A 57,671-nucleotide genomic window follows, 5' to 3' on the forward strand; every position below is an offset into this window, starting at 1 on the left:
TCAGAAGTGAAACCTCTTAGCGCTGATGGTAGTGTGGGGTTACCCATGTGAGAGTAAGTCATCGCCAGCTCATTATTCTAAACACCCCCTTCAATAGAAGGGGGTGTTTTTTATATGTGAAAAGAAAAAAATAAAGATATAAAAATAAAGGGAAATGCATGGGTACTGGAAAATTAACTTCTAAATCGATGTCTTCACATAGTTAATTACAAGCGCAAAACATATTAATGAATACAAAATGCCTGTATCGTTAACAGGCATTAGTGGTAGTCCAGATCAAATTCGTAAGCAGCTGACTGAACTCTATAAGAAAGAATATATCGCAGAGTGGCGTAAATTCTTGAATGGAATTTATTATGCAAAACAACCTGATTTTGCCCAGCAACATAAAACAATAGATTTATTGGGTGAGCCTCAAAACTCCCCGATACGTTTGCTTATTGAGCATACAGCGAAAGAAACCAATTGGGATAACCCTGTAGTTCAAGCGGAATTGGCTGCTCCACAAACAGGATTTATCGCTTGGTTTAAACGTAAGGTTCTTCGTCAAGATAATACCAATGAAATTCAACGTGCAGCTGAGCGCGCCCAAGGTGCTATCTCAAAAGAATTTAACGTTTTTTATCAGTTGGTTCGTAAACGTGATGATCAGCAAAATAAATCATTACTTGATGAGTATTTAGAAAATCTCGCACAGGTACGCAGTAAGTTCAATGATCTCCGAAATGCAGGGGATATTGGCCCAAATGCGATGGCTTTGGTAAAACAAACCATCAATGAACAAACCTCAGTATTTAATACTACGCAAAAACTTGTCGATGAAAAACTGACGGTAGGTCTGAATGATATTGACAATAAGCTCATTCAAAAGCTTTTGGTGAGTCCACTGACACAATCCTTTGCAAGCTTAATCACGCCAGCACAAGATGAGATTAATAAATTATGGGTGATGCAAGCTTATCAACCGTTTAATCAGACTCTGAGCCAAAAGGTTCCATTCAATACCTCGGCTTCAATCCAAGCGACGAGTAGTGAAATCGGTCAAATCTTCGGTGAGGGCGGTAGTATTGCCAATTTTGTTAAAGAAACGCTCGATCCATTTGTGATTCGTCGTGGCTACACACTGACTTCTAAAACGTGGAAAGACCAAGGCATTATCTTGAATCCACAATTTGTGATGAGTTTCCAACGCTATGTTTCACCACTTAACGGTGTAGCTACAGGTACTTTGTCACAAGGTTCTGCGCCTGCTGCGACCAATCAGTCCAACTTCCAATTCTATCCATTGTCTAATCCACAGTTGCTGTCTTATACGATTGATATTGATGGTCAACGTATGGTCTTTGAAAATGGTATCCAACAGTGGGTGAACTTTGTTTGGCCGAATACTGGTGCTATTCCTGGAGCACGTATTACTGCAGTCGATCTCGAAGGGAAAACGCATACGATTTTTGATGCACCAGGTGAATACGGGATCAATCGTTTGATCGACTCTTCACAACGTCGTGATCAAAATGGTGTCATCGAAATGACTTGGGTAAGTGCTCAACAACCATCATTAGCGGTAAAAGTAAACTTCCGTTTGATCAGTGGAAATTCAGGTCAAGGTGGAACAGGCGTTGGCTCTAATCGTGATTTAAACGGTTTGCAATTGGTTGATAAGGTGACGACCAACAAGGCGACAGCACGTGTGGTATCTGCTCAAAAGGCACCAACACCAGCACCTCAAGCTGAGAATTCAACGAATACTGTATTGCAAAATGCAACACAAGGAGCACAGCCATGATGTATGGAGTACAACTTAAGATGGATCATCAGTAGGAGGCGATATGTACAGTGTGAAAACAACGCCTTTGTACTATGGTAAGAGTCCTGCTCGTGGCGATTTTCTGAAAACCAAAGGACAGTATTCTCTGATTCAAGTGATTGATCAGTGGATTACTGAAGCGCTTGAAATGGCAATGAGAAATCCAAACTTCGATCAAAATTATCAAAGTTTGGCATCATTAGATTTCTTTATTGCCAATCCGCGTGAAAATATGTTCTTGGTTGCAAACTTAGTGACCAGCCAAGACAGCTCAGGTCGTCAGTTTCCTATGGTGTTGAGTCACTTATTGGAAGTGGATGCACCCTACCAAAATTTGCTCTATGCACCTTATAGCTATAAGCCAGTTTTGATTGACTTATTTCAAAGAAACCGAGTGATTCGTCAAATTCGAGATGCTGATGATTTAATCGAAAAACTGGCTCAGCTCAAAAAAGAAATTCAAGTTCTTGATGTAACTGAATCAACCGCTTTTTTTGAAAATCACACCATGCATTCGTTTGCACAAATGATGAAAATATCGGTCTATGAGCTTGCACAAAGCATGATTGGACTAGGTCTTTTACTCCAACCTGTATTAAAAAATGGAACGAGTAAACTGAATAAGGTGTTAATTTTACCGATTCACAACCCTAGTTTTTGTTATGAAATCGCAGCATTCTGGGTTAGTTTAATCGCAAGATTTTTGCCAAAACATAATACCGAAGTGTTAATTGGTATTCTTCATTCAGAACGTCCAGTTTTATTATTTGGCTTTCAGGGCGCAGATATTGAAGCATTAAGTGATATTTTCAATCAAAACTTAAGCTCTGAACATTGGGTTTCATTGGTACAAGCACAGTGGATTGATCGCTATTTGGAGCAAAATGCAGGTCTTGCTGCACTCGAGCAATCTTTGTGCGAACGACAGTTAAGTTTAAATCAAGGAATGAAATTATTCCGACAGACTTTTATAGAAGAATAATGATGAAGAAAACCTTATTAAAGATTTCACTGCTTAGTTCGATATTGAGTTTAAGTGTTATATCGTTTGCGAAAGAAATTATCGTTGAGGGAGTTGTTCCTAACGAGATGAGCAAACAGGCCATATAGAGTAAAATGAAAGTGGTCTATAGCCAAGACCAAATTATCGATAAAATTCAGGTTCGTCCTGTCACTGCACCCAATGGATGGAGTGATTCCGTAACCCAAGTCATCACACCTGATCTTAAAAAAGTTTCTCAAGGAAAATTGAGTGTAAGAGGAACACAAGTTGAGCTCACAGGTAAAGTCCTCAATCAAAATGATATCGTACCGACTCAAAATACATTTCAAAATTTAGTTGTGGCACCTTATCGCTTTAATGCACAGTTATCTGTGAATCATGCAGAACAAGCTATCATTGATAATGCTTTAAAAAATCGAATTATTGAATTTGTTTCTGGAAGTGCCACACTTTTACCAGCAGGCACACAAATTTTAGACGAAATGGTGGTTGCGCTAAACAAAGTTCAAGGCAAAAATGTCAAAATTATCGGACATACTGACAGTCAAGGTAATCCACAGAAAAACAAAGAATTGAGCTTGCAACGTGCGGATGCAGTAAAACAATATTTGATTGCGAAGAATATTTCACCTTCACGATTAAGTACAGCGGGTATGGGTGCTGATGAACCTGTTGCAGACAATGCAACGGAAGAGGGTCGTAAGAAAAATCGACGAATCGAGTTTGAAGTTCAATAAAATATTATAAAAGGAATAAGTGTATGGCTTTCCCTTATATTACGATTGGCTCTCCAACCACAGGTGGTGGGCAGGTTATTTCAGCAAATAGTTCTTTCTTAATCGAAGGTAAGCCAGTTGCTTGTGTAGGGGATAAGGCCACCTGTCCTAAACATAAAACGGTGACGACAATTGTTGCGGGTGACAGCAAAATGGTTATTATGGGAAAACCCGCCGCACAGCATAATTCACCTTTGGCATGTGGATGCAAATGTATAGGGAATCAAAGTTTAACGGTTGGACAAAATTAGTTAATTCATTGCGATCTGTATCTAAAAAGAACCCTCTAATTTTAGAGGGTTCACTTTTTCAACTATAATTTTATCTCGATCAAAGTGTCTTCGGTATTTATAATCGCGCACCTATTGATGATCAGAAGATGATTTTTACGCACTTACATATTGCACAATTTTATCAAACGCAGATTTAAGCGCTTTATCATCGAATTCATTGCCTTCGAATGTTTCATTGCGATTGCGTGCAAAAATATCGCGAATCTCAACCACGGCATTTGAGTCGACTAAACCTAATTGCGTAGCAACTTGACGGATTTGATCGATAGAGCGAGAGCCATTACTACCGCCATAACTGACATAAGCAGCAGGTTTTCCATTCCACTCTTTACCTAAATAGTCAAGTGCATTTTTAAGTGCAGGGCTGTAACCATGATTATACTCAGGACTAATAAATATAAATGCATCACCTTTCGCGATTTGAGCAGCCCATTCTTGTTGCTTAGGTTGATCATATATACCCGTTAGTGGTGGATTTGCTCCAGTGAAAAACGGTAAATCCCATTCTTTTAAGTCCACAATTTCTGTCTGAATCGTGCTGTAGTTATATGATGAAATCGTGTTTTGAACCCAATTTGCAACTTTAATGGCTGTGCGGCCTTCTCGAACGCTTCCCACAATAATTTGAATATTCACCAAATTAATCCTTCTAACTGTTATCACACTGACTTTAAAATGTTTTTTTTTAAAAAGGTAGATCGAAAATGTATCTAAAAAAAGCGCCATAAGGCGCTTTTTTATGTACGAATCAGGCATTACATAATTTTGATGCCTTGCTGACCTGCTGGTGTTACTTTGAAAATTTCAACTTCAAAAGTAATATCTTTACCAGCAAGCGGATGGTTAAAGTCGACCTCAGTGATATCATCACCAACCGATTTAACCACACCATATAATGACTGCTTTGCTTTATCTTCAAACTCAATCATTTGACCTTCAGCAGGACGTTGCTCAAATTTAACAGTATCAAATTTTTGCACGTTCTCTTGGTTCCAAGGGCCAAAAGCATCTTCAGCAGGTAAACTTACTGTACGACGGTCCCCCGCACGTAAGCCAAATAAAGCTTTTTCAAAACCAGGCAATAAGCTGCCATCACCTATCACAAGGCTTACAGGTTCTTCGCGACTACGTGTATTATCAATTTCAACACCATTTTCAATGGCTACTGAAAAGTGTAAATGTACTTTTGCACCCGCTTCAATGCGAGTATCTTCATTTGGATTAATAAAATCAGTCATTTTGCGCTTCCGCACGTTGAATACGATGTTTCTCTAAGAAAAAAGTATCGATAAGCATTAAGATGGTACCTAAAGTAATGGCACTATCTGCAAGGTTAAAAGCAGGGAAGTGACTATTGTTGTAGTAGACATGAATAAAATCAACAACATAGCCTAAACTTACTCGATCAATAAGATTACCAATCGCCCCACCTAAGATGAGTGCGATTGCTAAAGGCAATACTTTCATGTTTTTTGGCATACGCATAATCCAAAACACAAAAATAACCGAGACAATTCCTGCAAGCGATGTAAAGAAATAACGTTGCCATCCACCGGCATCGGACAAGAAACTAAAGGCAGCGCCGTAGTTATGTAGTAATGTCCAATTTAAAAAAGGTAAAACAGGTACAGGGTCTGCATAAGTCAGATGTGTACTTGCTATCCATTTAGTCCATTGATCCAAAATAATGGCAACAATAGACAATCCTATCCACCACAAATTGTGGGGATAGAATTGGAATAAACCTTTTTTATTATTTTGTGGATTAGGCATATTTTCTCTCTTCGCCTTGACCTGTAGGGAGGTTAATAATACAACGACCACATAGTCCTGGATGTGATGGATGTGTATTCACATCAGGCAGAACATGCCAGCAACGAACGCATTTTTCGCCGTCAGCCGCTGAAACTTTCACGTTCAAGCCTTCAAGATCAGATGCTTCACCTTGTGCTGTATCAAAGGTATTCACAATCACTTGAGACGTAATCAGTACGAAACGAAGTTCGTCACCTAATTTGTCGAGCACAGATTTAAGCTCATCATTTGCCCAAAGCTCAACCTTCGCAGACAAGTTTGAACCTACAGTTTTCGCACCACGTGCTGCTTCGATAAACTTATTCACTGCTGATTTCACATTGATCAATGTTTGCCATTCAGTTTCTGATACGACATTGGCACTTGATGCAGTCGGAATATCATACCATTCAGCAGTGAAGACATATTTCTCAGTTTGACCGGGAATCAATGGCCAAGCTTCTTGTGCGGTGAACGTTAAAATAGGTGCCATCCAACGTACAAATGCTTGAACCAAATGGTACAACGCAGTTTGTGCAGAACGACGTGCTTGAGAATCTGCTTTGGTGGTGTACTGACGGTCTTTGATAATGTCTAGGTAGAAACCACCTAAATCGTTGATACAGAAATTCGTTAGCGCACTTGTCACGATATGGAAGTTCATATCTTCGTAAGCTTTCTGAATCGTTTCTTGCACTTCTGAAGCACGTTGCAAGATGTATTGATCAAGTGCAATCAAATCATCAATCGCTAAGCAATCAGTCGTAGGTTGGAAACCATTTAAGTTTGCTAACAAGAAACGCAATGTGTTACGAATACGACGGTAACCGTCTGAGGCACGGTTAAAAATTTCTTTACCTGCGGTCATTTCATAACGGTAGTCTGCAGATGCGATCCAGAAACGAAGGCCATCAGCACCCATATCTTTAATGATATCTTGCGGCGTGATGACGTTACCGATCGATTTCGACATCTTACGGCCTTTCTCATCGACCACGAAGCCGTGTGTCAACAAGCCTTTATACGGTGCGCGTTCGTTGATTGCCATTGAAGTCAACAATGAAGATTGGAACCAACCACGGTGTTGGTCTGAACCTTCAAGGTACAAATCAGCAGGGTCTTGTAGCTCTTCACGTTCACGAAGGACTGCAAAGTGTGTTGTACCTGAATCGAACCATACGTCTAAAGTATCTCGAACAGCGTTATAGCAATCTGCATCATCACCGATGAATTCGCGTGCATCACGGTTATACCAACCATCAATACCTTCTTGCTCGATTAACTTCGCAACTTCTTCAATCAATTCAGGTGTACGAGGGTGTAACTCGTTAGTATCTTTATGAACGAAGAATGGAATTGGCACACCCCAAGTACGTTGGCGAGAGATACACCAATCTGGGCGACCTTCGATCATCGCTTGAATACGGTTTTTACCCCAATCTGGTACGAACTCAATATCATTTTCAATCGCGTTCAATGCACCTTGGCGTAGACCTTTGGCATCCATGCTGATGAACCATTGTGGTGTTGCACGGAAGATAATCGGTGTTTTATGGCGCCAGCAATGTGGGTAGCTATGTTTAATCACAACATGTGCCCAAAGTTTGCCTGCTTCAGTCAATGCTGCAATAATTTTTGGATTGGCTTTGTAGATGTGCTCGCCTGCAAAGAGTGGCGAAGTTGGTAGATATACACCATTACCACCGACTGGGTTTTCAACTTTTAAGTTGTACTGTAAGCCAACTTTATAGTCGTCTACACCATGACCTGGTGCAGTATGTACAGCACCTGTACCGCTACCGTCAGTCACGTGCTCACCTAAGATTACAGGCACTTGGCGTTCAGCGATCAGTGGGTGTTGCAGAACAAGGTTTTCAAGTTTTGCACCAGTGAATTCTGCAAAGACTTCAAATGCAGTAAAACCATAACGCTGAGTAGCTGATTCAACCAATGATTTCGCAAGAATGAAGTTTTGAGGTACTTTGTCTTCGCCAGTCGCTTTCACAAGTTGATATTCGAGATCAGCATGAAGCGCAACCGCTTGGTTGGCAGGCATGGTCCAAGGTGTTGTGGTCCAAATCACGATGTCGGTACGTTCAGCAATGTCTACACCCAAACGTGCAGAAAGGTCAGCTAAATCAACAACGATGAAACCCACATCAATTGCGTCTGATTTTTTATCTTCGTATTCAACTTCAGCTTCAGCCAATGAGGAACCACAGTCTAAACACCAGTTGACGGGTTTAAGACCTGGTTCGATATGACCTGCTTTGGCAATAGCACCCAATGAACGCACGATGTCGGCTTCTTGTTTGAAGTTCATCGTTAAGTACGGATTGTCCCAATCACCAAACACGCCCATACGCACGAAGTCTTTCTTTTGCAGTTCAACTTGTGTGTAAGCATATTCACGGCAGGCTTTACGGAATGTAGAAGCATCTACTTTTACGCCGACTTTACCGACTTTTTCTTCAACTTTAAGTTCAATTGGAAGACCATGACAGTCCCAACCCGGTACGTATGGTGCATCAAAACCATCCATCACTCGGCTTTTAATGATGATGTCTTTTAAGACTTTGTTAACCGCATGACCTAAGTGAATTTGACCATTCGCATATGGAGGGCCGTCATGAAGCACATATTTTTTCTTGCCAATACGCGACGCACGAATCTGCTGATAAATGTTGTCGGCATACCACTCTTCTAACCATTTCGCTTCACGTACTGCGAGATTTGCTTTCATAGCAAAGTCAGTACCTGGGAGGTTTAGCGTGGCTTTATAGTCCACTGCATTTTCAGGAGTTTGCTTATCGCTCATGCAAGTTGTCTTCCAATTTAATCAGTCTAAAGCTGACGCGTTTTACAAAAATTAAGGAGTATTAATAAGGAAAGTTGGGGTTATTTCGGCGAAACTCAAGCAGTTGCTCAACATCATCATCGATCCCAGCTTTGAGTGCTTCTAGCGAAGGATAATTCTTTTCGCCATGAACAAAGTTCAAAAATGTTACCCGCATTAACAGGCCATACAGATTAGCAGAAACATCAGGGAAATGTACTTCTAATCGCCACTCTGGATGTTCCTGTTCGATGGCTGGTCGGGTGCCGACATGTCCTGCACCGAAAAGGGCTGTAGCCTTATAACCAGCGATACCTTGATATTCGGCATTTTCATTGCGAACTTTGTCTTTTAACGATTCTGTTTCACAAATCACTTCAACACCATAGATGCCATGCAAACAGGGTTTATGGCGGTTTAGACGAACATTGATAGTTGGAAAGTTAATGGTGCGACCGATTTGATCACCATATTGAACACGACCCGTAATGCTATACGGGCGACCAAGTAGCTCCGCAGCTTTTTTAAGATCACCTGCAGCCAAAGTTTGGCGTATTAAGGTGGAGCTAATACGCTCGCCATTCAGTTCAACGTTATCTAAATCGGTGACTTGAAAACCATAATCGCGCAAGAATTGGCTATTACCTTGTCGGTTTTTCCCAAAATGATGATCTTCACCGAGTACCAGACTTTGGGTATTAAGTTTGTATTTTAGAATATCAGCAAACTCTTCCGCACTTAAATTACGGAAAGTGTCATCAAATTTGGCAACAACAATATAGTCGATACCAAGTGCAGCCAAATGTTCCACTTTTTCACGTAATGAACTAATTCGTGGTGGTGCATCGTAACTTTTAAAATATTCTAAAGGCTGTGGCTCAAAAATCATCACCACAGTTTTTAAATCTTGTTGTTGTGCAATGTCTTTTAATTGCTGAACCATCGCCTGATGACCCAAATGAACACCATCAAAATTGCCAATGGTGACGGCAGTTTTGGGCAATTGAAAGTTGGGCGCTAAAGCATTCAGACGGAGTAGCTTCATGGGCGAAATGGTGACTAAAATTAATTTGGGCTATATATTGCCATATTCTCACAGTTTCGTCTTGTTGTTGTGTTTTTATTCAATACTTTTCTTATTCTAGATCAAGACGCTTGAGTCATTAGATCAAAGAAACTTTTATTTCGGGATATATTTTTGTCTAATGTATTCCATTCGAAATTTAATGAGTAAGTGATGTCTGATCTAGCCCTAATTATGGCCTTAGCAAGCGAATCTAAAGGATTATTCGAAGCTGAAAATATTGCAGTACATTACAGTGGTATTGGTAAGGTCAATGCAGCATTTAAAGCTTTTGAAGTGATTCAAAAAACGGGATGCACAATTTTGCTGAATTTAGGAACAGCAGGAAGTTCGCATTTTGATGCACATTCCTTGGTTGAAGTAACGACATTTGTACAGCGAGATATGGATGTTTCACCGCTTGGCTTTGAAGTTGGTGTTACACCGATGGATCAGGAATTTCCCGCAGCGATTAACCTAGAGCCGTATTTTCAACATCTTCCCAAGGGCATTTGTGGGACTGGCGATAGCTTTGAAACTGGTGAACCTAAGGTGCCATGTCAGTTGGTTGATATGGAAGGATATGCGCTCGCCAAAGTATGTAAGAAACTTGGCGTTCGTTTGATTTCCGTGAAATACATTACAGATGGGGCAAACGACACCGCACATTTAGATTGGGAGGAGAACTTGTTGTTGGGCGCTCAAAAATTATTGGCTTTATATCAGAGTATGGAACACTAGATTTTGAAGATTTTGAAGATTTTGAAGATTTTGAAGATTTTGAAGATTTTGAAGATTTTGAAGATTTTGAAGATTTTGAAGATTTTGAAGATTTTGGCGACCATAGAAACTATGGTCGTATGCCAGAGATCAATCTCGAAGAGATTTAGAGAAACCAATTATGGTCGAGGTAAAATACCGTATAGCATCATATGGACTGTATGCTCAATGGTACGTTGATACATGGTGCGATTGCGCAAGGTTTTTCCCGTTACCATTTCAGTTTGGGTGCTAAAATCAGCATAGTTTTGTGTGATACCCCAAAGGTTAATAATTAAAACCTCAGCATCGATCTTGTCTGATATTTTGCCTTGCTCTTGCCACGTGGAAATGACTTTAGATTTGCGTTTGAAGAGTTTTTTTAATGGGCCTTTCAAAATTGGCAGGATATGTGGTGCGCCTTGGATAATTTCTAAAGCAAATAATTTTGATGCCTTATGTTGAGTACGGGAAACCTCAATCTTTTGCATGAGATATTGCGTGATCGCTTCAGCAGGCTCTAAATCAGCTTCCAACATTTGCAGTGGAGCTAACCATTTTTGCATGACAGTAGTCAGCACTTCGACATAGAGCGCTTCTTTATTTTCATAGTAATAGAAAATATTCGATTTGTGCATTTCCGCGAGTTGTGCAATTTCATCTAAGCTTGCACCACTAAAACCATACACAGAAAACACATCTAATGCAGCAGCTAACAGCTGTTGACGTTTTTGCGTACTCTTCTTTTGTTCCATCTCGTCAGTAAATTATAAAAAGGAACCTCAAATTGTACGGCAAAACGTGCGATTTGTGCACAAGGATTGGGTCATTTGCAAAAGAATATGAAGAATAATTGTGTAGTTAAGTGATAAAACTAATAATAAGACACTTGTACAATTTATTTTAGAAACAAATACATATTGCTCATATGGAAAATGATGATCGAGAATATCTTTTAATTTAATTAAAAAAAGCCATTTACCAGTACGAAAAGTGTCTAATTTTCCGACGAAAATTAGACACTTCCATTTACCTTATTCAACAATTTAGAATGTCATATTTTGCATCGATTAGGTTGAAAGTACGGCTTCCAAAACTTGTTGTTCAAGCTCTGCAAATTTGACATTTTTTTGTCGCGGTCGTGGTAAATCTACTTTGAACTGATGTGCGATATGACCTTTATCGAGCAAAATAATACGATCTGCTAACTGGACTGCTTCACTGACATCATGTGTCACTAAGATGGTGGTGAAGCCTTGTTCTAACCATAGTTTCTCAATCAGATTTTGCATGTCTAAACGCGTAAGCGCATCTAAAGCCCCCAAAGGTTCATCAAGTAATAGTATTCGAGGTGTATGAGACAAGGCACGTGCTAGCGCTGCTCGTTGACGTTGTCCACCTGACAGTTGTGCAGGCCAAAGTTCAGATTTTTCATTTAAGCCAACTTTTTCCAATAATGCTTCAGCCTTATCATGCTGGGATTTATCTAAGCCCAATTGCACATTTTTTAAAATGCTTTTCCATGGTAATAGGCGAGGATCTTGGAACATGACGCGGATGTCATCAGCGGTAATACCTTCACGAAAGTTCAGTGCAGATTTAAATTTAATCTCACCATAACTCGGTTGTTCTAAATCCGCGATTAACCGTAACAACGTACTCTTACCACAGCCACTTCGACCCACAATGGCAACAAATTCACCAGGTTCTATATGTAGGTCTAAATCCTCTAATACTTTAACTTTTCCATAAAACTTGTGCAGTTGTTCAATATTGATTTCTGCACCGATCTTTTGTGGAGCTGATCTGGCATGATCTGGAATGACATGTTCATCAGCGAGGTTTGAAATACTTAAATCAGTCATACGTATTCCTATTTTTGATAGCCTGGATGCCAGCGTAATAAATATTTTTCTAAGGCAACCGCGAGTACATCCGCTAATTTACCAAGTAGGGCATATAGTAGAATCCCAACTAAAACGACATCTGTTTGTAAAAATTCACGCGCATTCATGGTCATGTAGCCAATCCCAGCTTGTGCCGAGATGGTTTCAGCCACAATTAAAAGAACCCAAACTAAACCTAGTGCGAAGCGCAAACCAACTAAAATGGAAGGAAGAGCACCTGGTAAAATAATTTCTTTGTATAACTGCCAGCGTGTTAAACCATAACTCTTGCCCATCTCGATCAGCTGAGGATCTACAGATCGGATACCGTGATACGTATTGATATAAATTGGGAAAAACACGCCAATCGCGACCAAAAATAATTTGGCAGACTCATCAATCCCAAACCATAGAATCACCAATGGAATTAAAGCTAAAGCTGGAATATTACGGATCATTTGTAGGGTCGTGTCGAGTAACGTAGAGGCGACTTTAGATGAGCCATTTAACAACCCTAAAAATAATCCTAAGCCACCACCAATCAGCAAGCCAATCAGTGCACGTCCCGCACTGACTTGGACATGTGTCCACAGTTCACCACTAAGCAATAGATGCCAAAAAGCCAAAACCACTGCGGTTGGAGCAGGCAAGACGCGGCTTTCTAAAATGCCAGTGACTGATGCCAGTTGCCAAATCACAATAAGGAAAATGGGTACTAACCAAGGCATCAAACGTTGCCCCAGTTGTTTGGTTCCTCGAGAGAGAAAACCTTCAGCTTTAACCACCTTGGTTTTACTCAACACGATAGAATGCTTTTGAGTTTTATTTACCGCTGTTGTCATGCCGGCTCCTGAACCTGATCTCCTTTTTTATTTTCTTCAGGAGTGTAGTTATTCGCGACAATCTCACCAAAAGGTCCAGTCAGATTCGGTTGAGTCAGTTTTTGGCGTGTTTCTAATGGTAGAAGAGGGAATACCAATTCAGCAAAACGAATTGATTCTTCAAGGTGCGGATAACCAGAGAAAATAAAGGTATTAATGCCTAAATCTGCATATTCTTGGATACGTGCCGCCACAGTTTCAGGGTCACCTACTAATGCCGTGCCTGCACCCCCACGGACGAGACCTACGCCAGCCCATAAGTTTGGTGACACTTCAAGTTTCGAGCGATCTCCATTATGAAGTTCAGCCATACGACGTTGACCAACAGAGTCCATTTGTTTAAATTTTTTCTGTGCCGCAGCGATGGTTTCATCATCAACATACTGAATTAATTCTTCAGCAGCTCTCCATGCTTCCTCGTTGGTTTCGCGTACGATGACATGTAAACGAATACCGTAATCTAGGGTGCGACCTTTAGCTGCCGCCTTAGCGCGGACATTTTCAATTTTTTCTTTAACCGCTGCTGGAGGCTCTCCCCAAGTTAAATAGGTATCCACTTGATCGGTTGCCAGTTCAACAGCATCATCAGAAGAACCACCAAACCACAATGGTGGATAAGGTTTTTGGACGGGTGGATATAATAATTTTGCATCGTCCACGCTTAGACGTTCACCATGGAAAGTGAAGCTTTCACCCGTATGTGAGCGTTTTAAAATTTCGCGCCAAATCGTAGTATATTCAGTCGCAGTTTTATAACGCGTTTTATGATCTTCATAGACGCCGTCACCTTTTAACTCTTGCTCATCACCACCAGTGACCAAGTTCAATAGAACACGGCCATTTGAAAGACGGTCAAAGGTTGCTGCCATACGTGCAGCCAGTGCAGGAGTGGTTACCCCTGGACGCAAAGCAACGAGAAATTTAAGATTTTTGGTGGCATCAATTAAACTTGCAGCAGTTAACCATGGATCTTCACAAGAACGGCCGGTTGGGATAAGCACACCTTCATAACCTAGATTATCCACCGCCACAGCGATTTGTTTCATGTAGGCGTGGTCGACAACACGTCCGCCTTTGCTTGTACCTAGGTAGCGACTATCACCATGAGTAGGAATAAACCAGAAAATTTTCATTACTTAAGTCCTTAATATGAGTTACTTACCAGTCCATACGACTTGGTTAATTTGTATCGGTTTAGGAATGATTTTGAGCTCAGCAAAGCGATCAGCCAGTTGTTGCTGATCTGCAATGACTTTCGCGGTTAAAGGTGCTGCATAAGATGGACGAGGTCGGCGCTGAACAAAGGTTTGGCTCACATTCGGCTTTAAACCTGTTGTTTTGGCAAAAATCGTTGCTGTAGTTTTTAAGTTCTTTTGAACCCATTGATCAGCAAGATTAATCTGTTCAATGACACCTGAAATCGCTTGAGGATGTTTGTCGATAAACTTGCCTGAAGCGAGATAGAACGTGTAATTCGGGCTCAGCCCTTGTCCAGTGGTCAAAACTTTTGCTTTATCTTCAAGTTCAGCAGCAGCGTAATACGGGTCCCAAATGGCCCATGCATCAACAGCACCTTTTTGGAATGCTGCGCGTGCATCAGCAGGACTTAACCAAATTGGTTTTACATCGCTCCATTGCAAACCTGCTTTTCGGACGGCTTGGACCAATAGATAATGTGAACTAGAGCCACGATGTACTGCGACACGCTTGCCTTTGAGTTGTTTAAGCTGAGTAATGTTGGATTTTTGCGGCACTAAGATTGCTGAAGAAAGTGGCTTCGCCGCCTCATAAGCAATGTAATGCAAAGGTTTGTTTCCTGCTTGAGCATAAACAGGGGGGGTATCACCTGTTGCACCAATATCCACTGAACCCACTGCAAGTGCTTCTAAAATTTGAGGACCACCAGGGAACTCATTCCATGTAATTTTGGCATTGGGAAATTCTTGCTCAAACAGTTTTTGCTGTTGAGCAATCACCAAATTCACAGAAGATTTTTGGAAGCCAATGCGTAATTCTTTCACTGAGGGATCAACAGCCCATGCAGCTGAGCAACCCAACATCGCACAGGCAAATAGCATCGTTGTCATTGAATGACTTGAGGTTTTAAACCAAGTGTGTGCTGTATTTCCTGATTGATATTGAGTCATGTTCATCACCTTTTCATGTTGTTATTTGGGTGTAGGCGCAATAATTGCGGCCTGAATATTGATTTTGTTTGGAATCAATTTCTGTTGATGGAATACATCCGCAACTTTTTGCTGATGTTGAGCAACTTCAGTACTAATTGGGTAAACGCCGAAGCTCATACGTCCAATTGAGGTTTGAAGAATTTTGAAATCTAGACCTGTAGGCTTCACGAGCAGTTGAGCTGCTTCGTCTTTATTGGAAGCAATCCAATCTGATGCTTCATTAAGTTCTTGAACAACGGTTTGTATAATTTCAGGATTCTGTTCAACGAACTTACGATCAGCCATATAGAACTGGTAGTTATTGGCATTCCCTTCGCCAGAAGCGAGAACACGTGCGCCGATTTGATGCTCTGCTGCTGCAAAGAACGGATCCCAGATTACCCATGCATCGACTGCACCGCGCTCAAATGCTGCGCGAGCATCCGATGGTGGTAGATAAACCACTTCAATATCATCAAGCGTCAAATGATTCTTTTCTAAGATCTTCAAGAGAAGATAATGAACGTTAGAACCTTTGTTTAACGCTACACGCTTACCTTTAAGTTGTTGAATATCTTTGATGTTCGAATTTTTTTGAACAATCAACGCTTCAGCGCGTGGAGTCGCAGGTTGATTTGCGACATAAACCAAATTTGAATTCGCTGCTTGGGCAAAAATAGGGGGTGCTTCACCGACTTCACCAAATGAAACACTGCCGACATTCAAACCTTCTAACAGTTGTGGTCCACCTGGGAACTCTACCCATTTCACTTGAATGTTTTGATCCTTCAAAGCGGCTTCTAATTCACCACGTTCTTTAATCACGGGCAGTAAGCCATACTTTTGATAACCGATATTTAACACTTGGGTTTTATCTTCTTTTTTTGAGTCGCAACCAGTGAGTAGCAAAGCACCTGTTAACGCAGAAGACAAAATGAGTGTTTTTTTCCAAAGATTAGCGTTAAAGCTGCTCATATTGAAAATCCTGAAAACTTAAAAATAAAAAAAATCAAAAAAATAAATGCGTCATGTAACGCGCCTAAGTTAATGAATTTTCTATTTCGTAAAAAATAAGAATTCAGGAATTCCTAATGAATAAAAAAGATAAAATTAAAAGAGAAAAAAATATCTAAAAAAATGCAAAAGGCTCAATCTAAGAATAACGATATTTTTGTTTCTAAGTTTATGAAATATATAAATATATATTAAAATATTAAATTGTGATAAGGATATGATTTGTATGAATATATCGAATGATTGTGAAGATAGTTCACCTAGGAATATCGATATATAAAAGAAAGATAAAGCAGTTCATAAGGGTGCAATAAAAAAGCCACTTTAGAGTGGCTTTTTACAAACAATTGAGTTTCTTTGGAAATTATAAAGTGCCTGACGCGCTTGTGGTAAGTCATCCACCGATGCTTTGACAAACCCTTGTTCCAAAAACCAATGTGCGGTTCGTGTCGTAAGAATAAATAACTGTTGGATATTAGACTTTTTTGCTTTCTCTTCTAAATAGTGCAAGATTTGGCTACCACGATTTGATTTGCGGTAACTTGGATGTACTGCCACACAGGCTATTTCTGCAGAACGAATTTCATTTGATTCAGTTGGTATTGGATATAATGCTGCACAAGCCAGAACCATACCGTCACGTTCAATCACAGCGAAATGATCAATTTCATTTTCTAAGCGTTCTCTAGAGCGGTATACCAAAATGCCTTCTTGTTCTAATGGGCGTAATAAACTGATTAATCCACCGACATCCTGAATCGTCGCTGTGCGGACTTCTTCATAATGTGCATCGGTGATCATCGTGCCATGCCCATCACGAGTAAATAATTCTTCGATTAATGCACCATCATGTTCATAAGATAATAAATGAACGCGGTTAACGCCATTTAAAGAGGCTTCCTTGGCATTTTGTAAATGCAATGCCAATTCATAATTTTGCTCTAAAGCAACGTCAATATATTGATCTAGCTGATGCGGGGTCACCTCGCGCAACAACTGCTGTGGGCTTTGCATTAAACCTTGTTCGGAACCGAGAAAAATGAGTTTATCGGCACCGAGTTGGATAGCTGTTTTGGTCGCCACTTCTTCAGCAAGCAAGTTATAAACTTCACCAGTGGTTGAATAACCTGAGGGACCAAGCAATACAATATTATGATTGTCCAAATGTTTTTGAATCGCATCTGCATCGACTGAACGCACTTCACCGGTAAGTTGAAAATCGATACCGTTACGAATGCCATAAGGTTTAGCTGTTATAAAATTACCAGATACCACATCAATGCGAGCACCATACATGGGTGAATTTGCAAGTCCCATAGACAATAAGGCTTCGATTTGTAAACGGATTGAGCCTACGGCAGACATGACCGCACCTAATGAGTCACGTGTTGTTACTCGACGATGCTTATGAAAAGGACTATCTAAATTCTTCTCAGCAAGATTTGCACTGATTTGTGGTCGTGCTCCATGAACCAGAATGAGTCGAATGCCGAGAGAATGTAAAAGGGCAATATCATGAATTATATGTTGAAAATTTGGTGATTGAACTGCTTCGCCGCCAAACATTAAAACGAAGGTTTTATTACGATGGGCGTTGATATATGGCGCTGAGTTTCGGAACCAATGCACATATTGCTGTGTCATATTTTGAGTTGTATCTATTGAGTCCGATTGCATGCATGTACCGATAGAAGCGAGAAGTGGTCATCAGATTCTAAACAAAAAAATGATTTTCCACACCTGCATTAAAATAAAGACATAAAAAAGCCCAAATTGAGTTTGGGCTGAGTGCAGGGAAGATCAATTTGAGAAGATCTAGGAATAAGCTTATCCGATGATACGCACGATGCGATCTGTACGCTCATTCACTAAGACATAGTCACCATTAATTTTGTACCACTGCTGGTTACGCGCCGCTTTAGGTAGATTCTTCGCTTGACGATCACTTAACTCAAATTTTGAAGAGTTGAATTGACGTGGTAACTGTTGACCTACTCGCCATTGACGGCTTGGATTTACATTTTGGAAGCCACGATTTTGTTCATAGCGGTCATGTTGATATTTCGCAGGCTGACCTTTATTCCAATGCGCTGGTGGTGGAGTTGGTTTTGAATAGTGACGGCCATCGTCATGTGGACCAGCCATCGCAGATGTTGCCAATAAACCACTCATTGCTAATGTAAGTACTGATACTAACTTTTTCATGTGGGATACCTCTAACTTTGTTATTTATCCGATATCGCTAAAGTACAAAATGATTTGAGATAAACCGTGGAGAGATATAGTCAATTTGTGAAATGTATGAAGAAGTGATGAAGATGAATGATTAGGATTGCACTCAACAAAAAAACCGACATAAAGTCGGGTCGATTTACACGTCAAAATTAATCTTGCTGGATTTTCAAAATACTATTGCTGTTTGAATCCACCAGAATAAAGTCATTATTCACTTTGTACCATTGTTGGTTTTTACCAGGTTTTGGTAGGTTATGATCTTTATATTCGGTTTTATAACTATTGCCACGATAGTGTTGAGGCATGACGTAGCCAGTTTGCCATTTATGTTGACGTAAACGTTTTACGCCACGCTCTTCTCTGTTTTTACGACGATCTTGGAACTCTTGATCTGATGAAGCATCATATTGAGTACGTTTCTCAAATCCTTTACCACGTTCACGTGAACCTTTATCTTGGTAGTCATCAGAGTAAGGAGCAGCATTGGCAATATTTGCTGTAAATATTGCACTTAAAGATAATGTCAAAACTGTCATAATCTTTTTCATATTCCGCCCTCGTTGACCTTATAAATTGGGGTTCACACTAATGTACTGAAAAAATGCAGAGAAACTGTGAAGATAGAATGTAATTTAGATTAAAAATAACGAGATAATAAGAACATATTTTAATAGGAATGAAAATAGAAACCGATGCTTTAGCTGAGTAATCGTTGCTTTGAGCAATTTTAAATTTTGAATCCTAACATGATTTTTAAATTGTAAATATTTTAATAACACAGAAGATGATCTTCCTTTAAATGTGAAAAATCATCTGATCCGTTTCATCTCAGTGCCACTGATTATGATATTCCTGCAATTGTTGAATGGCTTCGATAATGATCCACGCAGTTTCGGCATGATCTAAACCTTGAACTAATGAAGCATCCAACTGTAACTGTTCGATCGTTTGGATCGTTGATAATTTTCGAGCTTGGTCTGCCATATTATTTCCTTATAAAAGTGTTGAGTTTCATGGCATTGATCATAGTTAAAATTTATAAATATAAAAAACCGAATATTTTTCTAAATTTAATCTGATTATTCGATTAAAGTTCAAATCAAATGGTTAGAAGACAGCATAATTTTTTATATCGATAAACTTAGCGTATGTATAGACTTTTGTTATAGTAAGAACAATTTTAAAGCAACACTAGGAATAGGTTATGTCTGTCGCTCCGCGTATTGGGATTTTAGGTGCTGGTGGCCGTATGGGTCGTACATTGATTCAAGCAGTTCAAGATGCTGGTTATCAATTAGCAGCAGCGGTAGAGCGTCCAGGCAGTAGCCTTATTGGCGCGGATGCAGGCGAATTAGCGGGTATTGGTACACTTGGTGTGAAAGTCGTGGGTGATATCCAAGATGTTTTAAATGATTGCGATGTATTTATTGATTTTACTGCACCAGTTGCAACTGAACAGCATTTGAAACTGTGCCGTGAGGCTGGTGTTGCATTAGTGATCGGTACGACGGGAATGAACGATGAGCAAAAAGCATTTTTAGATGAAAGTGCAACGATTGCTCCTGTAGTGTACGCAGCAAACTACTCCGTAGGCGTGAACGTATCCATTAAACTTTTAGAATTAGCATCTAAAGTCTTTGGTGACAGTGTCGATATTGAAGTGATCGAAGCACATCATCGTCATAAAGTTGATGCGCCATCAGGTACTGCTTTAATGATGGGTGAGGCGATTGCTGATGCATTAGGTCGTGATTTGAAGCAAGATGCTGTGTATCACCGTGAAGGACATACTGGTCCTCGTGAACGTCAAAGTATTGGGTTCCAAACCATTCGTGGTGGCGATATTGTGGGTGAACATACGGTAATGTTTATTGGTGAAGGTGAACGTGTAGAAATCACACATAAAGCCACGAACCGCATGAATTTTGCTGCAGGTGCAGTACGTGCCGCTGCTTGGGTTGTAGGTAAAGCACCGAAAAAATATGACATGAAAGACGTTTTAGGCTTCAACGATATCAAAGTTTAAGTTTAAAAAAACTGCGTGATCATCTAAATAATAATGTTAAATATGAAGAATAAAAATGAAGAAAATTTCTATGATCTGCTTGCTTGTCAGTGCCATTGGCCTGACAAGCCAAGTTCAAGCCAATGAAGCCTCACGACTCACCATTAACAAAAACAATATTAAGGTGTGGACGATACAAAATCCTGATCATCCTGTGTTGTCCTATCGTGCGGAAACAGTAGTGGATGCTTCACTCGAAAGAGCTGTTGCAATTGTTTTGGATGTAGAAAATGCAAAATCATGGGTACCCAATGTCGGTTCAGCACAGGTGATTTCTCAAGATTTGAAGCAAGGTGAATTTAAACTCTACATGGTGTTAGATTTTCCATTTCCTTTGAAAGATCGAGACCTGATTGTGCAAGGGAAAATGTATAAGGACTCAAAAGGTATTATTCATATTAAGAATAAAGCTTCGCAAACGGGAAAATCGAAGAATCCTCAGTATATTCGGCTGCAACATTATGTTGGAGACTGGAGCTTTGAACAGATTGGACCGAATAAGGTGAAGGTCAGCACTTCAGGATATGCAGATCCAGAAGGTGCAATTCCACAAAGTGTGACCAATATGTTTGTACAACAGCAGCCTTATCAAATGTTGCAAAAAATGAAAACTGAATTAGCAAAATCTCAATCTGCGCAGATACCGTTACCAGATATTTTGAAATAATGAGTTTAAATTAGGCATTTAATCATTTTTCAAAGTGTAAGCTGTAAATTGCTTTAACTCTGCTGCTTGAGGCAAATGAAAACTCAAAATTGGTTGCTTTGTCTTAGATGCCTGATCCAATAGAAAAACTTGGTAGGTCTGTTTTTTGGAATCATCACATTGAAAATTTAAATTTTTTTGTGTGGGACTATTGAGCTTGACTGCATGATCAGAAGACACGGTGTAAAGGTAAATTTTCTGCTGCTCTGGAGATTCAATACTTTTTGTAAAACGATAATGACTGTTGTGCGTCACTTTCAAGAAGCCATCAATTAATGATGTACAAATAAATTTTTGCTCAAGTGCAACTTGATCGATCGCATGCTCTGGTTGGCAAGCTGTCAAAAGTGTTACCAAGGGTAATATCAAATATAATTTATCGTTGTTCATGTGGCCTCCTGTGTCTTTTTAACTGTAAGACCATCATAAATTTGCTAGGTTTATAGATACAGATACACAGATTTTATAAAAATGAGCACAGTTCATGTTTCAGTATCAAATCTTAGCCAAACATATCAAACAGAAAATTCTGAGTGGAGAACTGTGTTCAGGACAGAAGCTCATTTCCCTCCGGCAATTTTCAGCATTACATGCCGTCAGTTTAAATACAGCAAAAAATTGTTATGCATTATTGGAATCGGAAGGGCTCATCACTGTTAAAAATAAATCAGGTTATTTTGTACAACATTTGAAATCCAGAAATGATCCCCCTGTATTGCCTTATCATCGTGAATTTGAAGCTGAAGCAAAGGATATCAGTAACTTAGATTTGCAAATAGAAATACAGGAGTCTTCAATCAATAATCGATCAATTCATTTAGGTGCAGTACAAATCTCTCCAAATCACGTGCCTGTAGATGCAATCCGAAAGTCAATTCAACGTGCTTTAAAACACAGTCAACCAGAAGATTTCCTTTATAGTAATCGACAAGGGCATCTGAGATTGAGACAAGCTTTATCAGACCATTGGGCTGAAGATGGGTTTTATATCAATCCAGACGAGATTTATATCACCAATGGCTGTATGGCTGCGTTATCACTCGTGGTTCAGCTCTTGACCAAGGAAGGGGATGGCATTGTGATTCCAACCCCAAATTTTAATGGTCAATTACAGTTGTTAGGGACACTGAAACGCAAGTTGATTGAGATACCTGCAAATGTGGATGGTTTTGATTTAGAACGTCTAGAAAGAGCTATGCAGCACCCCGATACCAAAGCCTGTCTATTGACTGTGAATTATCAAAATCCACTAGGATTTGAGCTTTCAAATCATGATAAGCAGAAAATTGTGCAATTGGCTGAACAATATCAATGCTATGTGATTGAAGATGATATTTACGCTGAATGTAGTTTTAATTTACAACGACCTTTACCGATTAAGCATTGGGATGAAGCAGGCTATGTCATTTTATGCAGTTCAATATCAAAATCATTGTCCAGCGCATATCGAGTAGGTTGGTTTTGTTTACCGCCAAGGCTTAAACATTTACATCGTCAAATTGTCATTCAAAATGTCAGTGTGAATACACCTTTGCAATTGGCTTTGGCTGACCTGATGTATAGTAGAGCCTATCGTGAGCATCTACTCCGATTAAAACCAAAATTAAATCATCAAGTTGATGCATATCGAAAAACGATATTAAACGCTTTTCACGGGATCGATATTGGGTTAAGTCAGCCGGATGGTGGTTATGTTTTATGGCTGCAATTGCCGACACATATCGATGGTTTAGAACTCTATTATGCCGCACGTCAATATGGTATTAACATTGTTCCCGGTGATGTTTTTGGAGAAGAGCGCCGTTATAAAAATTATATTCGCTTAAATGCAGGGCATGAACTGACTCATGAAATTCATGACTCCATCGTGTTTTTAGCGGATTGGGTGAAACAAAAAATGAGGTCATCATCCCAAGCACCTTCTTAAAAAGATTATGGCGCTAAACTAAGCTTTTTAAAGCAGTGATTTTCATGATCATCAATCATTCCTACCGCTTGCAGATAAGAATAGATAATGGTTGGACCCACGAATTTAAAACCATTCTTTTTTAGAGTTTTAGACAGTTGCAGGCTTAATTCGCTTTGTGTTGGTGCTAAGCGATAGTCTGGCACAGAATGAACTTTGGGTTGATGCCCTACAAAACTCCATAGCCATTTGACCATATCAGGCATGATTTGGCGCATATTCAACCATGCTCGAGCATTATCACGAATCGCTTTTAATTTACCTAAATGACGAATTATTCCCGGATCTTGTGCTATTTCGATTAAATGTTCATCTGTAAAAGTCGCAATTTCTTCAATGGTGTATTGAAAGAAATGATATCGATATCGCTCGCGTTTTTTTAAAACAATAATCCAAGCGAGTCCTGCCTGCTGACCTTCTAAACAGAGCATTTCAAATAAGGTGTGTTCATCATATACAGGAACTCCCCATTCTTGATCGTGATAATCAATATAAATCTGCTCATCGGAGCACCAGCCACAGCGTTGAATCGTCATGCGAATGCTCCAGATTGATCAAATGGTAAAAGCAACCCACTGATCGTTTTGATTGTCCCAAAAGAACAACTCTGCTTGTTCTAAATCTGAAAAATTAATCCAGAAATCTTTACCTGCTTTATCTGCAAAACCAGTGCTAATCAACAGAGCTTCTTCGGTAATTTCCATAATCCAGCCCTGATGGCTTTGTCCATTTAAGACAATACGTTGTTGATTGCCAGATTCTGCAAATTCAACTAGACGATTAATCAAGGCTTCTGACATGAAAACTTCCTAATAATAAAAACTTTAATTTAACGTAAATAAGGGTATGGATTGACAGGGCCTCGACCGCGACCATCTAAGTAAATTCCATAATGTAAATGAGGGGCAGTATGTCGAGCATTACCCGTATTGCCGACATAACCAATATGGTCACCGCGTCGCACAAAGTCACCCTCATTGAGACCTTTTTTATGCTGATCTAAATGCGCATAATAATGCCAAGAACCAGCGGGTCCTAAAATCCAAATGACTTTCCCACCCAGCTTATTATCGTGCATACTGCGAACAATTCCATCAGTTGCACTATAAACTTTTGTACCACGAGGCGCCAAGATATCAATGCCTTCATGTGTTCGACCGTGACTTCGTGATGCACCCCAAGTGTCAGTGAGTTGTCTCGCTTTTACACCTTGCACTGGGATAGGTAATTTGCGGTCCAAAGGAAGCATATGTAAGCGAGCAACGAGGGTTGGATCAAGCGGCGTTTGTTTTGGAGGTTGGCTACTGCAGGCGACAAGTAAAATAGCTACACTTAGGATGATGTAATGTCGCAAATACTTAGTCACTCGAACTCCTTGATATGATACAGCCACACTTATTTGAATCGACTATGTCACAAATTCACGGCTGAGATCAATTTTTTCATCGCAGTTGGAATGCCCATTTCTGTTACAACTTGTGGAGCGAGCCATTCACCTCCTAATTCTGTTTGGAGGTATTCCATCTGGTCGAGATCAACATGGAAAATATGTGCATTCAGTAACCAGGTAAAGTGGGTGAAACTGTGTGAAATTTGAGTCGGTAATTGATTACTCACCAAACCATATTGCTGAGTCAATTGACTAAATTCTGAAGTTTCATCAATAATGGGTAAGGTCCATAAACCACCCCATAAGCCTGAATGCGGACGTTGATGCCATAGCCATGTATTTTCAGTACTTCGCAGTAATAAAACATCCGCAGTTTTTATAGGCACTGCTTTTTTTGGCTTTTTAAATGGTAACTCTTGTGTCAGACCCTGCTTTAAAGCTTGGCATTCTGACTGCATTGGACAGTACAGGCAAAGTGGTTTTTTAGGAGTACAAATTGTTGCACCCAAATCCATAATGGCTTGCGTGTAATCATGGTTGCGTTGTTCAGGACAGAGTTGCTCGGCTAATTCCCACATTGCACGTTCATGGACAGGCTTTGATAAATCATCTTCAATGGCAAAGAAACGTGCTAAAACACGCTTAACGTTTCCATCCATTATCACGCCGTATTTGCGTAATCCAAGTGACATCAATGCACCAGCAGTTGATCTACCTATTCCTGGCAGTGCCATCCAAGCTTCTAAAGTCTCTGGAAAATGTCCATTTTGACTTACGATTGTGGCTGCTTTATGCAGGTTGCGAGCACGCGCATAATAGCCTAGACCTGCCCAGTAAGGAGCAACTTCATCCCAAGTAGCACGACCTAAATCGGTGACCGTCGGAAAGCGCTCAATAAAACGATCATAGTATTTCAGAACTGTTTTCACTTGGGTTTGCTGCAACATAATTTCAGAGACCCAAACTTTGTAAGGATCATCTGCGACTTGCCATGGCAGGTCATGTCGACCATGTACATAAAACCAATCAAGTAACGCAGTTGAAAAAGAAAACATGAAAATACCATTAATACAATCTGTGCTCAGTATAACCAATCTAGGCAAAGACCTTTTAAAAAAGCATGAAAAAAGGCGCATGTTGCGCCTTTTTGTAAAATCAACATTACTCTTGAATAATGCCCCAACGACTATCTAATTTAAGCGGTTGGTTTTTGTAACGAGGAATAATATGGATGTGTAAATGTTCCGACTCTTCATCGCCAAAAACTTTGCCATCATTAAAAGCGATATGAAAGCCTTCCGGATGATGACGGATTTTTAACTCGTTACGTGCCAGTTCTAACAACGATTGTAAACTTTTACGCTCTTTATCGGTAATTTCAAAAAAAGAACTCACATGACGTAAAGGAATAATAACGGAATGTCCTTTGGTCAACGGCTGATGTTCTGGCAAAATCACACCGAATTCATTTTTATCAATCACATCATATTCATCGTGATTGCAATAAGTACATTGTTCACTCATCCTTACATTCCTCTTATATTTTATCTTCTTTCTTCAATAATCTTAGCGCTAATAAACTTTGAAAGTATATTAATCTAAGTGACGCGACAGTAACTCATACATCGCAGCTAAGCTTTTTTCCTCAGCTTCAGCGTTATAACCGAGATCTACACCATTGGCTTTTGCTCGTTCATCAGCTTGTGGATTGCTAAAACCGTGTTTTGCATCCTCAAAGATAATGACCTCATGCGGCACCTGAGCTGCAAACATTTCTTCTTTAAATTGTGCCACATCATCTAGCGTGACCATACTATCTAGCTCACCATGCAAAACCAGAATTTCAGCTTTAACTTGACCTTGTTGAGCAGGTGTTTGCGCAGATAAATTAGCATGGAAAGTAGCAACTGCTTTTAAGTTCGTACCAGATCGAGCAAGATCTAAGACAACTTTTCCACCGTAACAAAAACCAATCGCAGCTAATCGAGTTGCGTCAACTTCAGGCTGTGCAGATAAAGTGTCTAATGCAGCAGTAGCGCGGTGTACAATCGTTTCAGGCTGTGCGAAAGTTTGCATCATCCACTCATTTGCTTGAGAGGCTTCAGTGGTTACCTTTTTGTCGCCGTACATATCAATGGCAAAAGCAGCATATCCTTGTTCTGCAAGTTCTCGAGCACGTTGTTCTGTATATTCATTACGACCCCACCACTCTGGGGCTACAATAATACCTGCAGCTCCTGAAGAGTTTTCAGGTGCGGCAAAATAACCAATCAATTGTGTACCATCTGCCGCTTTATACTGAATTTCTCTTGTTTGAATTGCTGAAGTCATTATTGAAAGTCCTTTCGTTTATGAAAATCAGCAAAGATTAAAGCATAAATGTTTTCCGAAGTGATGAATTTGCAATAAGAAAGTAAAATCAAATGTGAGAATTTATGAAAGATTGAAATATGTAAAACGCGTATCAATGAACGGATAAAAAGAAATAAAAAAAGAAGAAGGAGTACCTTCTTCTTTTCATCAATCTTGTGTTTTCAATTTAATCTAGTGATTTAGAACACTAGACTTTGCCTCTTGAGATAAAGCCTACAATTGCGAGAATCACTGCAATCACAAGTAAGATAATTGCGAAATCTTTAGATAAGCCTGCTACACCACCAAACCCTAGCAAACTTGCTATCAATGCAATCACTGCAAAAATAATCGCCCAACGGAACATTTTGATTCTCCATAAATTTTTATTAATGTTCATTCAGTATAAGAAAATAAACTGAGCAAAATGTATACAAAGGGTATTTTAACGTAGAGTATTGATATTCTTTAGTTAATCAACTGTAACTGAGATTGATGAAATTTTATGAGAATTATTAGTGATATACTGACTCAATTTTTTGATATTTAGCTGAATCATGAGCACATCTTTACGCCCTGAATTTTGGAAACATTATTCACTGTTTGAAATGAACCAAGCAGAATGGGAGGCACTGTGTGATGGTTGTGGCATGTGTTGTTTGGTTAAATTAGAAGATGATGAAACCGAAGAAATCGCATATACCAAAGTGGCGTGCAAACTTCTAGATTGTCAGACGGGGCATTGTTCAGATTATGAAAATCGTCAGGTGCATGTACCTGACTGTATTCAGTTAACGCCTGAAAAATTACAACAAATACGATGGCTACCCTCGAGTTGTGCATATCGACGTATTAATGAAGGTAAAAAGCTACCGAATTGGCATCACTTGGTGACAGGCAATAAACAAAGTGTGATTAGTGCTCGAAAATCTGTAGCAGGTCGTTGTATATCTGAACAGCTTGTTAATGAAAATGAAATAGATGAATACATCGTGCGGTGGGTACGCTAGTACATTCAATTGCTAGACTGCACATATTTTGTAATACAAAAACACTTTTAAAATGATCATTGCCGTTTAATCCTTGAGACTGATATTCAAGGATTTAAAAAGGAAAGACATGTTAAAAGCTGCAAAACTGATTTGGATTGTTGGTTTGAGCGGAATCATAATGGCGTGTCATGCCAATCAAAATAAGGCCACTGAAGCACAGAATCCGCAGGAATCAACAGTCAAAAACGTAAATTCAAAAGCTCAAGAACAACGATATCAAGTTGAAAAAATTGCTCTATTTAATGAACCATGGGCGATTGCAACTTTACCAAATGGTCAACTGTTAATTACAGAAAAGTCAGGCATACTTAAGTTGTTTGACTCACAATCAAAACGTAGTTTTAACGTGGCTGGTGTGCCTCAAGTTGCTTATGGCGGACAAGGTGGTTTAGGTGATGTTTCGATTCATCCTAATTTCAATAATAACGCTTGGTTATATCTCAGTTATGCCGAAGAAAAAAATGGATTGTTTGGTGCAGTGGTAATCCGAGCGAAATTGGATTTATCGAATATCGAAGCACCGAAACTGACGGATATCGAACGCATATGGGAGCAAGTCCCTAAAGTGTCGGGTCAGGGGCATTATGCACATCGTATAGTGTTTGACCAGCAAGCGAATTTATGGATTAGTTCAGGGGAACGGCAGAAGTTTCAGCCTGCACAAGATATGCAGTCTAATCTAGGTAAAATTGTATATTTGTATGATGATGGTCGTGCTCAAGAATCTAATCCATTTGCCAAACAAGGTGGTGTCTCAGCGCAGATTTGGAGTTTAGGTCATCGTAATCCTTTAGGTATGGCATTTGATCATCAAAATCGTTTGTGGGTGGCAGAAATGGGCCCTAAAGGTGGCGATGAGTTCAATCTTATTGAAAAAGGTAAGAATTATGGCTATCCAATTGTATCTAATGGTGATCACTATGATGGGAAACAGATTCCGAATCATGAAACGCGACCTGAATTTATAGCCCCTAAACTTGATTGGTCTCCAGTGATTTCACCCTCGAGTCTGATTTTTTATAAATCTAACTATTTTCCACAATGGAAGAACAAAGCCTTAATCGGTGGATTATCATCGAAAGCCATTATTGTGGTAGATCCACAATCTGAACCTGTACGAGAAATTCAGCGCTTGGATATGGGGGTTCGAGTACGAGACTTGCATGAAGCGAAGGATGGCACAATTTGGGGAATAGAAGATGGACCGCAAGCTTATTTATTCAAATTAAAAGCAAAACTCGAATCTGAGTAAAATGAAAAATGTTGAATAGTGATGGTTGTTTTGACTATTAATATTGGAATTTGACTATTACATAGTAGACTAGTCAACAGCACTTTGAGATCTATAAAAAATATGTCCGATACACAAATTCCGCTACCTGAACGCTTACGTCCACGTGATTTGTCTGAGATTATCGGACAAGATCATTTACTTGGTGAAGACGCACCTTTACGTCAAATGATTGACCAAGGACATTTACCTTCGATTATTTTTTGGGGGCCTCCAGGGGTCGGCAAGACCACCATTGCGCTATTGTTAGCTCAAGCTGTAGATCGTACTTTTATTAGCTTGTCTGCACTCAACACTGGTGTTAAAGAGCTTCGAGAAATTATTGGGGAAAGTGGCGATCTCATTGTGCCAGTGGTTTTTATTGATGAAATTCATCGCTTTAATAAATCTCAACAAGATGCCTTACTGAGCGCAGTAGAAAAAGGCAAGATTACTCTGGTTGGTGCAACCACAGAAAATCCTTCTTTTGAAGTCAATAATGCTTTGTTGTCGCGCTGTCAGGTGTATACGCTGAATGCATTATCTGAGCATGATATTCAACATTTAATTGAACGTGCACTCAAGCAAGACCAATTTCTGAAAGACCGTCATATTCACATCGAAGAATATGATGCATTAATTCAATTTGCCGCAGGTGATGCTCGTAAAGCACTCAATTTATTGGATCTCATTGCGAGCACATTTGAAGCAGATGTTGAAAATATTGTCACCAATGCCATTGTGGTGAAAGTAGCTCAACAAAATATTGCGAGATATGACAAATCTGGTGAGCAGCACTATGATTTAGTCTCAGCATTCATTAAATCAATTCGTGGAAGTGATCCTGACGCTGCACTATATTGGATGGCGAGAATGTTAAAGGGGGGGGAAGATCCAGTCTTTATTGCGCGTCGGATGTTGATAGCCGCTTCGGAAGATATTGGAAATTCTAATCCTAATGCGTTGTTATTGGCTGGGGAGTGTTTTAGGTCCGTTCAAGCGGTTGGGATGCCAGAATGCCGTATTATTTTAGGACAATGTGCAGTGTATTTGGCCACAAGCGCGAAAAGTAACAGCACTTACTTAGCAATCAATAAAGCATTAGAGTTGGCTGAACGTACGTCAAATCTTCCAGTTCCATTGCATTTAAGAAATGCTCCAACCAAGTTAATGAAAGAGCAGGGATATGGTGTAGATTACTTATATCCACATCACTATCCAGAACATTTCGTGTTGCAGGATTATATGCCTCCAGAGCTGAAAGGCACCAAATTGTACGAATCAGCTCGTAATAAGCGTGAAGTCGAAGCAGAGCGTTTACAGCAGCGACGTTGGCAGCAAGAGCAGCAACAACAATAAAAAAAGCCCAGTTCTATGGGAAGCTGGGCGAAAAGCGATTCATCTGGTCGGCAACTACAGTCTCTCTCTTGAGCCACCAACTCCTGTAGTTGCCTGGTATAAAAATATATTAGTTGAACTTAGTAATATTGTAAAAACGATCATTTTAATAAATAGCATTAATTTATTCGATTAATGGGGGGTAAATTTAAAAACAAAAACAACAATTGAGTTTTTTAATGATCAATGCCCCAGATTTGTCATCTTATTTAAATATCGATTCGATAAATTAATAGCATTACCAATGAGGAGAGAGCATTGGTAATGCTACTTAACAAAAATAATGAATGTATAACAATAATTTGAAAATATAAAAATAATATCACCAGATACAAAAAAGCCGAGTCATATGACTCGGCTTTATTTTATCTAAATTTTGATTTAGATATCAGAAAGGTCAACACCAATACGTGTTGCAACTTCTTCATAAGCTTCAACCACACCACCTAAGCCTTGGCGGAAACGGTCTTTATCTAATTTTTTCTTGGTATCTTTGTCCCATAGACGGCAACCATCTGGAGAGAACTCATCACCAAGAACGATACGGTCATGGAACACACCAAATTCAAGTTTAAAATCAACTAAAAGCATGTTGCCTTGAGCAAAAAGATCTTTTAAAACCACGTTTACTTGGTGAGTTAACTCTTTCATACGCTCAAGTTGTTCAGCAGTAGCCCAACCTAAAGCAATGGCTTGAGATTCATTCACCATTGGGTCGCCCAAAGCGTCATCTTTGAAAAATAATTCAAATGTAGGTGGTGTAAGTTCTAAACCTTCTTCAACACCCAAACGACGGCAAAGCGAACCAGCTGCATAGTTACGGATTACACATTCAACTGGAATCATGTTTAACTTTTTAACCAAAACTTCGTTTGGTGTTAAAAGTTTTTCGAAATGAGTTTCGATACCTGCAGCTGCAAGTTTTTCCATGATAAAGGCGTTAAAACGGTTGTTCACCTTACCTTTGCGATCTAGCTGTTCGATTTTTTCGCCATTAAATGCTGAGGCATCATCACGAAAGACTAAAATCAGGTGGTCTGCACTATCGGTTTCATAAACGGATTTAGCTTTACCAGTATAGAGCAAGGTTTGTTTTAACATGGTGGAACCTTTTTCAGAAAAAATATGCCTAGAACGACTAGGCTGGCCAGTTTTGATAAATCTGGGTTAACAGGCTTGCAGCTTTTTGTTTGTCTGCAAACGCGTTAGTTGGGGTAAACACGGCCAAGGTATGACTCGAACCTACAGATGTCAGTTTAAGCACTAAACTTTCACCATCCACTTGAATTGTCGCGGAATGGGGATTCTTAGGTTGATTGACAAAGTTGTAGTTGAGGCTACTGAGAGTGGCGATTGTGTATTGCCAAATTGTAGCAGAATTTCCGTCAATTTTGATCAACGGATTGCCATTTCCATCAGTTAAAAGTTGTGGACGACCGACAGCAGTTGATTGTTCAGTCTCAACAGGATTAGAAACGGTTGTTGCCACATTAGGACGAGGTAGCTCGAAACGATTACCTCGCTTATTAACCATTTGTGGCGCATTGTCTATTGCAAGCTGTTCAACAACAGGCGCTGGATAAAGCGGTGTTGCTGGTCTAACCATTGAACCTTCAGGAAATTTAAGCGGGGTTTGTGCAGTAGATTTTTTATAATCGAGTGAACCATTATCGATACCAATCGTACTACAACCGACCATGCTGAGGGCTGAAAGGGCAAGGGGTAAACCAAAACGTAGTTGCATAGTTATTAAACTCTTCTTAAATAATGCTCGCAGCTTTTAATGCATCACGCAGTGAAGCTCGATATTGTTCTGCTAATGGAGTAAGTGGTAAACGGATACCTGTACCAATTAATCCCATTTCATGAAGTGCCCATTTCACAGGAATTGGGTTTGATTCACAAAATAGAATTTCGTGTAAATTTGCAACTTGATCATTAATTGCTTTTGCTTGAGCTGCATCACCCACTAAACCAGCGGCACACACTTGGCTCATTTGCTTTGGAGCAACGTTAGCGGTCACAGAAATATTACCTTTCGCACCATGCTCAATCAGTTGATATGCTGTTGCGTCATCACCTGAATAGACCACCATATCTTTGCCTTCAAGTGCTTTTAAAAGCTCAGCACCGCGAGGAACATCACCTGTTGCATCTTTAATACCTACGATTTGAGGAATATCAGCAAGACGAACTACAGTTTCATTGCTCATATCAACGCCAGTACGGCCAGGTACGTTATAAAGAATTTGCGGTAAATCAACAGCTTCAGCAATTGCTTTGTAATGCTGATACAAGCCTTCTTGAGTCGGTTTGTTATAATATGGCGTTACTAAAAGTGCAGCATCTGCACCAAGCTCTTTAGCTTCTTTGGTAAGCTCAATCGCTTCATGCGTTGAGTTTGCGCCTGTGCCGGCAATAATTGGAATGCGTTTATTGGCTACACGAATGATTTCTTTAATCACTTGAGTGTGTTCAGCCATGCTTAAGGTCGAAGCTTCACCTGTTGTTCCCACGGCAACGATACTGTTTGTACCTTGTTCAATGTGCCATTCAACAAGCTTCTCGAGACCCTTCCAATCAACAGTTCCATCTTCAAACATTGGAGTGACGATTGCGACGATTGAGCCTTGAATTACCTGAGCTTGCTGAGTAGTCATTTTAAAACACGATCCTATTTTTCCATCCAGTGAAGGTTGAGAAGCGAAGTTTGGATGGGTATGTATTTTGATTTATATCACGATCCAATATGCCTGCATACTGGATAACGCGTATGCAAATTATGAACTAAGCTACCAATAAGAACAATATGAATTCACTTCAGTCAAAAAAAAGTTTAGTTAAAACAAGTAACTTTTTTTTAAAAAAGCAATTTTAAGACCTTGTGGTTAGGCATTTAAATAACAGGGAAGATAGATGTTCGTATATGAAAGTATTGCGGATAAAAATCAAAATTCGAACTAAAATCTGACCAATTTACCCTGAATTAATAGCTTATATCACTTACATCAGATTTAAGATGTATGTATATAAAGGTGAATAAACTAATAATTTTTAAATTATGTGATTATTATAATTTATATAACGTCTTAATTTTTTTACTTAAAGGTTAAATTATTATAATACTTATAGATTTTATAATAGATTTTTCTTGGTTTTCTCCTAAATAAAAAAAATAATTAATCGTTTTGAAGACTAGAATTTATTTTGGTTGGCAAGAGGTATGAAATTTAATCTTATTTTGATTACATTTTATTACACCATTTGATAACTCTCACTTTCATTGACTTACATAGATAATCGGGCATCGGACTCAAATGCTGATGAGTGAGGGAAGTTCAATGCAAGAATCAGTAAGTAACAAACATGCAATTTTGACGGTAGGTATCTGCTTCCTCATTGCAGTAATTGAAGGCTTAGATATTCAGGCTGCTGGTATTGCAGCTGCGGGTATTCGTGAACATTTTGGTTTAGATAGTTCACAATTAGGTGTGTTTTTTAGTGCTGGTATTTTAGGTCTGTTACCTGGGGCACTGGTAGGTGGGCGTATTGCGGACCGTATTGGTCGTAAAACAGTTTTAATTTGGTCTGTTGCTGTTTTCGCTGTATTCACTTTATGTACGGTATGGGTAAATAGTTTTAACAGTTTATTGGCTGTACGTTTCCTTGCAGGTGCAGGACTAGGTGCAGCAATGCCAATTCTCATCACTTTGGCTTCTGAAGCTGTAACCCCACAAAATCGTGGTCGTGCTGTAGGGCTAATGTATTGCGGTATGCCTGTCGGTGCTGCGATCTTATCTTTAATTGCAAGTACAGATTTCGGTGCTAACTGGAAAAATATTTTCTATCTTGGTGGTTTATTACCATTAATTGTTATTCCAGTAATGATGAAGTTCTTACCTGAATCTAAAGAATTCTTGAAAACGCAAAATAGAACTGAAGCTGAAATTGCAGAAGCTCCACAAGGTTCGTTTAAAGATTTGTTTAATTCACAGAATCTTCTTCGTACGATGTTCATCTGGTGTAGCTATTTCTTCACGCTCATGGTGGTTTACATCATGCTCAGCTGGTTACCTTCTCTATTCCAAGAATTAGGTTTCTCAAGAAAAGAAGGTGCGACAGCGCAATTCTACTTCATGGTAAGTGCTACTGTAGGTACTGTGATTTTAGGTGTATTAACTGACCGCTGGAAAAAAGCTTATGTGATCTTGTTAATGTACGGTGGTATTTTGGCTGGCCTTCTTGCGTTGAATGCAGCAAGCTCACTCACACAAATGTATTTGGCTTCAGCATTGGTTGGTGCTTTCGTGATTGGCTGTCAAGGTGTGCTTTACGCATTTGGTGGTATTGTGTACCCAACAGAAGTACGTGGTACAGGTGTTGGTGTAGCATCAGCAGTAGGTCGTATCGGTGCTATGCTTGGGCCAGCAATTGCAGGATCATTATTAACGGCTGGATTTGGTGCAGCAGGCGTAATCTCTGCAGCAATCCCTTGTATTATTATTTCTGCGATCTTCATGTTAATGTTGGTACGTCGTATCCAAAATTAAGACAAAAACATAGATTAAAGCCTGCTTGATGCAGGCTTTTTTTATAGAGTTTTCATATCAAATTTTCTACTCAAGCAATTGTAGTTCTCATGATCCTATGCAATAGTCCCTAACAATTTCAAAAATATTGGGAGCTGAAAAGGATGTTCCAACCACAACAAAGTGCACTTATCGTTGTTGATGTTCAGAATGGATTTACCCCTGGGGGAAATTTGGCGGTAGCAAATTCAGATCAAATTATTCCAACCATTAATTTACTTGCTCGGCATTTTGACAATGTTGTCCTTACCCAAGATTGGCATCCTCAAGACCATATTTCATTTTTTGAAAATCATCCTGGAAAGTCTGCTTATGAGACGATTGAATTAGCTTATGGCCGCCAGGTGTTATGGCCTTCACATTGTGTGCAGGGTACACATGATGCAGATTTTCATCCAGACTTGAATATATCCAAAGCGCAGTTGGTCATTCGTAAAGGTTTTCATCCACATATTGATAGTTATTCTGCCTTTTTAGAAGCTGATCATCGAACATCGACTGGCTTAGCAGGTTATCTGCGTGAGCGTGGAATTCGTGACATCTTCATTGTCGGGATCGCCACTGATTTTTGTGTGGCTTGGACGGCAATTGATGCTGCAAAATTAGGTTTTAATAGTTATGTCGTGTCAGATGCGACCAAAGGCATCGATTTAAATGGTTCTTTACAACATGCATGGCAAGAAATGCTTGCACAAGGTGTGAAACGAATTTACGCCAAAGAACTAATGACTCTCAGGCATTCAGCGCAGACCATTTAAAGGTCATGGTTCAAGATCATACGTCGTTAATCCAATAAGTGAACTTTTTAAATGAAAGCCATCAATCAATTCTTGCAGAAAACCTTTGCGCTGTGGGTACTCCTTTTTGCAGGAATTGCCATGTATATACCAGAAGCATTTATTTGGCTTAAGTCTTATATCACTTGGATGCTCGGGATTATCATGTTTGGCATGGGAATGACCATGTCGTGGAAGGATTTTAAAAGTGTTCTCAGCCAGCCTAAGGCGGTTGCCGTTGGAGTGGGTGCTCAATTTATAGTGATGCCATTATTGGCATGGGGATTGTGCATAGCATTTCGATTACCCGCTGAAATTGCCATTGGCGTACTCCTTGTTGGATGTTGTCCCGGCGGTACAGCATCTAACGTCATTGCTTATATGGCAAAGGCAAATGTGGCTTTGTCTGTCGCGTGCACCTCAGTTTCAACGATGTTAGCACCTTTGCTGACACCCTTGGTTTTTTATCTCTTAGCGAGTCAGTGGATCGATATAGATGCGGTAGCAATGCTTGTGTCGGTAATGCAAGTGATTTTGTTCCCTATTATTTTAGGGGTGATCGTGAGCGGTCTATTTAAGCAAAAAACAGATCAATATATCGCAATGATGCCTATGGTTTCAGTCATCGCGATTGTATTGATTGTGGCTGCGATTATTGCTGGAAGCAAAATGCAAATTTTACAGTCAGGGTTACTGATCCTTGCTGTTGTAATTTTACATAATGGATTAGGATATTTTATAGGTTATTGGGCTGCAAAATTATTGCAGCTTAATCAAGCAGATGCTAAAGCAGTTTCGATAGAAGTAGGGATGCAAAATTCTGGCTTAGGCGTTGCTTTAGCTGCGGTTCATTTTGCGGCAACACCCATTACAGCACTTCCAAGTGCGATTTTTAGTTTATGGCACAATATTTCGGGACCCATCTTGGCAAGTTATTGGGCGACGCGTGACAAAGCTGTCCTTAAAAAAAATAAGTATGACGGTGATGTGATTAAGTAGCTGATTCTATTTTCGTTAACTGACCTAGAAATTCTTTTTCAGTCATGATGTGAATACCATGTTGCTTTAAAAGCGCTGCTGTAACACCGTTCGCATTTATTTTCGTCCCTGAAAAAGAGCCATCATAAATCTGACTAAAACCACACGATGGACTTTTAGCTTTCAAAATCGCATGAGTAATCCCATGTTTTTTAGCAAAAGCCAAGGTCTGTTTTGCTCCTAAAATAAATGCTTCGGTAACATCTTTTCCCGAAAGATCAAATACTTTTGCATGACCACTCAAAACATCGGAGTCTGTTCCTTTTTGAATTTCAGCAGGGGCTCTGGGAGTGCTAAGCCCTCCAGAAATTTCAGGGCAGATTACGACGGCCTGATCGGTATCAATGAGCATTTTAATTTTTTGTTGAAGGCAATGTTGGCCATCGTAGCGAACTGGATGTCCGACTAAACATGCACTGATAAGATATTTCATTTAATAAAAAAAGACCAATAATATTCATTATCGGTCTTTTTAAGTGTAGATCAAATTGAATTATTCAACCGTAACTGACTTGGCTAAGTTACGCGGCTGATCTACATCGGTACCGCGTAGTACAGCGACATGATAGGACAAAAGCTGCACAGGAATACTGTATACGATTGGTGATAATAGTGCTGAAACGCTCGGAACTTGAACAACGTGTTGGCGCTCTTTTTCCTTAATGCCACTATTTTCATCTGCAAATACAAACAGCTCACCACCACGTGCTTGAACCTCTTCCATATTTGATTTGAGCTTATCAAGCATGTCATCCTGAGGAGCAAGAATGACAACAGGCATATCATTATCAACTAAGGCCAATGGGCCGTGTTTTAACTCACCAGCTGCATAACCTTCGGCATGAATATATGAAATTTCTTTCAGTTTAAGCGCTCCTTCAAGCGCGATTGGGAACTGTGTTCCACGACCTAAAAATAGGCAATGTTGTTTTTCAACAAACAATTCAGATAGGCGTAAAATTTCTTTATCACATTGTAATGTGTCAAGAATCACTTTAGGTGTATGCCATAATCCAGTAATGATTTCTGTTACTTGTTCACTAGAAATCGTTTGTTTAACTTGACCGAACTTAAGCACGAGCAGCATCAGGGCAGCAAGTTGTGTGGTGAATGCTTTGGTCGACGCAACCCCAATTTCTGGACCCGCTAATGTCAATAAGCTGTAATCTGTTTCACGCACCATGGAAGATGTTGCAACGTTACAGATCGTCATAGTGGTGATATTAATATTTTTCGCTTTGGCACGTTTTTGTGTATCACGAAGAGCAGCCAATGTGTCGGCAGTTTCACCTGATTGAGAAATACACACATAGAGCGTATTGTTCACGATGACTGGAGTGCGATAGCGGAACTCACTTGCAATTTCAACTTGGCAAGGTACATCAATCAGTTGTTCAAACCAATATTTTGCGATCATGCCTGCATGGTAACTGGTACCGCAAGCGATGATTTGAACTTGCTGAATCTGAGAAAAATCTTCTACAGCATTTGCAAGAAAATCATCACGTAAGTGATCGGCATTTAAGGCTTGAGAGATGGTTTGCTTGATCGCTTCAGGTTGCTCATAAATTTCTTTCAGCATGTAATGCTTATATTCACCTTTTGAAGCATTACTCACTGTCGCATCAAGTTCTTTGACAGGGCGTTCAACGCGCTCACCTTGTACATAGACTTCGATCGTATCACGTGTTAAACGCGCAATATCACCTTCTTCAAGGTATATAAAACGATTGGTAATCGGTAATAGGGCCAATTGATCAGAACTGATAAAGTTCTCACCAATTCCCACACCGATCACGAGCGGTGAACCTTCACGAACAGTGATCAATTCATTTGGGTAATCTGTATGTACGATACCGAGTGCAAATGCACCTTTGAGTTGAGGCACAACTTGTTCAACGGCTTTAAGCAGGTTAGGAGCAGACTTCAGTGCATCATGAACTAAGTGTGCAACAACTTCAGTATCTGTTTGGGATGTAAACACATATCCCAATGCTTCAAGATCATCTTTTAGCTCTTGGTAATTTTCAATAATACCGTTATGTACCACAGCGACTTGACCAGAAATATGTGGATGTGCATTATTTTCTGTAGGTTTGCCATGAGTAGCCCAACGTGTATGTGCGATACCAAGCGCGCCAGTGATCGCTGCTTCTGAAATCGCTTCTTCAAGGTTGATAACTTTACCGACACGACGTTCACGTAAAACTTGACCTGCATTGATTAAAGCTAATCCCGCTGAGTCATAACCACGGTATTCAAGACGCTTTAAGCCTTCAATTAGAATATTTGTTATGCTTCGTTCTGCTACACCGCCGACGATACCACACATATTGTAATCCCCTTAATTCTTAATCTTTTGTGGACGTGGATAATTGTCTTTCACAAATTGTTTAGAGCGTTCTACGGCTAAACTATGATCATCCACATCACGAGTAATCGTCGATCCAGCACCAACTGTTGCACCATTACCAATTTTAACCGGCGCGACTAAAGAGCTGTTTGAACCTATAAAGGCTTGGTCACCAATGATCGTTTTAAACTTGTTGGCACCATCATAATTACATGTGATCGTACCCGCACCGATATTTGAACCCTCACCCACTTCAGCATCACCTAAGTAGGTAAAATGATTGGCTTTAGAGCCTAAACCAATGGTGGTGTTTTTCACTTCAACAAAGTTGCCAATGTGTACTTCATTTGCCAATTTAGCACCAGGGCGCAAACGTGCGAATGGTCCAATTTGAGTGTGCTCACCCACAATGGCTGAATCAAATACGCTATACGGTTGAACTTTCGTGCCTGCAGCAATCTTAGAGTTTTTAATTACACAGCCTGCACCGATTTCGACATTGTCACCAAGTTCACATTCGCCCTCGATAATGACATTGATATCGATACGTACATCTTGACCAACCTTGAGTGAACCTCGGAGATCGAAACGACTCGGGTCGATCAAATGTACACCTTGCTGCATCAGCAATTTCGCTTGGTGGTTTTGGTATTCTCTTTCCAATGCTGCCAATTGCACACGATCATTTACACCTTCAACTTCGAAAGCTAAAGCAGGTTCAACTGAAGCAATTTCGAGTCCATCGTCAATAGCCATTGCTACGATATCTGTTAAATAATATTCGCCTTGCGCATTATTATTATTCAGACGTGGCAACCACTCGTGCAATTTGGAATTGCTTACTGCATAAATGCCAGTATTAATTTCTTTAATTTGACGTTGCTCTTCAGAAGCATCTTTATGTTCAACAATGGCTTGGATTTTACCATTTTCTCTCACGATACGACCGTAACCTGAAGCATCGTCTAGTGTAAGTGTGACTAAGCCAATACCTTTAGACTGTGTTGCTTCAAGTAATTTTTGTAATGTATCGGCGGTAATACAAGGCACATCACCGGATAAAATTAAAGAAATACCATCTTTGGGTAATACAGGTAAGGTCATTTGAACAGCGTGACCTGTACCAAGTTGTTCAGCTTGTTCAACCCAGTCAATATTTTCTGTCGAAAATGCGTGTTTTACTAAATCGCCACCGTGACCGAAAATGGTAATAATATTTTCAGCTTGTATTTTTTTTGCGGTTTCAATGACATGCCCTAAGAGCGGACGTCCTGCTAAAGGTTGTAATACTTTTGGTAGCTTTGAACGCATTCGCGTCCCTTTACCTGCAGCAAGAATAACAACTGTGGTTGACATACAACATCCTTTCTTTGGAGCTTGGCTTAAGCCATATCAATATAGAGATAAATTATAATACAAAGTGCTGCCCAAAGACCTGCGATGAGGTCATCAAGCATAATACCGAAACCACCGTCAACTTGACGATCAATGACACGAATTGGCCAAGGTTTCCAAACATCAAAGAGACGGAAAAGTGCAAAACCGACCAATAGCCATACCCAATTCATTAGGCCTAGGTAGATTAAAGGGAGAAACGTGATCGATTGCCCCGCAAATTCATCCCACACAATTCGTCCGTCATCATGGACGCGCATTATATCAGCGGCTCTTCCACAAATATATATTCCAATCAATGACATAACGATTATGGCAATCGTGCTATACAAAAAACCTATTGCCATGAAAGCAGGAATAAACAGCAATGCAAAAGCTGAACCAAAAGTACCTGGTGCTTTTGGTGCCAAACCAGAGCCGAATCCAACGCCACAAAAAACAATGAAACGTTCAGACCAAGTCATCGCTTTAAAATTAATTGGTTGTTTTGGCAAAGTGCTGATATCCCTGTAATTCTAGTTCTTGTGGTTGTTGATGATGATAAAAATCTAATTGCTGAGTCTCTTTTACGACACCAATCACCGTGATCGGTGTATCGCAGTGTCGAGCTTTTAATTCATGCAAGGCAGGTGAAGGAATGGTAAAACACAATTCATAATCATCACCACCTGCTAAAGCCAATTGCCATTTTTGTTGATTGGGCAATGCTTGTAAGGCAGGACAAAGTGGAAGTTGATCTAAGTGTAGGTCGGCACCAACATGAGATGCTTTGAGAATATGTCCTAAATCTTGTGCTAAACCATCAGATACGTCAATCATACTATGCGCCAATCCTTTAAGCGCTTGACCGAGTTCACAACGTGGAGTGGGATAATCGAGACGTTTTTTTAAAGCATGATCGGGATATTTTAATCCGAATGCAGCATCACCGACAGTGCCTGATACACAGATTAAATCACCTGCTTGAGCACCAGAACGTGGCACGGCTTTTCCAATATCCACCCAGCCTAGAGCGGTAACTGATAATGTGAGATGTGGGCTTTGCGTTGTATCGCCGCCAATTAAACTTACCCCAAATTGATCGCAACAATCATACAAACCCTGACTAAACCCTTTTAGCCAATCATGATCAATTTGGGGTAGGCTCAATGCCAATAGAATGCTTTGGGGTTTTGCACCCATGGCTGCAATGTCTGAAAGATTCACAGCTACAGATTTCCATCCAATTGCATGGGGATCTGTATCGATGGGGAAATGTCGACCAGCAACGAGAGTATCGGCACAAATGACCAATTGTTGCTGTGGAGGCGGGGTGAGCAGGGCTGAGTCATCACCGACACCTAGATCGACTGAAGAATAACTCGGTCGATTGAAATAGGTGTCAATAATAGAAAACTCAGCCATTTCAACAACAACTTATTTTGCTTGTTGCTTTTCTGCTTCACGTAGGCTTTGTGCCAAACGGTCTAATACACCATTGATGTATTTGTGACTATCTGCACCGCCGAAGTGTTTAGCCAATTCAATTGCTTCATCGAGAACGACGCGATATGGAATTTCAAGATGCTCTTTCAATTCATACGCGCCAAGACGCAAAGTAGCTAATTCAACGCCGTCCAGTGCCGAGATCTCACGATCTAGTACTGGAATTAATAACGCATCCAATGCTTCATGATTTGCAATCACTTGTGTGAGCAACTCGTGATAATAGCTGAGATCCACTTTATGCATGGCATTTTCAGCACGTGTACGTGCTTCAATTTCATGCACAGGGTTGTGGCTCATTTGCCATTCATAAATCCCTTGTACAGCAAAACGACGTGCTTTGCGTTTAGCTGCATAAGTAGCTTGGAGTGTCTGCGACATGCTTTAGATCGCCTTTAGCAAGTTAACCATTTCAATTGCAGTCAAGGCAGCTTCACCACCTTTATTACCTGCTTTTGTACCTGAACGCTCGATGGCTTGTTCAATGCTGTCTGTAGTCAATACGCCATTGATTACAGGTAAACCAGCTTCTAAACCAACAACACCAAGGCCTTTTGCACATTCACCAGCAACAAAGTCAAAGTGAGGAGTGCTACCGCGAATAACTGCACCAAGTGCAATTACCGCATCAAACTTACCAGAATTTGCGAGTTTTTTCGCCACAACCGGAAGTTCCCAAGCGCCTGGCGCGTGAACGACAGTGATATTATCGTCTTTAACACCATGTCGATGCAATGTATCAATTGCACCTTCTAATAAATGTTCAACAACAAAGCTGTTAAAACGACCAACTAGAATCGCGTAACGATCTTCGCTCGCGAGATGTAATAAACCTTCAATACGGCGAATCGCCATAGCAACCTCGATATTTAATAAGAGTTATGAATGAGAGCTCTGATCAGCTGTGATGTATTCGACCACTTCTAAATTAAAGCCAGACAATGCATTGAAGCGTAAAGGTGAGCTCAGGAGCTTCATTTGCTGTACGCCTAAATCACGTAAAATTTGTGCACCCACACCAATGGTTTGGTATTGCTGAGATAAGGCAGCATTTGACTTGGCTGGTTTTGGCGCAGTTAAAGCTTCTAATGCTGGACCTAAATCAGACGGCTGACGTTGTCCAATCCATACCAAGACACCACGATCGCTTTGAGCAATTTCTTTTAATGCACGATCTAAGTTCCAAGCTGCTTCACCATCTTGCTTATTAAGCTTTAATAAGTCTCGCGCCGGATTGAAGCCATGAACGCGAACAGTCGTCACACCCTCTTCAGGTTGACCTTTAACCAATGCCAAATGAATATCAGGATTCCCGACTTCACGATAACGGTAAAGATCAAAAGTACCATACTCGGTATCTAATTTTTGTTGATCCAAACGCTCTACCGTTTGTTCATTGGTCATACGGTAGTGAATAAGATCAGCAATTGTACCAATTTTTAAACCATATTTTTCAGCAAAAATTTCAAGGTCAGCACGACGGGCCATAGTCCCGTCTTCATTGATAATTTCACAAATCACAGACGCTGGTTCAAGACCTGCAAGACGAGCTAAATCACAACCTGCTTCGGTATGACCTGCACGATGGAGCACACCACCTGGTTGTGCCATGAGTGGAAAAATATGGCCTGGCTGAACGATATCTGCTGGTTTTGCATGTGCCGCAACTGCTGTTTGAATCGTGTGCGCACGTTCTGCTGGAGAAATACCTGTAGAAATGCCATTTGCAGCTTCAATAGAAAGCGTGAAGTTTGTCCCGTGTTGAGCGCCATTCGCATCAACCATCAACGGTAAATTTAATTGTTTGCAGCGTTCACGGCTTAAGGTTAAGCAAACCAAGCCACGAGCATGCGTGATCATGAAATTAATGTCTTCAGGTCGTACGTGCGTTGCAGCAATAACGAGGTCGCCTTCATTTTCACGATCTTCATCATCCATCAGGATGACCATTTTTCCTGCACGGATATCTGCTACAAGTTCTTCTACAGTATTGAGCGACATCAACCTTCACCTTTTTGTTATGTCATTCTGACATTTGAATAAATTTGTTGCGCCATAGTCTAACGCTTTTTTAGTCAGTTTGCCTATGCTTATGACTGTACCATTCAACACAGTCCAACATACACCTTCATAGCACATTGAAAAGAGAGATAAAATTACCAAAAGAGCAATTTTGTATACAAACTAGACGCTTAGTCTAACTTTTCATGACTGTGAGCTTTAAAAAAGAAAAACCAGATTTAACTTAGCATCAAATCTGGTTTACTTATTAAAATTTAATCTAATTAAGAGCTGATTGTACGATCCGTCGAAGAGCTTTGAGCTTTGCCTTTCAAAATTTCAGTACGGATATTTTGTGCAAGTTCGGCACAGGCTTCGTTCATACCATTAATCATGAAAGCGTGACGTGTTAACACACTGGTTGGATTCGGCATCGGAACCAATTGATAGCATTCACCAATATGCTTTAACTGATCGTGGGTCAAATATAGCGCCATTTCTTTCGCAATCAGGTGATGTGTGAGTCTTTCCGCCGCTTGTACTGAGTCGAGTTGCATTGCTTCCACTGGCGCGGTTACAGCACAGCGCGTTTGTAATACGAACCGTTTATCCTCACGGTAACGTTTATAGAGTACTTCTGACAATAATTGAAACACCGAACCAATCATTAAGATGCAAGCAATCGAGTTATTCTTGAGTGAAGAAATACTGATAACAGCGCCTTGTTGATCAAAACTACGATTCACAACGATATCATCAACATTCAAATGATAATGCGCTGCACACAGTTCGATACTCTTATTTAAGAAAATTTGACATAAATTAAAATAAGGTAAAGATACAGATTTGTTAACCGTATTGATTAATTGTTTCGGATCATAAAATTGGATATTCAGGGATAAAGCATCCTGATCTAACTGCAGAGTCGGTACTTTTGGCGTAATTGCAGCTTGTTCTTTATTTTGCTCTGGCGTATGAGGTTGTTTAGGCTGACTCTTTTCCAGTTCTAATGCTTCAGTGAGCAGCTTGATCTCATGACGTAAACGGGACTCATTATTTAATCTCGCAAGATATTCGCTACGCGTAGGGCGAGCAATGGCACGATAAGCCAACCATAATAAGCCATGAATAAAGAGTGACGAGAGGATCGCCAGCCATTGTGTTCTTAATATTTCACCGATACTTGGTTTAACCAATGTGATTTCCACACTGCCAATTTTCTTTTCATTTTGTAGTGCATCTCGAACGAAGATTTCACCCTGACGCGTCTTAGACAAGCCTGCAGTTGCGAGAACTTGGTCTCCTGTGCCAAGAATACGTATATATGCAACACTTGGATTCGTTGCATAGCGATTGGCTAATAATGCAAGAGATACAGTATTGGCAGGTTCAAGTTCAGTTAAGCTATCTGCGACCAGTTGAGTCGTCATTAGCAAACCTTGGCTTGCACGGTTTTCATTTAATTGATGTGTCGTTGCAATAACCAATAAAAAGGTATGCAAGGCAAAACTTACAATCAGCAGGCTAGCAAATAGCCCTTGTCTAGGCGCATTCAACGTAAACTTCCAAAGAAAATTAATTCAATTTCGATTATGATTCTTACAATATTCGTAGCTCAGACCCGAGTCAATTCATGCGAGAAATCATTCTTATTTCATTTTTAGGACCTGACCAACCGAATCAGTTTACTCGATTGATGCAGGTGTTGTCCGTACATTCTTTGCAAATTTTAGATGTAGGACAAGCAGTTATCCATAACCAATTGACTCTCGGCATCGTGGTTGCCTCCGAAGACCAGACAGCAACAGCTTTGGCCATGAAGGATATTCTGATTTTAGCACATGATATTGGTCTTACTGTGCGCTTTAAACCAATCAATTCAGAAGATTATGAGCAATGGGTGAAAGAAGGTGGGCGTACACGATATATTGTGACAGCATTGGCACCTGAACTTACTGCAGCACATTTGCAAGCAGTGACTAATATTGTTTCGAGTCAAGGCTTTAATATTGAAACAGTCACCCGTTTGTCTGGACGCCCAACGTTAAATCATTTTGAAAATGAACCAAAACGTGCTTGTGTGCAATTTGGTTTGAGTGGTCAGATGTTAGATGCTGCAGCGATGCGAGCGGCATGTTTAAGTTTATCAAATGAATTAAGTGTCGATGTTGCAGTACAAGAAGACACGCCGTACCGTCGTAATCGTCGTTTAGTTTGTTTTGATATGGATTCAACCCTGATCGAACAAGAAGTGATTGATGAGCTAGCAATTGAAGCAGGTGTCGGTGAACAAGTCGCAGAAATTACTGAGCGTGCTATGCAAGGTGAGCTGGACTTTCAGAGCAGTTTCCGTGCGCGTGTGGCACTACTGAAAGGCATGGATGCTTCTGTATTGCCTAAAATTGCAGAACGTTTAACGATTACTGAAGGTGCAGAACGACTTATTTCAACCCTGAAATCTTTGGGTTATCGTACGGCTATTTTATCTGGTGGCTTCCAATACTTCGCTGAATATTTACAAGCAAAACTAGGGATTGATGAAGTTCATGCCAATATTTTGGATGTTCAAGATGGGCAGGTCACTGGCGAAGTTAAAGGGCATATTGTGGATGGCGCTCGTAAAGCATTTTTATTAGGCCAAATTGCGGATGAAATGGGCATTTCACTTGAGCAAACGATTGCAGTAGGTGATGGTGCGAATGATTTGCCAATGCTCTCTATAGCGGGCTTGGGCGTTGCATTCCGGGCCAAACCATTGGTACGCCAAAATGCAAATCAAGCCATCTCTAGTGTTGGTTTGGATGGTGTTCTGTACCTGTTAGGTGTACATGATAAAGATTTAAGCCGAGCTTAAAATCAAAAAAGCGCATTAAAAAGGCGACCAAATGGTCGCTTTTTTTAATCTAAGTGAATCATTCTTAGACAAATTTTAATCAGTTAAGTTCAGACGAAAAAACAGATGGTCATCATCGAAAAAAAGATGTTTTGACAAAAAATTACGAGGTATTTTTTTGTAATGACACGCCAAGTTTGACTGATTCTGACTCTATGAAAAATGTCTAATCTTAAAAAATGTAATGACAAAAGAATGTTGCGACAATATGTGTCGCTTACAAAAGCATCAGGTCTTTTTTTCTGAAAAAAACTCACCATAATGCTTTCATAGACGCCAACAAGACCATTGAAGAAAGTGAAGCGTTATTTAATTTGTTGTGAAACACCATTAGGCAGTATTTGAAACATCTAAATTTTGACGGAGATTTTTATGGTCACTTTAACTTTTGCAACGATACTCGGATTTGCTCTGATCGCTGTAGCATTGGCGGCCGTATTTTTTTCACCTTATCGTCATTGGCTAGGGTTTATGTTGGCGGGTATGGTCTTCTGGGGTTTACTTGAAGGTATTCGTTATAGTGTCCAACACGTCTTTGACATGTCCTTGGCATATAGTTATTTAACAGCGATTAGCTTGGCAATGGTAGCTTTAACGGCTTTCTTACTTCGCGAAGATAGTCGTGCGCAAAAGGCTTTAGAAAATCGTCGTTATATTGAACATACTCCTGTATACGAGGACGATTAAATCCTGCGCATGACAGATGAGATGTAGACCAAAACTGCGTAGTAACAATTTTATATTTAAAGGTGTATCAAAATGATATACCTTTTTTTTGCCTATACGTTTTGTTAAACAAAGCTGCATTTCCTTACTTATAAGATATGCTAGGATGAATCAATTATTTTTGATATTAAAAAAACGGACTTAAATTGTCATGAAACTATCTTCAATACCTGTTGTGAAATTACCTATCGTTGATGCAAGCACAGATCCACTAGACCTTTTGGTGTTAGGTTTGGCGTTGCGTATGAAACAATTGTCACGTACGAGTCCAAAATTTATTGAGTTAATTCATGATCGTCAGTTCCGTATTCAAATTGGTACAGATCTAGGTGTTGCACGTCAGATTTTAGTCAACAATGGCCAGATTGATTCTGTTTCAGGTGATGCAGAGAAAGCCGATTTCGTACTTCAGTTTGCTGATAGCGAGCAAGGTGTTAAAACCCTGATGAAAGGTGATCCAACTGCATTCATGACGGGTATGCAAAATGGCAGTATTAAAATGGAAGGTGATTTCAGCTTATTGGTATGGTTTAACCAAGTCGCTAAATTAATTCCACCAAAAATTCCTAAACCTGTAAAAGAAAAAATACAATTTGCTCGTCAATTTATTAAAGAAAAGACAGGTAAGTAATACAGCACCTAAATACGGACTTTTCTCGTTTTGATTCTAGAGATGAGTATTTAAATGCAAGAAAAAAAGCCCTCATCAGAGGGCTTTTCTAGTCATTCAACTTCAAGATTAAAGGTTACCGGACCATCATTGATGAGATGCACTTTCATATCCGCTGCAAAGATTCCTGTTTGTACATGTTCAAACTGAGATTTTGCGTATTCAACTAACTGTTCATACAGTTCTTTTGCTTCGAGAGGCGGCATTGCAGGGCCGAAGTCAGGACGCAAACCTTTTTGGGTTTGTGCCATCAGGGTAAATTGCGAGACTAATAATAATCCGCCTCCGGCTTGGCTAAGATTCCAACCCATTTTTCCTTGGTCATCATCAAAAAAACGGTATTTTAAAATCTTATCGATGAGCTTCTTACCTTTTTCAAAGTTATCTTCTTTGCCAATACCAATAAAAACTAAAATCCCTTTTTCGATTTGACCAGTAATCTCACCATCCACAACGACTTTCGCTTCAAGGACTCGTTGGAGTAAAGCACGCATAATTCAACCAAGTTTGATGTTTTTTAATTCAAATGAATTGTATCAAATTGGAAAAAAGAAAAGGGATAAAGTCGTCATCTATCCTCATAAGTTATTGATAAAAAAATAATTAATCTGAGCATACACCTTTAATCTAATAAAGCGATTGAAATAATAAAAATTAACCTTTTTACCAATTTTATTAAAGAAGGTAATTTACGCCTGCAGGAAAGGTAAATTTGAGAGAGAAAACGATGTTTAAGCGTTCAATGTTGGTTGCAATGCTTGCAACTGCGACAGCAGCATCAGCTGCACCATTAACAAAAGATAACGGCGCACCAGTGGGTGATAACCAAAATTCAATCACTGCAGGTCCAAATGGTTCTGTATTATTACAAGATGTACAGTTGATTCAAAAACTTCAACGTTTCGGTCGTGAGCGTATCCCTGAGCGTGTTGTACACGCACGTGGTACGGGAGCTTATGGTGAATTCGTTGCAACTAAAGATTTATCAGATCTTACTATTGCTTCACTTTTCAAAGCAGGTACGAAAACTCCAGTATTCTTACGCTTCTCTACAGTAATTCATGGTAAGCATTCTCCAGAAACTTTACGTGACCCACATGGCTTCGCAATTAAGTTTTATACTCAAGAAGGTAACTGGGATTTAGTTGGTAACCAAACGCCTGTATTCTTCATTCGTGATGCGATCAAGTTCCCAGACTTCATCCACGCAATGAAACCAAGCCCAATTGACAACGTTCAAGACGCTAATCGCGTATTTGACTTCTTGTCTAGCCAGCCATGGGCAACAAATATGTTGACTTATGTGTATGGTAACCAAGGTGTTCCTACGAGCTACCGTGAACAAGACGGTTTCGGTGTACATGCATTTAAATTGTACAACGACAAAGGCGAATATAAATACGTTAAATTTAACTTCCGTTCTAAGCAAGGTGTTAAAGGTCTAAACGTTAAAGAAGCTGCTGAATTACAAGGTAAAGACTTCAACCACTTAACGAATGATCTTTATAAGAACATCAATGCGGGCAATTTCCCGAAATGGGATCTTTATATCCAAGTGTTGGATCCTAAAGATTTGAATAGCTTTGATTTCGATCCACTTGATCCAACTAAAATCTGGCCTACTGATTTAGTACCAGAAACAAAAGTGGGTACTTTGACATTAAATCGTATGCCGAAGAATTTCTTCCAAGAAACGGAACAAGTTGCTTTAGCACCAGGTAATTTAGTACCAGGTATCGAGCCATCAGAAGACCGCTTACTTCAAGGTCGTATCTTCTCTTACTCTGATACACAAATGTACCGTTTGGGTGCAAATCACCAGCAAATTCCAGTAAACCGTCCATTGGTAAATGTGAACAACAATAACCAAGATGGTTATATGAATGTTGGTGCAACTTCATCTAACGTGAACTATGAACCAAGCCGTATGGAGCCAAAACCATCGACTCCTAAAGCACGTGCTGTTGAAACTCCACTTTCTGGCACAGTTCAGCAACGTGGTGTGAAAGAGCAAAACTTTAAGCAAGCGGGTGATTTATATCGTTCATACTCTGCTAAAGAGAAATCTGACCTCATTATGAACTTAGCAGCTGATCTTGGTAACGTAAAAGATTCAGAAACTAAACACATCATGTTGTCTTATTTCTATAAAGCAGATGCGGATTATGGCACACGTATGACTAAAGCTGTAAACGGTAACTTAGCGACTGTTAAAGCGAAAGCGGCAGCTTTAAAAGACTAATCAAGATTAGTCCTTAAATTGGTGATTAGGGTCTAAGGTGTCACCTCAAAAAAGTCCTGTAAAACTCAATTCCTTTCCTGCAACCCTAGGGGAGTTTTACAGGCACTCGTTATCGAATTTAAACTCAGGTGAGGGAAGAATGAAAAATATTGTATATAGTTTATTAATCGCTTTACTGAGTTTAAGTTCAGTAATGCTTCACGCTCAAACGACGTCTGTCAGTAGCTCACAACAATCAGATCAGAAAGAAGTGATTGACTTATTTTTTGCAGCAGCGAAAACAGGAAACAAAGAAGTTATTCATGAATTTTTGAAACATGGGTTTCCAGTCAATATTAAAAACCATGCTGGTTTTACACCATTAATGATGGCGACCTACTATGGTCATCAAGATATTGTAATGACTCTATTGGAAAACGGCGCAGACCGCTGTGCTCGTGATAATAAGGGTAATACAGCTTTGATGGGTGCTATCTTTAAGCTTGAATGGTCGATTGCCAAACAATTACGCCAGGTCGATTGTGATGCTCAAGCGAAACAGACAGGACACAAGACCACAGAAGAATTCGCAAAAGTTATTGGGCAAGATAAAGCATTGAAAGCTTTGACTGAGTCATATAGTCAAGACAATGCAAAAAAATAATCAGTTTAAGTTTTAGTAATTAGTCGAATAATCTTCGACAATTACTAAAACGAGCTATGAATCGCAACAAAATGTGCTTTAATGCAATAAGTTGCTAAAAACTGAAAAATAATATGTCTGCCATTATTCAATCCTTACTTGATACTGACTTGTATAAATTCACGATGTTACAAGTGGTATTACATCAATTTCCTCAAACGGATAGTGTCTATCAATTTCGTTGTCGTAACCTTGAAGATACAGCCTATCCACTCGTGGATATATTAGAGGAACTGAACGAACAGTTAGATTTACTGTGTCAGCTCAAATTTAAAGAAGACGAATTACAATATTTAAGAAGTTTGCGCTTTATTAAAAGTGATTTTGTAGACTATTTAGAATTATTTCAACTTAAGCGCCGTTTTATTAAAGCCAGTATCGATGATCAAGGCCGTTTAGATATTCGTATCGAAGGACCTATGGTTCAAGCAATGATGTTTGAAATTTTCGTGCTTGCAATCGTCAATGAACTCTATTTTCGTCGTATTCGCGATGACCAGGTATTGGCAGAAGGAGAGCGCCGTCTTAAAGCTAAAATTGAATTGTTGAAACACTATGAAAGTAGTCAACAACCGAATGATCCACCATTTCTTGTTTCCGATTTTGGAACACGCCGTCGCTATAGTTTTGACTGGCAGAAACATGTGGTGGAAGAGTTTAATAAGGCTGCACCACATATTTTTCGTGGCACAAGTAATGTTTTATTGGCAAAGCAGTTGGGTATTACACCCATTGGTACGATGGCGCATGAATTTTTACAAGCTTTCCAAGCACTTGATGTTCGCTTACGTGATTTCCAAAAAGCTGCACTTGAAACTTGGGTGCAGGAATATCGCGGAGATTTAGGCATTGCACTGACAGATGTTGTTGGTATGGATGCATTCCTAAGAGACTTTGATTTGTATTTTGCCAAATTGTTTGATGGTCTACGACATGACAGTGGTGATCCATATGAGTGGGGCGATAAAGCCTACGCACATTATAAAAAATTAAAAATTGACAGCAAAACTAAAATGCTCACTTTCAGTGATGGTCTAAACTTAGAGAAGGCATGGGATTTGCATCAATATTTTAAAGATCGTTTCCAAGTGAGTTTCGGGATTGGTACTAACCTCACCAATGATATGGGACAAACTGCTTTGAATATTGTTCTAAAGTTAGTCGAGTGCAATGGTCAATCAGTAGCTAAACTCTCTGATAGCCCAGGAAAAACGATGACTGATAATGATACCTTCCTCGCATATTTGCGTCAGGTATTTGATGTTGAGTCTCCTCAATCATAATTTCCCTTTTCTGATTTTTTGCTAATACCATGCAAAAAATCAGAATAATTTTGAAAAAGTCTTGTGCTAAGATTTGAACAAGGCCAATAGAACTATTCAATAAATATGACCACTAACGCTTTTGATTTCGGTCTGCTGATTGAAGCAGAACAACTTGTTCCTCATTTAGGAAGTGAAAAGTTACGTATTGTTGATTTGACCCGAAGTTCGGTCTATGAGCAATTACATATTCCGCATGCTATACATCTGAAGCCAAAATTTTTAGTGCGCCAAGAGGAACAAGCTACGGGTTTATTGCCTGATGATGAAGGGCTTCAGCAGCTAGTCCAGATATTAAACATATCACCTGAGCATCATGTCGTGGTCTATGATGATGAAGGTGGGGCATGGGCTGGTCGACTGATCTGGAATCTACACTGTATGGGTTTTTATAACACCAGTTTATTAAATGGTGGTATTCATGCATGGTTAGGCGCCAACTATCCTACGTCTTCAGAAGTTGAAGAGGTTCAGCCAGTCACATGTCTTTTTCAAGTGGAGACATCCAATGTTGATCAACACCGTATTGATTATTCAAATTTAATAAAAAAAATTGAAAATAAAACTTGCCAAGTATGGGACTGCCGGACGGCTGAAGAGTATACCGGGCAACGTCTCGCGGCACGTCGTGGTGGACATATTCCAACGGCTAGACATTTTGAGTGGAGTACTGCACTTAATCGTCAAAATCATTTAAAATTGCACCCCTTAGAACGCACGCAACAACGTTTAGAACAATTGGGCTTTCAATTTGATCAGCCAGTCGTCGTATATTGTCAGTCTCATCACCGTTCAGGTTTAGCTTACATTATTGGTCGATTACTGGGTTGGGATATCCAAGCTTATGATGGTGCGTGGAGCGAGTGGGGCAACCGCCTCGACAGTCCAATCATTACTGGAGAGTCACCTGAGTGAGTCTGACAAATTTAAAAAAGAAACTATTTATTCAAGCGCAGCAAATCGTCCCGCAACAAAAACTCAGCCGTTTGGTGGGTAAAGTCGCAGCCAGTGAAAACCCAGTATTAAAGAATGTTGTCATTCAAGCATTTAAAGCAAAATATGGCATTGATATGTCAATTGCTGAGCAACAAAATGCCTTGAAATTTAAATCCTTTAATGAGTTTTTCACTCGCTCTTTGAAAACAGGCGTTCGTTCAATTGATCCTAATCCTAAAAGTGTCGTGTCACCTGCAGACGGTGCAATTTCACAATTGGGTAAAATCAATGAGGGCGATATTTTTCAGGCAAAAGGTCAAAGCTTTTCAGTTGAAAAGTTAATTGGTGATCCTCAATTGGCAGCACCATTCAAAAATGGTGAATTTGCAACAGTGTACTTATCACCGCGTGATTATCATCGTGTGCATATGCCTTATTCTGGTACATTGACTGAAACTTTATATATTCCAGGTGAATTATTTTCAGTCAACCAAACTACAGCTGAAAATATTCCGGGTTTGTTTGCACGTAATGAACGAATGGTATGTTTATTCGATACTGATGTTGGTCGTATGGCTGTTGTTTTAGTTGGCGCAATGATTGTTGCTGGAATTGAAACTGTTGCGACAGGTAAAGTAAAACCAACAGGTCGCTTAGAGCTGAACCATCATGCGATGAAACTTGAAAAAGGTGATGAGCTCGGACGTTTTTATTTGGGTTCAACGGCTGTAGTTTTGTTTGAGAAAGATAAAATGCAATGGGACCAAGCATTTAAGGCGAACTCAACTGTAGTAATGGGTGAAGCGTTAGGTCATCTTATTTGAGTGTATCTTCTGAATAAAAAAAAGCGCCTTAGGCGCTTTTTTTATTCGTGCAATTTATACAAGCGTTCTTTGGGAAACACGGCAATAAATGTAGAGCCTTCGTTTTCTTTCGACTCGATTTCAATATGTGCGCCATGTTGCATAAGTACGTGCTTAACGATGGCAAGGCCTAAACCAGTACCACCTGTTTGACGACTGCGTGCACTATCCACACGATAAAAACGTTCAGTTAAACGCGGTAAGTGTTTTGGATCAATTCCAATACCAGTATCCTGAACAGAAAAATAGCCACGTTCTCCATCATCATGCCAGCCGATGGTGATGGTGCCACCTTTCGGGGTGTACTTTATGGCATTGGTAATTAAGTTACTAAACGCACTCGCCAATTCCATATCTGAACCAATTAAGTCACAGTGGCTGTCTATATCAAGGTTAAGTGTATGACCATAATCAATATTGTAAGCTTGCGCATCATCGAACAGATGGTTCATTAAACTTGGCATTTCGATAATTTGATTTTTCGCAATTTGTTTTTCATTTTCTAAACGAGACAAAAGTAAAAGATCATTGACCAAGGCATTCATGCGTTTAGTTTGCGATTGCATTTGCTCAAAGGCACGTTTCCAGCGCGGATTGATATCTTCTTGATCTGTGAATGTTTCGATATACCCACTTAACACTGTCAGTGGCGTTCTTAATTCATGTGAAATATTGTCAACAAAATCTGAACGCATTTGCTCGAGATTTTTCATACGGGTAATGTCGTGCGCAACCAATAGTCGACTTTCATTGCCAAAGCGAGTTAGTTTAATTTGCGCATACTTATTATCATGGTTCACCAATTTAATTTTTACACCATCTGGTGCTTGATGGGTATTATGAAAATATTCAATAAAATCAGGTTGGCGAATAATCGTGAGCAGGTTACGGCCACGATCAACAGCTTGAATCCCAAATAGTTTTTCCGCAGCAGGATTCCACCATTCGATTTGATGGGAATCATCCGTAAGAATAATCGCTTCTGATAAAGCTACGAGAGAAGATTGAGTTCGATCGATCAGTCCAACCATTTCAGACTGAACAATACGTTCTTGGCGTTGAGCCCGATATACATTGAACAGTAATGCCCCCCAGATTCCATTTAAATTTGGTGGTACATCGTAAGGACGATTCGAAATCCAATCATTGACTAAATATAATGAGCGTAATTGGATACCAAAAAATATAAGACAGGCAATGCCTAAGCATATCCAAAGATAGCCAAGCCCTAACCCGATACAGCCCGCAATAATCAGTAGAAATACCAGTAAACGTAAGTCTTGCTTGGCAAAAGTCCATAAACTGCTATATAGAAACTTTTGATGTTCACGTGCCAATTCTGGGACGGGGTAGGGTTCGTACATAAAATCTAAATTAACCTAAAGCAACATCAGCTCGTGTTGAAAAACGATAGCCAGTACCACGCACAGTTTGAACATAACGGTCTGCACCATAAGGTTCGAGCACTTTACGTAAGCGACGGATATGGACGTCGATGGTTCTGTCTTCGATATACACATTTCCACCCCATACCTGATCAAGTAATTGAGCACGGGTATAGGCACGTTCTGGATGAGTCATAAAGAATGCCAATAGACGATATTCTGTTGGCCCCATATCAAGAATATTTTGATTATAGCTGACACGTTGGCTTACTGGGTCAAGAATTAAGCCATTTGCATCAATGGTTTTTTCGCCATTTAACGCATTTGCACGTCTTAATACCGCTTTAATACGGGATACCAACTCACGCGTTGAAAATGGTTTTGTCATATAGTCATCTGCACCAGCATCAAGACCTTGAACTTTATGGTCTTCTTCGCCACGCGCAGTCAACATAATGACTGGAATTTCTGAAAGTGTTTCATCACGCTTAAGGCGACGACACAAATCTACGCCACTTACCCCACCCGGTAACATCCAGTCGAGTAGGATAAGCGCTGGACGTTGATCAACAATCATTTGATGTGCTTGTTTCGCATCTTCTGCTTCCAAGCATTGAAAGCCTGCCATATCTAAAGAAGTATGGATCATTTCCCGAATTGGGAGCTCGTCGTCGACAATTAAAATGTAGTCATCTTTCACAACGCAATATCCTATGATGAACGGTGAACCGTTTTATATTTATGACAGGCTTATTACAAAGATTAATTATGACAGTATCATTGCAAGATGGAAATCGAAGTTAAATATAGCAATGTTTTGTGACAATTAAGCTGATATTTTGTCTCATTGATATTCATTAATCATGAATTAAATCAATATCTTAAATTTACTTACGATTTGTCACAATTTCTTCATCTTAATTTGATGCTACTTTTTCATTAGATCATTCAATAGGGCGAGAAAAACAGTTTTACATGCCTGAACGACCTCAGCACGTGGAAGTTTAAAACCACCTACTACCCAGCGAACAGCAACTTGAGTGACATAGCCATTTAGACCAGTTGCTATCAAGGAGATCTCTTTTTCAGTGAGATGGGTATGTGGCATCATTAATGTGACAAAGGCATGAATCATTCGGTCGAAACGGCCCATTGTTTCTTGAATGGTTGCATGATTATGAAGTTCTTGGACGAGCATTGCATCAATATAAATAATCCGAGCGGTACGCGGATCATCTTCTAAAAAACTAAAGAACGCATTTAGACCTGCATCAATCATGTTTAGAGGCTCAGGAGAGGCTTTCATAATAGCTTGCATTAATGTTTGTTGAAGCTTCTCAATCAGTTCTAAAAAGATCGTTTGGAATAAGTTTTCACTTTTCTTAAAAGATTCATAAAAGTAACGTTCAGTTAATTTCGCTTGTGTGCAAATATCTTTAACGGTTACTGAGAAAAAACCATGAGCTCCATATGCTTCAATACCCGCTTCAATAAGTTTCTCACGGCGTGCTTGTTTGCGTTCAGTTAAGGACATCCCTTTAAATTGACGCTCTTTTGCGGGAGGCTTTTCAATCGCTTGCTCGTGTTCTGATGGAGTGAGG

Annotated in this window: 60 protein-coding genes and 2 pseudogenes (1 of these 62 running past the window's edge); 23 read left to right on the plus strand and 39 right to left on the minus strand. The window is 39.8% G+C overall.

Annotated elements, in window-relative coordinates; translation table 11 throughout:
- Positions 1-262: 262 nt before the first annotated feature.
- From AC1M9D_RS07090 to AC1M9D_RS07105, 4 genes and pseudogenes are all read left to right on the plus strand, one after another.
- Positions 263-1,786, plus strand: a pseudogene (locus AC1M9D_RS07090) (type VI secretion IcmF C-terminal domain-containing protein); the annotation flags it as partial.
- A gap of 43 nt (positions 1,787-1,829) precedes the next feature.
- Positions 1,830-2,789: a type VI secretion system-associated protein TagF gene (gene tagF / locus AC1M9D_RS07095; protein WP_092766605.1), complete on the plus strand. Its 960-nt coding sequence runs from the start codon at positions 1,830-1,832 to the stop codon at positions 2,787-2,789.
- A pseudogene (locus AC1M9D_RS07100) lies at positions 2,789-3,547 on the plus strand (OmpA family protein). The gene tagF and the pseudogene AC1M9D_RS07100 overlap by 1 nt, the downstream one beginning before the upstream one ends.
- A 23-nt stretch (positions 3,548-3,570) precedes the next feature.
- Positions 3,571-3,837 carry a PAAR domain-containing protein gene (locus tag AC1M9D_RS07105; RefSeq protein WP_092766603.1) on the plus strand — a complete coding sequence of 89 codons (267 nt, stop codon included), beginning with the start codon at positions 3,571-3,573 and terminating at the stop codon, positions 3,835-3,837.
- A gap of 135 nt (positions 3,838-3,972) precedes the next feature.
- Here AC1M9D_RS07105 and AC1M9D_RS07110 read toward each other — a convergent pair whose 3' ends face one another.
- From AC1M9D_RS07110 to ribF, 5 genes are all read right to left on the minus strand, one after another.
- On the minus strand, positions 3,973-4,515 hold the full coding sequence (locus AC1M9D_RS07110; protein WP_481611820.1) for an NADPH-dependent FMN reductase: 543 nt from the start codon (positions 4,513-4,515) through the stop codon (positions 3,973-3,975).
- Positions 4,516-4,634: 119 nt separating this feature from the next.
- On the minus strand, positions 4,635-5,117 hold the full coding sequence (locus AC1M9D_RS07115) for an FKBP-type peptidyl-prolyl cis-trans isomerase (protein WP_481611821.1): 483 nt from the start codon (positions 5,115-5,117) through the stop codon (positions 4,635-4,637).
- Positions 5,110-5,652 carry a signal peptidase II gene (lspA, locus tag AC1M9D_RS07120; protein ID WP_035270556.1) on the minus strand — a complete coding sequence of 181 codons (543 nt, stop codon included), beginning with the start codon at positions 5,650-5,652 and terminating at the stop codon, positions 5,110-5,112. The genes AC1M9D_RS07115 and lspA overlap by 8 nt, the downstream gene beginning before the upstream one ends.
- Positions 5,645-8,491: an isoleucine--tRNA ligase gene (ileS, locus tag AC1M9D_RS07125; RefSeq protein ID WP_481611822.1), complete on the minus strand. Its 2,847-nt coding sequence runs from the start codon at positions 8,489-8,491 to the stop codon at positions 5,645-5,647. Before ileS ends, lspA begins: the two co-directional genes overlap by 8 nt.
- 61 nt (positions 8,492-8,552) lie before the next feature.
- Complete coding sequence (gene ribF, locus AC1M9D_RS07130) at positions 8,553-9,554, minus strand: riboflavin biosynthesis protein RibF (RefSeq protein WP_092766599.1); 1,002 nt, start codon at positions 9,552-9,554, stop codon at positions 8,553-8,555.
- A gap of 189 nt (positions 9,555-9,743) precedes the next feature.
- Between ribF and AC1M9D_RS07135 the strand changes: the two genes are divergently transcribed.
- Both AC1M9D_RS07135 and AC1M9D_RS07140 read left to right on the plus strand, forming a co-directional pair.
- Entirely contained in the window at positions 9,744-10,313 is a 570-nt protein-coding gene (locus AC1M9D_RS07135) for a 5'-methylthioadenosine/S-adenosylhomocysteine nucleosidase family protein (protein ID WP_481611823.1), read from the plus strand.
- Entirely contained in the window at positions 10,247-10,462 is a 216-nt protein-coding gene (locus AC1M9D_RS07140) for a hypothetical protein (protein ID WP_481611824.1), read from the plus strand. The genes AC1M9D_RS07135 and AC1M9D_RS07140 overlap by 67 nt, the downstream gene beginning before the upstream one ends.
- Before the next feature lie 9 nt (positions 10,463-10,471).
- Here AC1M9D_RS07140 and AC1M9D_RS07145 read toward each other — a convergent pair whose 3' ends face one another.
- The 10 genes from AC1M9D_RS07145 to AC1M9D_RS07190 all read right to left on the minus strand — a co-directional run bounded on the left by AC1M9D_RS07145 (position 10,472) and on the right by AC1M9D_RS07190 (position 19,499).
- Complete coding sequence (locus AC1M9D_RS07145) at positions 10,472-11,086, minus strand: TetR/AcrR family transcriptional regulator (protein ID WP_035264923.1); 615 nt, start codon at positions 11,084-11,086, stop codon at positions 10,472-10,474.
- A gap of 315 nt (positions 11,087-11,401) precedes the next feature.
- Positions 11,402-12,196: an ABC transporter ATP-binding protein gene (locus AC1M9D_RS07150; RefSeq protein WP_481611825.1), complete on the minus strand. Its 795-nt coding sequence runs from the start codon at positions 12,194-12,196 to the stop codon at positions 11,402-11,404.
- 8 nt (positions 12,197-12,204) lie between these two features.
- The gene (ssuC, locus tag AC1M9D_RS07155; protein WP_481611850.1) at positions 12,205-13,002 is read right to left on the minus strand and encodes an aliphatic sulfonate ABC transporter permease SsuC; all 798 of its coding nucleotides are present in this window, start codon (positions 13,000-13,002) and stop codon (positions 12,205-12,207) included.
- Positions 13,003-13,055: 53 nt separating this feature from the next.
- Positions 13,056-14,231 carry an FMNH2-dependent alkanesulfonate monooxygenase gene (gene ssuD, locus AC1M9D_RS07160; RefSeq protein ID WP_092766595.1) on the minus strand — a complete coding sequence of 392 codons (1,176 nt, stop codon included), beginning with the start codon at positions 14,229-14,231 and terminating at the stop codon, positions 13,056-13,058.
- A 21-nt stretch (positions 14,232-14,252) separates the two neighbouring features.
- Positions 14,253-15,185, minus strand: coding sequence for a sulfonate ABC transporter substrate-binding protein (locus AC1M9D_RS07165; protein WP_481611851.1), 933 nt, complete (start codon positions 15,183-15,185; stop codon positions 14,253-14,255).
- Between the two features lie 81 nt (positions 15,186-15,266).
- The gene (locus AC1M9D_RS07170; RefSeq protein WP_481591997.1) at positions 15,267-16,241 is read right to left on the minus strand and encodes a sulfonate ABC transporter substrate-binding protein; all 975 of its coding nucleotides are present in this window, start codon (positions 16,239-16,241) and stop codon (positions 15,267-15,269) included.
- A gap of 363 nt (positions 16,242-16,604) precedes the next feature.
- Entirely contained in the window at positions 16,605-17,957 is a 1,353-nt protein-coding gene (argA, locus tag AC1M9D_RS07175; protein WP_481611826.1) for an amino-acid N-acetyltransferase, read from the minus strand.
- 150 nt (positions 17,958-18,107) lie between these two features.
- On the minus strand, positions 18,108-18,485 hold the full coding sequence (locus tag AC1M9D_RS07180) for an RcnB family protein (protein WP_180000335.1): 378 nt from the start codon (positions 18,483-18,485) through the stop codon (positions 18,108-18,110).
- Positions 18,486-18,664: 179 nt separating this feature from the next.
- Positions 18,665-19,063 (minus strand): RcnB family protein, encoded by a 399-nt coding sequence (locus tag AC1M9D_RS07185; RefSeq protein ID WP_092766593.1) that lies wholly within the window; start codon positions 19,061-19,063, stop codon positions 18,665-18,667.
- A gap of 280 nt (positions 19,064-19,343) precedes the next feature.
- Positions 19,344-19,499 carry a hypothetical protein gene (locus AC1M9D_RS07190; RefSeq protein ID WP_171076739.1) on the minus strand — a complete coding sequence of 52 codons (156 nt, stop codon included), beginning with the start codon at positions 19,497-19,499 and terminating at the stop codon, positions 19,344-19,346.
- 220 nt (positions 19,500-19,719) lie between these two features.
- Here AC1M9D_RS07190 and dapB point away from each other — a divergent pair, with 220 nt between their 5' ends.
- The gene (dapB, locus tag AC1M9D_RS07195; protein ID WP_035264896.1) at positions 19,720-20,541 is read left to right on the plus strand and encodes a 4-hydroxy-tetrahydrodipicolinate reductase; all 822 of its coding nucleotides are present in this window, start codon (positions 19,720-19,722) and stop codon (positions 20,539-20,541) included.
- A 55-nt stretch (positions 20,542-20,596) separates the two neighbouring features.
- A complete protein-coding gene (locus tag AC1M9D_RS07200) occupies positions 20,597-21,247 on the plus strand; it encodes an START domain-containing protein (protein ID WP_180000339.1) in 651 nt (216 codons plus the stop codon).
- An 18-nt stretch (positions 21,248-21,265) separates the two neighbouring features.
- Here AC1M9D_RS07200 and AC1M9D_RS07205 read toward each other — a convergent pair whose 3' ends face one another.
- The gene (locus tag AC1M9D_RS07205; RefSeq protein WP_481611827.1) at positions 21,266-21,676 is read right to left on the minus strand and encodes a hypothetical protein; all 411 of its coding nucleotides are present in this window, start codon (positions 21,674-21,676) and stop codon (positions 21,266-21,268) included.
- Between the two features lie 94 nt (positions 21,677-21,770).
- Between AC1M9D_RS07205 and AC1M9D_RS07210 the strand changes: the two genes are divergently transcribed.
- Positions 21,771-23,213, plus strand: coding sequence for an aminotransferase-like domain-containing protein (locus AC1M9D_RS07210; RefSeq protein WP_481611828.1), 1,443 nt, complete (start codon positions 21,771-21,773; stop codon positions 23,211-23,213).
- A 5-nt stretch (positions 23,214-23,218) separates the two neighbouring features.
- Here the strand turns inward: AC1M9D_RS07210 and AC1M9D_RS07215 are convergent, their stop codons facing one another.
- The 7 genes from AC1M9D_RS07215 to AC1M9D_RS07245 all read right to left on the minus strand — a co-directional run bounded on the left by AC1M9D_RS07215 (position 23,219) and on the right by AC1M9D_RS07245 (position 27,361).
- Entirely contained in the window at positions 23,219-23,788 is a 570-nt protein-coding gene (locus tag AC1M9D_RS07215; protein ID WP_481611829.1) for a DNA-3-methyladenine glycosylase I, read from the minus strand.
- A gap of 18 nt (positions 23,789-23,806) precedes the next feature.
- Entirely contained in the window at positions 23,807-24,052 is a 246-nt protein-coding gene (locus AC1M9D_RS07220; protein ID WP_035264881.1) for a hypothetical protein, read from the minus strand.
- A gap of 29 nt (positions 24,053-24,081) precedes the next feature.
- Entirely contained in the window at positions 24,082-24,618 is a 537-nt protein-coding gene (locus AC1M9D_RS07225; RefSeq protein ID WP_481611830.1) for a M23 family metallopeptidase, read from the minus strand.
- A gap of 47 nt (positions 24,619-24,665) precedes the next feature.
- Positions 24,666-25,697: an A/G-specific adenine glycosylase gene (gene mutY / locus AC1M9D_RS07230; RefSeq protein ID WP_481611831.1), complete on the minus strand. Its 1,032-nt coding sequence runs from the start codon at positions 25,695-25,697 to the stop codon at positions 24,666-24,668.
- Between the two features lie 106 nt (positions 25,698-25,803).
- Positions 25,804-26,190, minus strand: a complete 387-nt coding sequence (locus tag AC1M9D_RS07235) for an HIT family protein (protein ID WP_481586965.1) — start codon at positions 26,188-26,190, stop codon at positions 25,804-25,806.
- A gap of 45 nt (positions 26,191-26,235) precedes the next feature.
- Complete coding sequence (locus AC1M9D_RS07240) at positions 26,236-26,973, minus strand: dienelactone hydrolase family protein (protein WP_481586935.1); 738 nt, start codon at positions 26,971-26,973, stop codon at positions 26,236-26,238.
- Positions 26,974-27,202: 229 nt separating this feature from the next.
- On the minus strand, positions 27,203-27,361 hold the full coding sequence (locus AC1M9D_RS07245) for a DUF1328 domain-containing protein (protein WP_035264869.1): 159 nt from the start codon (positions 27,359-27,361) through the stop codon (positions 27,203-27,205).
- 190 nt (positions 27,362-27,551) lie between these two features.
- Between AC1M9D_RS07245 and AC1M9D_RS07250 the strand changes: the two genes are divergently transcribed.
- The 3 genes from AC1M9D_RS07250 (at position 27,552) to AC1M9D_RS07260 (ending at position 30,675) form a co-directional block, all read left to right on the plus strand.
- Positions 27,552-28,004 (plus strand): YcgN family cysteine cluster protein, encoded by a 453-nt coding sequence (locus AC1M9D_RS07250; RefSeq protein WP_481591991.1) that lies wholly within the window; start codon positions 27,552-27,554, stop codon positions 28,002-28,004.
- Positions 28,005-28,113: 109 nt separating this feature from the next.
- A complete protein-coding gene (locus AC1M9D_RS07255) occupies positions 28,114-29,298 on the plus strand; it encodes a PQQ-dependent sugar dehydrogenase (protein WP_481611832.1) in 1,185 nt (394 codons plus the stop codon).
- 102 nt (positions 29,299-29,400) lie between these two features.
- Entirely contained in the window at positions 29,401-30,675 is a 1,275-nt protein-coding gene (locus AC1M9D_RS07260; protein WP_092766586.1) for a replication-associated recombination protein A, read from the plus strand.
- 420 nt (positions 30,676-31,095) lie between these two features.
- On the opposite strand, the gene purC is transcribed toward AC1M9D_RS07260, so the two are convergent.
- The 3 genes from purC to dapA are packed head-to-tail and all read right to left on the minus strand — an operon-like array spanning position 31,096 to position 33,374.
- Positions 31,096-31,815: a phosphoribosylaminoimidazolesuccinocarboxamide synthase gene (gene purC, locus AC1M9D_RS07265; RefSeq protein WP_092766585.1), complete on the minus strand. Its 720-nt coding sequence runs from the start codon at positions 31,813-31,815 to the stop codon at positions 31,096-31,098.
- A 37-nt stretch (positions 31,816-31,852) separates the two neighbouring features.
- Complete coding sequence (locus AC1M9D_RS07270) at positions 31,853-32,458, minus strand: lipoprotein-34 precursor (NlpB) (protein WP_481611833.1); 606 nt, start codon at positions 32,456-32,458, stop codon at positions 31,853-31,855.
- Positions 32,459-32,474: 16 nt separating this feature from the next.
- Positions 32,475-33,374: a 4-hydroxy-tetrahydrodipicolinate synthase gene (gene dapA, locus AC1M9D_RS07275; protein WP_179999608.1), complete on the minus strand. Its 900-nt coding sequence runs from the start codon at positions 33,372-33,374 to the stop codon at positions 32,475-32,477.
- A 681-nt stretch (positions 33,375-34,055) separates the two neighbouring features.
- On the opposite strand from dapA, the gene mhpT reads away from it, so the two are divergent.
- From mhpT to AC1M9D_RS07290, 3 genes are all read left to right on the plus strand, one after another.
- Positions 34,056-35,264, plus strand: coding sequence for a 3-(3-hydroxy-phenyl)propionate transporter MhpT (gene mhpT, locus AC1M9D_RS07280; protein ID WP_035264856.1), 1,209 nt, complete (start codon positions 34,056-34,058; stop codon positions 35,262-35,264).
- A 143-nt stretch (positions 35,265-35,407) separates the two neighbouring features.
- On the plus strand, positions 35,408-36,061 hold the full coding sequence (gene pncA / locus AC1M9D_RS07285) for a bifunctional nicotinamidase/pyrazinamidase (RefSeq protein ID WP_481592784.1): 654 nt from the start codon (positions 35,408-35,410) through the stop codon (positions 36,059-36,061).
- 51 nt (positions 36,062-36,112) lie between these two features.
- A complete protein-coding gene (locus AC1M9D_RS07290; protein ID WP_481611834.1) occupies positions 36,113-37,078 on the plus strand; it encodes a bile acid:sodium symporter family protein in 966 nt (321 codons plus the stop codon).
- On the opposite strand, the gene AC1M9D_RS07295 is transcribed toward AC1M9D_RS07290, so the two are convergent.
- From AC1M9D_RS07295 to AC1M9D_RS07335, 9 genes are all read right to left on the minus strand, one after another.
- Positions 37,071-37,550 (minus strand): 2-thiouracil desulfurase family protein, encoded by a 480-nt coding sequence (locus AC1M9D_RS07295; protein ID WP_481611835.1) that lies wholly within the window; start codon positions 37,548-37,550, stop codon positions 37,071-37,073. The two genes, AC1M9D_RS07290 and AC1M9D_RS07295, sit on opposite strands and share 8 nt — an antisense overlap.
- A gap of 60 nt (positions 37,551-37,610) precedes the next feature.
- Positions 37,611-39,449, minus strand: a complete 1,839-nt coding sequence (gene glmS / locus AC1M9D_RS07300; RefSeq protein WP_481611836.1) for a glutamine--fructose-6-phosphate transaminase (isomerizing) — start codon at positions 39,447-39,449, stop codon at positions 37,611-37,613.
- Between the two features lie 12 nt (positions 39,450-39,461).
- A complete protein-coding gene (gene glmU / locus AC1M9D_RS07305; protein ID WP_481611837.1) occupies positions 39,462-40,826 on the minus strand; it encodes a bifunctional UDP-N-acetylglucosamine diphosphorylase/glucosamine-1-phosphate N-acetyltransferase GlmU in 1,365 nt (454 codons plus the stop codon).
- A 26-nt stretch (positions 40,827-40,852) separates the two neighbouring features.
- Positions 40,853-41,329: a phosphatidylglycerophosphatase A family protein gene (locus tag AC1M9D_RS07310; RefSeq protein ID WP_179999727.1), complete on the minus strand. Its 477-nt coding sequence runs from the start codon at positions 41,327-41,329 to the stop codon at positions 40,853-40,855.
- A 10-nt stretch (positions 41,330-41,339) separates the two neighbouring features.
- Positions 41,340-42,269, minus strand: a complete 930-nt coding sequence (gene thiL / locus AC1M9D_RS07315; RefSeq protein ID WP_481611838.1) for a thiamine-phosphate kinase — start codon at positions 42,267-42,269, stop codon at positions 41,340-41,342.
- Between the two features lie 12 nt (positions 42,270-42,281).
- On the minus strand, positions 42,282-42,731 hold the full coding sequence (gene nusB, locus AC1M9D_RS07320; protein ID WP_035264834.1) for a transcription antitermination factor NusB: 450 nt from the start codon (positions 42,729-42,731) through the stop codon (positions 42,282-42,284).
- Between the two features lie 3 nt (positions 42,732-42,734).
- Positions 42,735-43,205 (minus strand): 6,7-dimethyl-8-ribityllumazine synthase, encoded by a 471-nt coding sequence (gene ribH / locus AC1M9D_RS07325; protein ID WP_035264832.1) that lies wholly within the window; start codon positions 43,203-43,205, stop codon positions 42,735-42,737.
- Between the two features lie 24 nt (positions 43,206-43,229).
- Positions 43,230-44,351, minus strand: coding sequence for a bifunctional 3,4-dihydroxy-2-butanone-4-phosphate synthase/GTP cyclohydrolase II (gene ribBA / locus AC1M9D_RS07330; protein ID WP_481611839.1), 1,122 nt, complete (start codon positions 44,349-44,351; stop codon positions 43,230-43,232).
- 284 nt (positions 44,352-44,635) lie between these two features.
- Entirely contained in the window at positions 44,636-45,907 is a 1,272-nt protein-coding gene (locus AC1M9D_RS07335) for a hypothetical protein (protein WP_481611840.1), read from the minus strand.
- A gap of 77 nt (positions 45,908-45,984) precedes the next feature.
- On the opposite strand from AC1M9D_RS07335, the gene serB reads away from it, so the two are divergent.
- The 3 genes from serB to AC1M9D_RS07350 all read left to right on the plus strand — a co-directional run bounded on the left by serB (position 45,985) and on the right by AC1M9D_RS07350 (position 48,601).
- Complete coding sequence (gene serB, locus AC1M9D_RS07340) at positions 45,985-47,205, plus strand: phosphoserine phosphatase SerB (protein WP_481586915.1); 1,221 nt, start codon at positions 45,985-45,987, stop codon at positions 47,203-47,205.
- Positions 47,206-47,616: 411 nt separating this feature from the next.
- Positions 47,617-47,931 (plus strand): ciprofloxacin tolerance protein AciT, encoded by a 315-nt coding sequence (gene aciT, locus AC1M9D_RS07345; RefSeq protein WP_035264816.1) that lies wholly within the window; start codon positions 47,617-47,619, stop codon positions 47,929-47,931.
- Between the two features lie 190 nt (positions 47,932-48,121).
- Positions 48,122-48,601: an SCP-2 sterol transfer family protein gene (locus tag AC1M9D_RS07350; protein ID WP_092766561.1), complete on the plus strand. Its 480-nt coding sequence runs from the start codon at positions 48,122-48,124 to the stop codon at positions 48,599-48,601.
- 92 nt (positions 48,602-48,693) lie between these two features.
- Here the strand turns inward: AC1M9D_RS07350 and dtd are convergent, their stop codons facing one another.
- A complete protein-coding gene (dtd, locus tag AC1M9D_RS07355; RefSeq protein ID WP_035264810.1) occupies positions 48,694-49,134 on the minus strand; it encodes a D-aminoacyl-tRNA deacylase in 441 nt (146 codons plus the stop codon).
- 233 nt (positions 49,135-49,367) lie between these two features.
- Here dtd and AC1M9D_RS07360 point away from each other — a divergent pair, with 233 nt between their 5' ends.
- The 5 genes from AC1M9D_RS07360 to asd all read left to right on the plus strand — a co-directional run bounded on the left by AC1M9D_RS07360 (position 49,368) and on the right by asd (position 54,646).
- Positions 49,368-50,882 carry a catalase gene (locus AC1M9D_RS07360; protein ID WP_035264807.1) on the plus strand — a complete coding sequence of 505 codons (1,515 nt, stop codon included), beginning with the start codon at positions 49,368-49,370 and terminating at the stop codon, positions 50,880-50,882.
- 139 nt (positions 50,883-51,021) lie between these two features.
- The gene (locus tag AC1M9D_RS07365) at positions 51,022-51,525 is read left to right on the plus strand and encodes an ankyrin repeat domain-containing protein (RefSeq protein ID WP_481611841.1); all 504 of its coding nucleotides are present in this window, start codon (positions 51,022-51,024) and stop codon (positions 51,523-51,525) included.
- Between the two features lie 113 nt (positions 51,526-51,638).
- Positions 51,639-52,847 (plus strand): nicotinate phosphoribosyltransferase, encoded by a 1,209-nt coding sequence (gene pncB / locus AC1M9D_RS07370; protein ID WP_481611842.1) that lies wholly within the window; start codon positions 51,639-51,641, stop codon positions 52,845-52,847.
- Positions 52,848-52,952: 105 nt separating this feature from the next.
- Positions 52,953-53,801 (plus strand): sulfurtransferase, encoded by an 849-nt coding sequence (locus AC1M9D_RS07375; protein ID WP_481611843.1) that lies wholly within the window; start codon positions 52,953-52,955, stop codon positions 53,799-53,801.
- Positions 53,798-54,646 (plus strand): archaetidylserine decarboxylase, encoded by an 849-nt coding sequence (asd, locus tag AC1M9D_RS07380; protein ID WP_179999637.1) that lies wholly within the window; start codon positions 53,798-53,800, stop codon positions 54,644-54,646. The genes AC1M9D_RS07375 and asd overlap by 4 nt, the downstream gene beginning before the upstream one ends.
- 41 nt (positions 54,647-54,687) lie before the next feature.
- On the opposite strand, the gene phoR is transcribed toward asd, so the two are convergent.
- The 3 genes from phoR to AC1M9D_RS07395 all read right to left on the minus strand — a co-directional run.
- Positions 54,688-56,049 carry a phosphate regulon sensor histidine kinase PhoR gene (gene phoR / locus AC1M9D_RS07385; RefSeq protein WP_481611844.1) on the minus strand — a complete coding sequence of 454 codons (1,362 nt, stop codon included), beginning with the start codon at positions 56,047-56,049 and terminating at the stop codon, positions 54,688-54,690.
- 10 nt (positions 56,050-56,059) lie between these two features.
- A complete protein-coding gene (gene phoB, locus AC1M9D_RS07390; RefSeq protein WP_035264799.1) occupies positions 56,060-56,770 on the minus strand; it encodes a phosphate regulon transcriptional regulator PhoB in 711 nt (236 codons plus the stop codon).
- 228 nt (positions 56,771-56,998) lie between these two features.
- Positions 56,999-57,671 carry the 3' portion of a TetR/AcrR family transcriptional regulator gene (locus AC1M9D_RS07395; protein WP_092766555.1) on the minus strand. The gene runs 14 nt beyond the window's last position, so the window shows 673 of its 687 coding nt (coding positions 15-687); its start codon lies beyond the right edge, outside the window — the gene reads right to left on this strand; the stop codon is at positions 56,999-57,001.

It is taken from the genome of Acinetobacter sp. ANC_7682, from assembly GCF_056779795.1.

What these genes read in the sequence shown, in the direction of transcription:
- tagF (WP_092766605.1), top strand. Translation starts at nt 1,830, where the DNA reads ATGTACAGTGTGAAAACAACGCCTTTGTACTATGGTAAGAGTCCTGCT.
- AC1M9D_RS07105 (WP_092766603.1), top strand. Translation starts at nt 3,571, where the DNA reads ATGGCTTTCCCTTATATTACGATTGGCTCTCCAACCACAGGTGGTGGG.
- AC1M9D_RS07115 (WP_481611821.1), bottom strand. Translation starts at nt 5,117, where the DNA reads ATGACTGATTTTATTAATCCAAATGAAGATACTCGCATTGAAGCGGGT.
- lspA (WP_035270556.1), bottom strand. Translation starts at nt 5,652, where the DNA reads ATGCCTAATCCACAAAATAATAAAAAAGGTTTATTCCAATTCTATCCC.
- ileS (WP_481611822.1), bottom strand. Translation starts at nt 8,491, where the DNA reads ATGAGCGATAAGCAAACTCCTGAAAATGCAGTGGACTATAAAGCCACG.
- ribF (WP_092766599.1), bottom strand. Translation starts at nt 9,554, where the DNA reads ATGAAGCTACTCCGTCTGAATGCTTTAGCGCCCAACTTTCAATTGCCC.
- AC1M9D_RS07145 (WP_035264923.1), bottom strand. Translation starts at nt 11,086, where the DNA reads ATGGAACAAAAGAAGAGTACGCAAAAACGTCAACAGCTGTTAGCTGCT.
- AC1M9D_RS07150 (WP_481611825.1), bottom strand. Translation starts at nt 12,196, where the DNA reads ATGACTGATTTAAGTATTTCAAACCTCGCTGATGAACATGTCATTCCA.
- ssuD (WP_092766595.1), bottom strand. Translation starts at nt 14,231, where the DNA reads ATGAAAATTTTCTGGTTTATTCCTACTCATGGTGATAGTCGCTACCTA.
- AC1M9D_RS07165 (WP_481611851.1), bottom strand. Translation starts at nt 15,185, where the DNA reads ATGACAACGATGCTATTTGCCTGTGCGATGTTGGGTTGCTCAGCTGCA.
- AC1M9D_RS07170 (WP_481591997.1), bottom strand. Translation starts at nt 16,241, where the DNA reads ATGAGCAGCTTTAACGCTAATCTTTGGAAAAAAACACTCATTTTGTCT.
- argA (WP_481611826.1), bottom strand. Translation starts at nt 17,957, where the DNA reads ATGCAATCGGACTCAATAGATACAACTCAAAATATGACACAGCAATAT.
- AC1M9D_RS07180 (WP_180000335.1), bottom strand. Translation starts at nt 18,485, where the DNA reads ATGAAAAAGTTAGTATCAGTACTTACATTAGCAATGAGTGGTTTATTG.
- AC1M9D_RS07185 (WP_092766593.1), bottom strand. Translation starts at nt 19,063, where the DNA reads ATGAAAAAGATTATGACAGTTTTGACATTATCTTTAAGTGCAATATTT.
- AC1M9D_RS07190 (WP_171076739.1), bottom strand. Translation starts at nt 19,499, where the DNA reads ATGGCAGACCAAGCTCGAAAATTATCAACGATCCAAACGATCGAACAG.
- dapB (WP_035264896.1), top strand. Translation starts at nt 19,720, where the DNA reads ATGTCTGTCGCTCCGCGTATTGGGATTTTAGGTGCTGGTGGCCGTATG.
- AC1M9D_RS07200 (WP_180000339.1), top strand. Translation starts at nt 20,597, where the DNA reads ATGAAGAAAATTTCTATGATCTGCTTGCTTGTCAGTGCCATTGGCCTG.
- AC1M9D_RS07205 (WP_481611827.1), bottom strand. Translation starts at nt 21,676, where the DNA reads ATGAACAACGATAAATTATATTTGATATTACCCTTGGTAACACTTTTG.
- AC1M9D_RS07210 (WP_481611828.1), top strand. Translation starts at nt 21,771, where the DNA reads ATGTTTCAGTATCAAATCTTAGCCAAACATATCAAACAGAAAATTCTG.
- AC1M9D_RS07215 (WP_481611829.1), bottom strand. Translation starts at nt 23,788, where the DNA reads ATGACGATTCAACGCTGTGGCTGGTGCTCCGATGAGCAGATTTATATT.
- AC1M9D_RS07220 (WP_035264881.1), bottom strand. Translation starts at nt 24,052, where the DNA reads ATGTCAGAAGCCTTGATTAATCGTCTAGTTGAATTTGCAGAATCTGGC.
- mutY (WP_481611831.1), bottom strand. Translation starts at nt 25,697, where the DNA reads ATGTTTTCTTTTTCAACTGCGTTACTTGATTGGTTTTATGTACATGGT.
- AC1M9D_RS07240 (WP_481586935.1), bottom strand. Translation starts at nt 26,973, where the DNA reads ATGACTTCAGCAATTCAAACAAGAGAAATTCAGTATAAAGCGGCAGAT.
- AC1M9D_RS07245 (WP_035264869.1), bottom strand. Translation starts at nt 27,361, where the DNA reads ATGTTCCGTTGGGCGATTATTTTTGCAGTGATTGCATTGATAGCAAGT.
- AC1M9D_RS07250 (WP_481591991.1), top strand. Translation starts at nt 27,552, where the DNA reads ATGAGCACATCTTTACGCCCTGAATTTTGGAAACATTATTCACTGTTT.
- AC1M9D_RS07255 (WP_481611832.1), top strand. Translation starts at nt 28,114, where the DNA reads ATGTTAAAAGCTGCAAAACTGATTTGGATTGTTGGTTTGAGCGGAATC.
- AC1M9D_RS07260 (WP_092766586.1), top strand. Translation starts at nt 29,401, where the DNA reads ATGTCCGATACACAAATTCCGCTACCTGAACGCTTACGTCCACGTGAT.
- purC (WP_092766585.1), bottom strand. Translation starts at nt 31,815, where the DNA reads ATGTTAAAACAAACCTTGCTCTATACTGGTAAAGCTAAATCCGTTTAT.
- AC1M9D_RS07270 (WP_481611833.1), bottom strand. Translation starts at nt 32,458, where the DNA reads ATGCAACTACGTTTTGGTTTACCCCTTGCCCTTTCAGCCCTCAGCATG.
- dapA (WP_179999608.1), bottom strand. Translation starts at nt 33,374, where the DNA reads ATGACTACTCAGCAAGCTCAGGTAATTCAAGGCTCAATCGTCGCAATC.
- mhpT (WP_035264856.1), top strand. Translation starts at nt 34,056, where the DNA reads ATGCAAGAATCAGTAAGTAACAAACATGCAATTTTGACGGTAGGTATC.
- pncA (WP_481592784.1), top strand. Translation starts at nt 35,408, where the DNA reads ATGTTCCAACCACAACAAAGTGCACTTATCGTTGTTGATGTTCAGAAT.
- AC1M9D_RS07290 (WP_481611834.1), top strand. Translation starts at nt 36,113, where the DNA reads ATGAAAGCCATCAATCAATTCTTGCAGAAAACCTTTGCGCTGTGGGTA.
- AC1M9D_RS07295 (WP_481611835.1), bottom strand. Translation starts at nt 37,550, where the DNA reads ATGAAATATCTTATCAGTGCATGTTTAGTCGGACATCCAGTTCGCTAC.
- glmS (WP_481611836.1), bottom strand. Translation starts at nt 39,449, where the DNA reads ATGTGTGGTATCGTCGGCGGTGTAGCAGAACGAAGCATAACAAATATT.
- glmU (WP_481611837.1), bottom strand. Translation starts at nt 40,826, where the DNA reads ATGTCAACCACAGTTGTTATTCTTGCTGCAGGTAAAGGGACGCGAATG.
- AC1M9D_RS07310 (WP_179999727.1), bottom strand. Translation starts at nt 41,329, where the DNA reads ATGACTTGGTCTGAACGTTTCATTGTTTTTTGTGGCGTTGGATTCGGC.
- thiL (WP_481611838.1), bottom strand. Translation starts at nt 42,269, where the DNA reads ATGGCTGAGTTTTCTATTATTGACACCTATTTCAATCGACCGAGTTAT.
- nusB (WP_035264834.1), bottom strand. Translation starts at nt 42,731, where the DNA reads ATGTCGCAGACACTCCAAGCTACTTATGCAGCTAAACGCAAAGCACGT.
- ribH (WP_035264832.1), bottom strand. Translation starts at nt 43,205, where the DNA reads ATGGCGATTCGCCGTATTGAAGGTTTATTACATCTCGCGAGCGAAGAT.
- ribBA (WP_481611839.1), bottom strand. Translation starts at nt 44,351, where the DNA reads ATGTCGCTCAATACTGTAGAAGAACTTGTAGCAGATATCCGTGCAGGA.
- serB (WP_481586915.1), top strand. Translation starts at nt 45,985, where the DNA reads ATGCGAGAAATCATTCTTATTTCATTTTTAGGACCTGACCAACCGAAT.
- aciT (WP_035264816.1), top strand. Translation starts at nt 47,617, where the DNA reads ATGGTCACTTTAACTTTTGCAACGATACTCGGATTTGCTCTGATCGCT.
- AC1M9D_RS07350 (WP_092766561.1), top strand. Translation starts at nt 48,122, where the DNA reads ATGAAACTATCTTCAATACCTGTTGTGAAATTACCTATCGTTGATGCA.
- dtd (WP_035264810.1), bottom strand. Translation starts at nt 49,134, where the DNA reads ATGCGTGCTTTACTCCAACGAGTCCTTGAAGCGAAAGTCGTTGTGGAT.
- AC1M9D_RS07360 (WP_035264807.1), top strand. Translation starts at nt 49,368, where the DNA reads ATGTTTAAGCGTTCAATGTTGGTTGCAATGCTTGCAACTGCGACAGCA.
- AC1M9D_RS07365 (WP_481611841.1), top strand. Translation starts at nt 51,022, where the DNA reads ATGAAAAATATTGTATATAGTTTATTAATCGCTTTACTGAGTTTAAGT.
- pncB (WP_481611842.1), top strand. Translation starts at nt 51,639, where the DNA reads ATGTCTGCCATTATTCAATCCTTACTTGATACTGACTTGTATAAATTC.
- AC1M9D_RS07375 (WP_481611843.1), top strand. Translation starts at nt 52,953, where the DNA reads ATGACCACTAACGCTTTTGATTTCGGTCTGCTGATTGAAGCAGAACAA.
- phoR (WP_481611844.1), bottom strand. Translation starts at nt 56,049, where the DNA reads ATGTACGAACCCTACCCCGTCCCAGAATTGGCACGTGAACATCAAAAG.